The sequence below is a fragment of the Pseudoalteromonas sp. SR44-2 genome (genome assembly GCF_014163745.1).
Taxonomy (GTDB): Bacteria; Pseudomonadota; Gammaproteobacteria; order Enterobacterales; family Alteromonadaceae; genus Pseudoalteromonas; species Pseudoalteromonas distincta.
Map to the genome: position 1 here is coordinate 1 of NZ_JACJDW010000023.1, position 57,671 is coordinate 57,671.

Genomic DNA, 57,671 nt, shown 5'->3' on the forward strand with positions numbered 1-57,671 from the left:
GATTATATCAACGGATATTACAACAATGTTAGACCACATCATTATAATGCAGGTTTAGCACCAAATGAATCTGAGGTTAGATACCAAGATTCTAAAACTGTGGCCAAAATTAGTTGACCACTACATATTGACTATTTGTAGAACTGCAAACTAAATTAGTTTCGTAAGGAAAGAAAACATTGTTTTTTACTTGAAGATAGAGATCCTCTTTACCCGCTAAATGATGCAAAGTATTTGGTGTTTTATAAACAACTTCCCAATCAGGCGCAGTAACTCCAATATTAGTAAAGGGAGTACTCTGCATAATTAAATTATAGTCCCCTTGCCTGACTATAATTACCTCCATAGGGCGCTCACTAAATAATAATAAATAAAGCTTTGGCTCAAAACGAACCCTCACCTGTTCATCATCTCGAATAAAGTCAGGCTGTTTGTCGTTAATTGGTTTACTTAATAAGCCTGCACCCGTAGTACAAACTAGCTGATTATCTTTAAAAAAACCTATATCAATTACATATTTTGCGTCAAATAAAGCGCGGCGCATCTCAAGAAGAGTTGTGTTGTCACACTGTTTAAACGCAAGCTTATTTAATGGGGTAAGTATTCGACGCCTCTCTGCAATTGCACCTTCTACATGAGTGAGGATGTACTCAGCATCTAACTTTGTTTGTGCTGTTAATTGCTACGCTGCAAAATTGAGTAAAATAATACAGCCAGTTATAAAAACTAACACTCCAGTTAAAACGGCTATAATAGATTTTTGTTGGTACTTTTTCATAGCATCTCGAAGTTGTTAATTTATATCACTAATTTTATTAGATGATTGCATAAGTTGCATTAAATTCACACAGATAAATTTAACAATTATTGAGTGAGTTTTGAACCAATTGCGCTATTTTAAAGCCTATTGCCAAATGTTGGATATCATCAAAATGAATCCCATCACCACCTGTCATGTTAATAAACGAGTTAAGATCAATAAAAGCGCACTTATTATTAGCTGCAACGCTTTTAAATGCACTAGAGAGCTCTGTTGCTTTTGTATCAGCCTCTTCATAAATACGTGAATACTGCTCGGTAATTCTTATTTTAGGTGGGCTAGCAATAATAATTATAGGGGATTTTAAAGTACTACCTTGCTGATAATAAATGTGTATTGAGTTAATTAAATCATTCAAGCCATCTGCTATTAAAGTAGGTGTTAAATTAAAACGCTTTTTAAGATCGTTTGTACCAAGAGCTATAATAATAAAGTCGAGATCATGCTTATCCAAATAAGGCTTTAAATAGCTAACACCATTAAGCACACCTTCAAACGGGGGATTATGCACTAACGTGCGATTAGGTTGCCCTGCCTCTATTACGTTAAAACCACACCCTAAGTTTTTATTTAAAAGTGATGTCCAACGGGTATTTTCATCAAAACGTTTACCCGTTTTAAGGTTTAACCCCCAAGTATTAGAATCACCAAAGCAAAGTATATTTTTTATAATTTGAGTCATTAAAATGGATTGAGCGTATAGCCTTGTTGTTGAAGTTGTGCGTGAGCGGTCATAGCTGAAAGCGACATTTTTACACCCTCAATTAAAAGCGCTGGCGTTACTTTAAAGTGAGTAGCAGATTGCCCGCAAACATACACTTTAGTGTTATTTGCTAGTAGCTGCTCAATTAACGCTTGGTTTTTATTGTCAGCGTTAAAGCGTTTTTTATATTCGCTATTAGCTAACACATCAACACTTGCGCTGCCGTGCACAACTAATGCAAGTTGTATGTTTTCAGGCTTTACGCCATGCGCCACATGCATGTTAATAAAACGCGCTAGCGAATTTATTGAATTATTTTGCGCGCCTTCTTTAGCGCCTTCAGCAACATCAAATGCTATTTTAAATACCGTAGCGTCATTAATTTCATCATGCTCGGGTACATTGTAATAATTACCATACCCCTTAATTGGTTGCTCTGTTGCATATATTAAAGGGCTAAAAAGCAGCACTAACAATAGTAAATATTTCATAAAACAATCCTGTGTTTTTTAAGATTATTACTAAACTACCAGAGACAACCAAAAAAGGCTGCAATTTAAGCAACCTTTTGGGTACTTTTATGGCTGTGGTTAATAAACTGCATACCTAAATAACTAAACGTATTTTTAAACTGCTCTACAAAACAGGCGGGGGCTTCACTTGATGACGCATTAGAAAGCACTGAAAAATGCTTACTGCGTAAATTACGAAGCTTAGGTTTTAATACTTCATCGTCCATATAATCGGTTATTCTATCGATAAATAATTTCATTTGTACCGTGGTGCTGTACCAATAAACAGGCGACGCGAACACCCAATGATCATATTTTAAAAGTGCTTCAAACACAGCGTAAAAATCATCATTTTTATAGTTTTTGTTATAGCAGTACGGCGCAATTTTATAATCATCTAAGCATATTACACGCACATTATTTTGCTCTGCAAATTCATTAACGTGCGCCTGTGTATTACCATTTTTGCGTGCGCTTGAATAAATAATAACAGTGCTACGCTCAAGTTTTTGTTGCATTTAGTTAGCTCCTTTTTTAATGTTGCAAGAAGCTTAAAACCTCAAGTTATATTGAGGTCAATCGGAAATTAAAAATAATGCCAATAGATCAAAAAAAACTAACTGAGGCCAACTTAACCGTGGGTTATGTAGCAAAGCGTAGCGGCGTAAAAGTATCAACCCTGCATTTTTACGAAACAAAAGGACTAATACGTAGCTGGCGAAATGGCGGCAATCAACGCCGCTATAAAAAAGATGTACTGCGCCGCATAGCGGTAATAAAAGCCGCACAAGCAATGGGAATAACCCTTGATGAAATTAAACAAACACTGGCCACATTACCTGATCAGCGCACACCCACGCAAAAAGACTGGGCAGCCCTTTCAAAGCAATGGCAAGCACAGCTAGATGAGCGAATAGCGTATATGCAGCGTTTGCGCGATCGCGTTGATGGATGTATTGGCTGTGGGTGCTTATCTATGAGTAAATGCCCTATTTATAACAAAAACGACCACTTAGGCGAAAGCCAAAGTGGTGCTATTTTGTTAGAGCGAGATTGAGGGCTAGATTAAAGTTAATCTAAGCCACTTAGCCCCTCTCTCGCCGCTCGGTATAGAGCACCTAGGGTTGAATCGAATACAGATTTTATAAAGCTATATGTAAGCTCCACCGCTTTACTAATTACTTTGCCTGCAAACACTAACATATGCCCTAGTAAACCTAAGGTTTGTGTTGCAAACGAGGCTGACGCTTTAGCTATTTTATCTAAAGTACGCGCCAACATATCGTAAAAAGTGAGGCCAGTACCAATAGCTGCTTGAGCTGCTACTGCACTGTAATAGCCGGCATCTTTTAAAAGTGTAATCAATGCGGCCCCTAGTTTATCAGCCCAGTGAGAAGTAAAAGAGGCTTGATTTCTATCTTCAAACTTCAAACGTACAGGGGTACTCAAAAAATGATTAGCTTGAATGGTTAAGTTGTTCCAATTATTACTATTGGCTGTGTTTATATAGCCAGGCGTACCATTGAGGGTATGCGCAGCACCTTTTAAACCTTGCCCATTATCTAAGCGTATTTCTTGACCGCTATAAGGTGCATGCGAGAACGGCCACAAAGGTACCTTAGCAACAGGGTCTGCACCATGAGTACAGCGATAAATTTTATCAATTCTTGATGTCGCAGCCCGAGAGAAGTTTTCAAGCCCAACGCGCGGTGAGCCAAACGTATATAACTTTACAGGTATTGAATATTCAGCTCTAATCCAATCGGCAGAAAGCGTCGCTAATGCACCACCTAAGCTGTGGCCAACTAAATGAATACAATCGGTTACTTTATCTTTAATATTAGCTTCAACAAACTCCTGTAACGCGGGCTTCATACTGTAAAAGGTCTTATTAAACCCAGCATGCACCATACTGCCATTTGAGCCTCCACTTAAACCAAAATGGCCATCAGTTAAGCCATCTCTTAGCGAGTTAGTACCTCGAATTGTTATAACTGAATCACCCTGATAATCGCCAAGCCCATGCCCTACTAAAGCAAAACCCGTACTTAAATTAAATAAATGGGAGAAAAAACCTCCCGTTACACCTTGTACTGCGCCAGGGTTAACTGAAAAGTTAAAATTGTCGCGCAAAGATGCATGAAGTGAACGATGAAGTAGGTTAGTGGTTTTAATGCTTTTTGCTTTATAAGCAAGGTTAGCTAACTGTACCGCTTGGGTTGGCGTCAAAGTATTCATATAAGTTCCCTTTAAATTAATAGTTAAAGTTTACATGATGTGTAAATCGCAAAAGCGTGGCTGGTATCTTCTTTAATTGGAATATCGTATGTTTGCGGCTCTTTAGAAATATCACACTTCAAGTGTGCAAGAAGCTCTTTAAGTGTGTCACTTTTTTCATGAATTGAAACAAGCGTGTACCATAAAACAATTCCTTCTGGCGTGCCGTTTTCTAAATAAATATGTTGAACCAACGAGTCGTTATCAAACATATTAGCGAGCTTACCTGTTTTTATTGTTTTTTCTGTAAAAGTAAAATAACCGTGTTCGTCTGTTGTGGTTTCGTCAACGTATTCATCGCCATAGGTGAGTGAGCGCATTACTTTAGTGTTTGCAACTGGCTGCCCATTATCTAATAACTGCCCCTTTACTGGAGCCGATAAATAAAATTCTTGTTTATTAAAAAAGCCAAACATATCCGCACAAGCCTGTGATGTAGTAAAAAAAACAACGGCAATAGAGACTATTACCAACACAAAATTTTTTAAACGCGATAAAAACAAAGCAAACACTCTCCCAAGACCTAGCTATAAGCTACTTAATGTTTATGGCCAATTAATTACACCAACCATATTTATATTAAAAAAAGTAGGGGAACATACTAATTAGGTACAATTATACTGCATGTTTTTTAATCAAAAAACAATCCTAATTTAATTATAAAATAGCGTATATATTAATTTACCAATACTACTAAACGCGATACCGCCCACAAGCAAAAAACCATATATAAAACTAATAGCACCAGCTGAAGGAACGCTCCTTTTATCAATTTCTATACATGCCGTGCACACAACAAAAAATATAAAAAAGTTAGCGATAACGCCTAAAATAAAAGCATGCCCAAATAACGGTGATACACCTGCCAAAACTGCGCCCAATATTAAGAGCGAGCCTGAAAATGAATGTTTATTAAACCGGCTCTCTATTATTTTTATAACTAATGTGGCTAACATAAAGAGTAAAAAGTATAGCGTTGGCCAAAACTGATAATATAAATACCCCCAGTTTAAAAGCTCACCTGTAGTTGATGAATAAGTTTGTTCACCTATGACAGGCGCTGAAGCATTCGCGGCATTTTCGCTAAAAAGATACGCTACCCCACCAATAATTAATTTTATAATCCCAAAAAATAAAAAGCTGGCAATAGTAAACCCGATAGCGTCATCTCTTGTTAATCGTTTTTTAGCTTTGCTTTTTACAATAATGGCAAGCATTAAACCTAGTAGGCATACACTTCCTAAATAAAGTAACGCCTGCCAAAAGTTATCAGAATAAAATACAGCTAACCCTGGTGCTATAAAAAGATACATAGCATCTTCGTTATCTAATGAACGGCTTGGAGTACTCCGATCTGACTTTTTAAAAAGAGCTAAATATACAAATAAAGGCTGTAAAAACAGCATTAAAATACTCGTGGTGATAAGGCTCATTAAAATCATCCTTGATGAGAAAAAATTAATGCAGCACTAGTGCTGCATTAATATTAAAAATTGAGTGTGTAATTATGATGGGGGTTATAGGTTTATTTTTTGAAAATATGTTTTAAGTTTTAAAAGCCCCGACTCAAGTTCAAATTTTTGTATTTTAGGATTTTTGAATTTAAACCCATTAGAAATATGGGTATTAATCATTGTCGCCATACCCTCAAACCCGGCTGGCGCTGTGGCAACTAAATCGCTCAACAAAGGATTTATAAGCACTTGATGCTCTTCTATTAAAGTTGGGTCTTCATATATATCGTAAACAAGGTTAGTTAGTGATTGTTGGCTTTGTTGTTCCATATCATTTCTATAGCGCCTTAGCTTAGGCGTTCATAGCTCCTTTGTGTATCAGTTTGAATTCAATTATTTATTTTAATTGAGCTTTCTCTTTTGCTAACTGTAATAGACTAACAGCTTGCTCTTTGTCATAAGCTAAAGCGCTGTGTTCAATAACATATTGTGCATGCTCTTTTACTGCAAGCCAATTATGCTGCGATTTATATAAACTTGCTAACTCAAAATGCGCCGTTGTAACTAATGAATTTGGCAATTCTGCATCTAATGCTAAAAATTCTTTGTGAAGGGAAATTGCATTATTAATATCTTGCCCCACAAACATACCGCTTCCATATAACCAAGCTAACGTTGAATAAGCTTCTATCTCTTTTGCCGCAACCCGCTTTTTGGCTTCCTTTAATAATCGAGTTCCATCTCCAGTGTGAAGGCTTAATGTAATCAATGCCTTCCAGTATCCCATTGAATAAGCTTTTTCACACCACACCTCAAGATACTCAGGCGCGTTAATTAAGCTTTTATGGCACTGCTGTGCGGCGGTTGTTACAGTTAAATCTGGGTCATTTATATCTATAGAATTATCCCATCGAGGACCTGCGGCATAAATGGAAGGCGCCATCATAATCAACAATAATAATATTTTATCCATAAAATCACTTCCCTAAAGATTGTTCTGGAAGATGGACAGTATAAGAAGGTACTGGTGAAGGTAAAAATGCACCTTTCCTATAGAAATAAGTCTCTCTAAGCGGCTTTTTTAAGTCGCCTTCACCTTTACAAACTCCACTATCTTTGCAGGTCATCCCACCAATATAGTCAATTATACTTATTCCACTGATTTTTAAATTAAGTAAAATAGAATCAACACCTATATGCCTATTACCAGCATTAAATGCATGATACCGATGCATAAATGCAACAATACGGGAGCCTTTTTCAATTTTAAGGGTACTGCTTAGTATACTCGCCCACATTTGATTTCTTTGAATATGTGAATCAGTACATAGACCACCATCAGCGTCCTCCCAACTGCACCTACCATCAATTTTATCCATCACCTCAACAGGCATATCTAACGGAATAATTTTCATACCTAGAGAGTTAGCAGCTTTAACTAGTTCACCATAACCTGTGCTAGCAGCACCATTCCAATACCAATTTTCTCGAAAATGTTTGTAAATCACATCAAAACCTTTACCAGTACGTTGATAAAAATCTATTTTTTCTTTTATCTTTATAGGTAACATTTCCATCGCAAAATGAGTGAAACCCGCAGCTTTAAGTTGTTTTAGAGCCTTTATAGCCTCATATTTATAAGATACAGGGCTATGACTGGATTCTGCGATAATTACCAAACGAGCATTACCGGCCATTGTTCTATAATTTACATCCGTGTTTATTTTACTCACTGTATTTCCTTATGTTTAATATTCTTAATATTATTCAAAAACCTAAGCTAGTCACACCAACCTGCATGTGTGCGTGCTAGTTTAAGGGAATCTCTATTTTCATTTATCCAAGATCAATAACAGGGGCTACATTTATAGTAAATTCAGCTAAGTGAAATTTATTCCCTACTTTGTTAATAACCAGCTCAATAGGTGTAGGTACATCCGCATTACATTTAAATATAACTTGCGAAGCACCTTGAGCTTCATTACACGGTGCAATAAAAAACAAGGCTGTAATCAGAAAAAACTTACCAAGGTTACTTTTTATCATGCTTTTTTAATACCCTTGGTAGTTCAATATTATAGTTATTTAGTAAATACATTACTTAATGCTTAACTGACACACCTGATAAATCAAAGTTGTAAAGTGTAACTGAATCAATGGAGTGCTCTTCAACTAGCTTAGTATTCTTTACGCTAATAACCCCTTCATCAATACTAATATTGCTTACATTACTGCTTAAAGTGAAATTAGGGAGTGCGTATAGCTCTGAGTTGATAATTTGATATCCCTTTAGTACCTGCAGTTTGTTACCTGCATAATACTTTATTAGTGCATAATAATTTTCGCCTTTTTCGAGCAATGTTATTTCTGGCGTGTGACCTTTTAATCGAGTAGCAATAAAAGGGATCCCTTCACTAAAAGACAAAATGTAGGTATCCCTCGTAGGTAAGCAAATACCTGACTTATCTTTGTGGAGTAATTTAACTTGCTCAAACTTCAAGGACTGCAATAGCCCTGTTTTGTCATCAACTTTTATAGGCTTAGTTACTTTTATATTTAAACATTCTGACGCGAAAGCGGTATGACTTATCGTTAATAGCAGAGTATAAATTAAGGTCTTAAAAACATTCATATACTTACTCCATATGTTTGCCAATTATGGATAAACTCTTGCACAGTACCCTTTCCAAGTGGCGTATTGTAATAAGTTTTCCAATACTGTGCCTGCGCATTAATATCATTAGCTTCAGGCAAGGCGGCTGGTGCTCTTAAATAGTGGATTCTAGCAATAGCGCATGCATAAGCATCATTCTCTTTTAGCTCTTTTAACTTATCTTCAGAAGTCATTAAGCTTTTAACTTTTAATGCTAACTCTCCTCTGTAACTTAGGTAATTATCCCAAATATCATCATGAGTAGCAGGCTCTATCTGAAAATAACTCAAAGCAGGTCCACCGCCTAGTTGTTGACGATACTTCAATCGACTTTCTTGAATCGCTGTACCCAGTAATAAGACTTCTGCTTTTTTTGATGACAAACCAATTTTTAACAACGTTAGTTTTATGACATTTTTCAAGAAAAGTTGAGGATCTTTCATTCCTGCTTTTTGAGAGCTATATAAGGCAAGCTTTTCATTAATTTTGCGAAAAGTAGCATCGTTAGCATTAATTTTTCCATCAGGCCGCGCCATGTTTAAGACTTTGCTTTGGAACAACTTAATAGCAGCAATAGTTTTTGAGTTTTCTGGACGAGGCTTTAAGCGACCATCGACAACTAAAGCTTGTGTAGGTGGAATAAGTTTTAGTAATTTATTCAAAGCCGTTTGTACAGTTTTTACATCATTTAAACTGTTAGTGCCGCCCAATCCAACAGATTGAGTTATTCTTATTGATGACATCAATAAAATCCTTTTTAGAGTTTTTATATAGCTCGTTCAATATTTAAATATAAGTTAGTGAAAGATGGAAAGCTCAACCTATCCCTTGTCTATTTCTTTCAATGTATTTAATAAAATATCGTTACCATTTTTAGAGATAAAATTTGCATGTATATATAATCTATCTTTTTCAGTAAGATATATATCAGTGTTTGATATCTGTGTTAAATAGCTTTTAACTAATTTTGACTCGGTGCTATTGAGGCTTCTAAAAAGCGTTGACCCTTCCAATCTATCTCTATTTTTTAAAGCAAAAAACGCTGAAAGATTGGCCATAAAATGTGTCAAATCTTCTTTAGTTACTTCTAAAGACTCCAAAAACTTTATAAAAGCTTCATCGAAGACTTCAGCGTTATCATTACTCGCTCTTAAAAAAGATTCAACATGCCCGCCAAGGTTTGCACCATGATTATGTTGGTCAAAGTCAGGGGTTCTTACAAAGTAGTTTTTTTCTCCACGAAAAAAGCTATTTGTTTCATTTTTTTCTATCGAAGCTTCAAATAAATTTGTCATGTAAAATCTCTTAGTCAATGACAGTAAAGGTGTAATTGCTCAACTTATATTTATCGTTAGCAACTTACTAAAATCATATCTACTTTTTATGTAACTCATTTGACATAGCAACAATATCAGCCATTACCCGTTTTTCACCTAAGTCAGCTAAAAAGTTTAAATGCTCAATAACCTTTACCTTTTTTAGATTTTCTAGTTTGTTTGTCCCACCTAAGGCCAATGCAGGTACAAACGCATACATTTCATCAGATTCTAAGAGGCCAAGTTTTTCTGATGCTTTATCAAATAATAAGCTACCTTCAACATCTTTTTCATCCATTTCATTTTTCTTTTTTGTAGCAAAATAAAGATCCACTGTAGTATCACCACCTCGTGAACTGAACTCTTCATAACTATCTGTTGGGAATAACATGCCATATAAAGGGTCGATTTTTAAACTGTTACCACTTTTCTCTCCCCAGATAAATAGGCGGCCAAATGCACTCCTACCAATCACATGATATTTATCGATACCATCATTTTCTCTTTTTTCAAACTCAGTACCCTGCAACCAAAGTTTCAGAATTTCACTATAGTCATTAGGATCAACGGTCCAAAAAATGCCATTTCCCCACCCACAAAACCCAAATTCACTCCAATAATTTAAAAGGCGAGTAGGTAACTTATCTTCAAACTGCTTTATAACTGTTGGCTCTGGTTTTGTTGAGTTTATTGGAGGGCCAAATTGGCTATAGTTATAAAATCTGTTGAGTAATTTATTCATCATTTACACCTATGAAGTCTAACGTTCATTTTTACATCGGGCCCTAGTTTTTTTAACATTTCCTCAGCTTTATTGTCCATATTTTCTACCCTAGTTTTCATTTCTTTGTTGCCTGAACTATCCATACCTTTGTTCTTCCATTGCGACCCAATAGATTGATTCACACTAGCGTCACCTAGGTCAATCACATTTTCATCTGAACCTCCGGCTATCATATCTGGATTATGTAGCGCATTGAGTGTTTTCATATCTTTCTTAACCAACATTTCCGCTATTTCTGTGATTTTTTCATCTGAATAATCATTATCACCTAGTAATAGTTCATTTTCGTATTTAATCATTAATTCTTCTTGAAAAGTTTCCCTTGCCTTTCGCTGAGCCGATCCACTTCCCTTTCTACCAATTGCTTTATATGATTTACGATTATCTAGATATTTTCTAACTGTCATATCATTGATGCCGTCTTGCTGGCCTTTCAATTGACGATCATATTCTGCTTCTGTACCTTTTGCATTTTTCTTAAAACATGCAACCTCGTGCAACTCCATTTTTTTATCATCTTCTTCGGATTGCAGTTTTTCTGTACTTTCGAAATTACTAGATAGCTCTTCAATACTGTTATTATGAACGACAGTTTCGGAATTAATTAACGCAGCCTCAGTTATACCACCTTTGGTTTTTCCTCCTGGGATCCATTCCCCATCGTATGCACCTCCTTCGCGACCATTTGGAATGTCATACTCAAATCGCTCATCGCCAGGTTCGACTGTAATATAAGTAATTTCATCATTACTTAAGTCTGTGTTTTCGCCTAAACTAAGTTCATCTCTAAGTATTCTCCAATCATTTCCTGATTGAGTGTATTTAGCGATAATAGCGTCCATTTCACTTTTAAGCCCTACAAACTTTCTTGGCGGTAACGTGGGATATTCAGGGTTTAGCATCCAACTTTGAATAGATATAAAACCTGCACCTTGTTGATTAAACTGGGCTATATGTGCATCTATATATGATTGTGGTAAATATGTCGACGGATCTGGTCGCTCAGCTTTAGGAGTAAGTAAAACTTCTTTTACCTTTTTGTAGCTATCTGCAGCTTCAGTGGTGCTATTAAAATGCCCTTTGGTATTTTTTAAGAATGTATTCCACGCATTTTCTTTACAACTCAACCCAAACGGGTCCACCCAATTCACCGGATTCGGCGCATATTGATAGTGGTTTATCCCACCCACTAACCCTATCGGATCTTGGTTTATAAAGCGTTGTTGTTTGGGGCTGTAGTAGCGATAACGGTTGTAATGTAAGCCACTCTCTTCGTCTAAATACTGTCCTTGAAAACGTATTGGCTGAGTGAAGCTATGTTCTTTATTAGTGACAGGCTCGGCTTCTGGTTCTTCATAACCATACACATCGGCTTGGTTTTCCCATACGACTTCTGCTTTGTTATTGGTAACAAAACGTGGGGTATTAAGTTGGTCTAGATGGTAGTAGTACACCTCGCCTTGTTTAATCAGCGCAACTGGGTGAAATTGATTTGGCAGGTTGATATACCAGGTATATTCACCGTGTTGGCATTCGCCGATTAACTGGTCGTTATCCCAAATGTAGTCAATTTTACCGTGCTCGGTGTGCTTAGCGATACGACGACCTAATGGGTCGTAATCGTATTGGGTAAGCGTGCCGTTGTTGTTAAAACAGCTTAACTGGTTAAACGCGTTGTATTCACGGCGGGTTTTAATGCCTTTGCCGGTTTCGCGTATTTGGTTACCAAACTCGTCGTAGTAAAAGTCGCTGTCGCCAAAGTGTGTTAGGCGGTCTGCCTCGGTAGCACTGCTTATTGTGGTGTTGTTAGTGCCTTTATTGTTTATTACTGAGTCTGCGTTGCTGCTATTTTTATTACTATTTGGCGCTAAATCGCTGTATACGTTATGGTTGGCGCGCGTTAAATCAATAGAAGTGCTAGCATCAGTATGATCATTATTGGCAGCATTATGTTTTGTAGCTTGCTCGCCTGTATCTTTAGTGTTTGCAACGCCTATATTTGACTGCACCGTCTGGCTAACTGGGTTACCAAAGCTATCCCACTGGTAGTGTGTGGTTGTATCAGTACGTGAGCCTGCCAATGTTTGTTGTATTAACTGGCCGAGGCTGTTGTATTCAAAATTGATATTTTGGCTGCTTACGCCTTCGTTTTTACGGGCAATCAGCTGGTTTACGCTGTCGTAGTTGTACGTACAGGTATCAAATAATGCTTGCGCTGGATGTGTAAGCTGCTGCTGCGTTAAACGGTTGAATACATCAAACTGTTGAGTAAGGGTTATGCTATTACCAAACTGCTGGGTGTTAATATTACCTTGGCTGTCGTAGCTTAATGTTACGAGCGGCTTTGCGAGCTCAATCTCTTTGCTATTGGTTTGCAGTAAGTTAATGCCGCTTAGCTGGCCAAACTGGTTGTAGCTGTATTTAAGTGTGGTTGAATCTGGCAGGGTAAGGGTTTGCCTTCTGCCGTATTCGTCGTAACTGTATTTTAAGGTATGCGCTTGTTGCTGGTTATTTACTTGCTCGGCGCACAGTAGCCTGCCGCCTTTATCAAAGCGTTGTTTAAGTGTTGATTGCGCATTATGTGCACGCGCAATTTTACCTTGCTTTGTGTAGCTGTAGTAATTGGCGTTATTAATTATATGTGAGTCGCTGGCAAGGCTTGCATGCTGCGCAGTTACGCGGCCAAGGCTGTCGCGCTCTATTTTTACATGGCGTTTGTTGCTTTGCGTTACTGAGGCTAAGCGGTTACAGGCATCGTATTTATATTGCTGTAGCGTGCCATCAAACCCGGTTATTTGTGTTGGGTTTTCGTTAGCGTCGTAACTTATGCGGTATACGTGACCGTCGCTTCGCTCGATGGCTGTTAAGTTTCGCTCTTTGTCGTACGTTAAATGCAGGGCGCTGCCATCGGGATGAATAACACAGTGCGGTTGGCTTAGCCCTTCAAAGTGTTGCTCTGTGGTGTCGCCTTTGCTGTTTTGCGAGCTAATTAATCGCCCTGCTTCGTCGTAGTTAAAATATTGATGCTGCTTATTTTCAGGCTCGTTTTCATCAAAGGCAATTGTTTGCGTAAGCTGGCTGTGCTCATTGTATTTATATTGAGTGAGTAACCCTGCGTTATTAAGTGTGGCATTTACGCGGCCTAAATTGTCGTAGCTGTAACGTATTAGCTCATCGTTGTGGTGTTTTGCTAACAGCTCGCCTTGCTCGTTCCAAATAAACTTAGTGATTTGGCCGTTTTTATTTATATGCTGAGTTAACTGGCCGAGCTTATCGTAGCTGTATAACGTGGTACGGCCATCACCAAAGGTTTCGCTTTGTAATAAGCCAGCCACACTGTATTTACGCGTAATGGTTTGGCCATCAGGTAAGGTAGTTAATACACATTGCCCAAGTTGGTTGTAGGCAAATTGCGTTTGGCTACCATCTGGCTGCGTTATTGTTTCTAATTGGCCGAAAGGTGTGTAGCTATAGCGCGTTGTGCTGCTATCGGGCTTTCTTTCACTGAGCTTTTGTCCTTGCGCATTGTATGTATATTGCCAAACATTGCCGTTAGGATCGGTATGTTTTACCAATTTACCTTGTGCGTTATGTACAAAGTGTTCTTTGTGCCCGCGAGAATCTATACAGGTTGTTTCACCAGCTGCTAAGTTATATTCAAACTGGTAAGTATAGGTGTTGTTATCGCCCCATTGTTTTATACATTTAGCACTGGGTGAGTAGCTATCCCACTCAAAATGATGGCTAAAGCCACTAGCTCGGGTACGCTTTGTTAATAAATTAGCGGCGTTGTAGGCGTAACGCTCAGTTTCGTTTTGCTGATTAGTAGACTGAATAAGGTTTTTGTTTTCATCGTACTCGTAGCTTGCAAGCAATGGCGAAAGTAATTGCTGTTTGTTATTTTTATCGGTGTGGTACGCTGCTATTTTGCTTAATAAACCTTGCGCGTTGTAGCTAATAATACAGCCACGTACTTTGTTTACTTCTATACGGTGTAGGCGCTCTTTCGCATCGTAATAAAACGCGATGCTTTGGCCTTTTTCATTAATTATTTTTTCAAGCAACCATGCGCTTTCGCCTGGTTTAAAGGTAAGGTGTTGGTCGTCTGGCGTTACAAGTACTTGCTTACCATTTGTTTGGTAATGTAGCGCAAGGTTACTACTTAGCTGATAGCTTGATTGGCCAGGTTTTACCTTTTCAAATTTATGTTTAGCGCCATGCTCGTCTTGGTACTCTAACCAGTAGGTGCCTTTTTGCTTAGGACCCACTTTTGGTGGCGGCAAGTAATGCTCAGTAAGGCTTGCCATAAAGTCATGGCGCCATCCATTACCCATTGTTGTGCACACATCAGCATGAGATGAGCGATACAAACGTCGCCACACTAATTGGCGGCTACCTGCTAGGGTAAAGTCGATAAGCGGGAGAATTTCTTCGCCCGACAGCATTGATACCGGATCTGAACGGCACTCTTGATTTATAATTGGCTCTTCGCTTGCGGTGTTATTAATCGCACCACCCGTGTTTTTTACAGGTGCTTGTGATGCACTTTTCCCCGATGCGGTTGTCTTAGATTTTTTGTTAGAGTTTTCATCCTCCGAGCTACTATTAGTATTATCACTAACTTGAATAGAATACTTAACTTTTTCACGAAAACACTTAATAGTCCCTGCAGCAATTGCTTTAATAAGCGAGTTAGCGGTTTTACGTTGGTCGTCTGCTTTAGATGCATCAATACCTATACTTATAAGTAGATTAATAGTGTCAATCCGTTTAGAGGGATCATTTGTGAGCGTTTCACTAACTTGATCAACTAATCGGTTCGCACTTTCATTGGTATTTGTTACAACAGCTTCGTAACCTGCAGGTGCTTTTGCAGTACCAGCAACGAGGCAAATGGGGTAACTTGTTCCTTGTAAAACAACTGTATTACTTTGCATTAGTTGTGTACTTCCTCACTTATCCATAAGTATGATGCTGCGGCCTGGTATTTTGATTGTTCTTGAGAAATCACTAACGCGTGTTTAAAGTGATTTACAATAGCCGGGCTTGAGGTCAATTGATATAAATTGACGAGTCCTTCAAGCGCACCAATTTTACCTAATTTGTAATTAGGTAATTCATAATGTGTATGCTCACTAATTAAATTACTGAGCAATTGTAAATTTGTTAACCACACATCGCTTTCGTGGTTTACGCCATTACCTGGCGCACATATAAAATCTATTTGTTTTTTACTATTAAGCGCAATGTTAGAAAAAATCCCACTTAATTGGTTATGCTTTATAAAATCTACAGATGGAGCCAGTTCGTGGCTTTGTTGCATCCAACCAGTTTTAACCGCTGTAACAGTTGCAAATGCACCACCAACACCTTGATAGGCATATTCACCGTTTATATTTGCTTTGTGTGTAGCGTCTACTGCAAGTACGTTAACCTTTTTCCACTGATTTTTTTGCACAAGTTCAATCATTGCATTAGCGCCTGTAGCACCATAAAACAAAATATGACTTACATGCTGTGGAAATAACTGTTTTAAACTATTTGCCAAAAGTTGCTTAAGCTCGCCTTGGTATTCAAGCGCAGGAAGCAACCAAACCAAAGGTGCTTGTAGGTCTTCAACTTTTGCAAATAATTCTTTTGCTTTTAATATACAATCGTAAATGCATGCATTCCACGATTGCCATTCTTTAAACTCATTTGATGCAGACTCTTCCCCGTATAAAAGCTCATCTATGTCTTGTGAAAATGGCGCTAAAAAACACTCCATATTAATATTAAAAGCACTCACAGCACGGCCTCCGCAGTTAACTTTTTAGCAGTAGCGTGTTGGTAGTAGTTATATAAGTTAAATACAGCTTGGCTATAACTATCCATAGCAGACATTTCTATAGCATTTAACTTAGTATTTAGCGCTTTACCAGCTATTAAGCGCGAAGATGAAAGCTCGCCCTCAAACTTTGGCCAGTTAGTCTGTAACTGACGCTTAAATTCACTACACGATAGCTCATCACCTTGCCATGCTTGCAGTTGTGTTTCAAAGCTCACTAATAAATCAAGCTTATCGCCAAGCAAGCGCCTTATTAAAGCAATAATGGTATGTGGTTCTTCAACTTTATTTAAAAAAGTATTAGCTAATGGAATTAATTTTGCAAAGCTACTTTGCAGTAATACCTGCATGGTTTGGTCAACCGTTAAAGTGTTGCTTGCATGGTTGCCAACTACATTCACCTGTTCCCAACTGAGTGATAATAAAAAAAGCGACATTAACGGAGAATTAATAAGCCCAGCATTGCATAAGTGTTTAAACGTATTTATTACTTCGGTATTTTTGGCTTGGCTACTTATTAATAAATTTTGCTCCAACGCTGGCTGTAAATGCTCAAGTGACTCTTTGTCAGTGGTTAATGCAAAGCACAAAGTTTTTAAGTCAATATAAGCGATTAAATTCAAGCTATGTTGTTGTAATAGAACTTTATAAATAATTAATTTAGTTAGGCTATGTAAGGTAGGCTCGTTCATTAAAGCGTTAATAAACGCTAAGTTAATGTTTTGAGGCAAATTAGCCATTACCTCAACGCATCCTTGTGCAGTGGAATCAATATTGGGGTCACTTTGTAAAAAAGTGATTAATTGCACTAAATCTGGCTGGCTAAATTTTTGTGGGACGTTATTTTTCTTAGCCGTTAACCAACATGCTTCTAATAGCTTTGTTTTAAGCGTTTTAATAAAACCTACGCATGTAAAAGGGCAATATTGTGCTTCACTAATTGCTAGCAGTTGCGCTTTATGATTACTTAGGTATGTAGATAGCAAGGTTAGCCACCTATTAATACTGTAGGGTTGCCAACAACAATTTTACCGCCGTGGGAGCTGTCATCGCCCATTCTAGCTGCAGGCTTACCGTTAATTTTAACCGAGCCAGAACCCGATTTAATACTATCTGGTGGGCCAATACACACCATCATGTCGCCTTTGCGCGCAGCAGGCATTCCACCAATTAAGACATTAGTTGAACCAATAACTACAGGGCCGCCTACATGCGGCACTGTGCCGGTTGTTTTGGGACACACATGCATGTGACCAATTGTAGCTGCGGGCTTGCCCATAAAGACTCCTTGTCTGTTTATATTTTTAAATAAAACTAATCAAATAAAGGGATAATTAATAACTTGCTGTGCGCCACTAATAGAGATAAACACTCTATTAATTCACTTTGAGAATAATCTGAAAGTGCAACAGGGCTTTGCATAGCATACTGGTATAATCCCGACACAACATCTTCACTATTTAATACTGGGTGTAAATTATTTAAAAACTGGCCAGCGTAATAACCATTCATTGCTTTTAGGTGACTTAATGCTGGATTTAGCAATGGGTCGTCTGGTCTATTAATTGGCAAACATATTAAATGCGCAAGCCCATAACGGCAATATACAACATATCCGTTATTATTAATGCCGTTTCTAAGTCCTGAATGAAAGCTATTTATTATTTCCATATTTGCACTAATTTAATTTAATCATTCCAGCTGATAAAGTAATAGCACTGCCGTCAACTTTAACATTACTACCTTTAATATTTATATTAGTGCCTTCAATAGTTATATTACCATTACTGCTCATTTTAATTTGTGCAGAGCCTGTTTTAATAACTATTTCATCACCCGCTTCTATATTTAATGTTTTACCTACTTTTAAAGTATCGTTTTCACCCATTTCGGCAATACGATTTTTAGCAACATTAAGGGTGTCGTTGTTAGCAATATCTGTTTTTCTGTCGTTGCCAATTTCAATGTTGTGGTCGTGATCTGTCTTATCGTTTTGATCGTTTTTAACATAGAGCTGCTTGTCTTTTTCTGCTTGAAGATAAACCAGCTCACTGCCTTTTTTATCTTCAAACCTAAGCTCGTTAAAATTATCAGCTCCGCCTTCTTTTGTAGAACGCGTTTTTATGCCGCTTTGCGTTTTTTCTGCTGGTAATGCATACGGAGGCATTAAGTCTGCGTTATACACGGCCCCACTTATTATAGGTTGATCTGGGTCGCCATTTATAAAATCCACAAGTACTTCTTGGCCAACGCGAGGGAAGAAAAAAGCCCCCCACTTTTTACCAGCCCAGTTTTGGGCAACGCGGATCCAACACGAACTTTTAGAATCTTTTTTGCCTTCTCTGTCCCAATCAAATTGCACTTTTACGCGACCATATTGGTCAATCATAATTTCATCAGCGCTATCGCCAGTTACGATTGCCGTTTGGACCCCGTTTATTACAGGCTTTTTCTTATTTATTTGTGCTCTGTAAGGGATTTCTTTTGGGACACATTCAAAGTGATTTGAATAAACTTCTTCTACCGATGACTGCTGCGAACCTGATTGGTTGGGTACTGTAATTGAAGTCATCATAGAAGTAATAACAAATGTTTTACCTTCAAGACGTGGGTCTTCGTGCTTTTTAAAACTAAATAACTTACCTACAGTAAATGAGCGGCAATCACTGCGCCCACTAGAAAGCTTCATGTCTCTTTGCAGTGACTCTAGCTGCACAGACGCTAGATTAGCAGCGCGCGGATGGCACTCTTGCTCGCCCGTGTATTCAAAAATTTCAGAGACCGATTGAGTAGGAAGTTCAGCGTTTGCTTGCTCGCCATCTGGGTATCGTGATGGCTGTTTAAAGTCGTAACCAACACGTTTAAAACTACCAGGGGCAATGCTTAAGCCACCTTGCCAGCGCGATACGTGTGATTCGCTTAAATGGCCGGTTGAAAATACAACTTTGCCTTCATTACATACTTCGTAAGCCGTAATATCATCAGCTAATACAAGCGTATGGTTACTGTTTGAGTGTTCAAAAAAGTAAAATATACCTTCTTGTTGGAATAAGCGCTGAATAAAATCAAAATCAGACTCTTGATACTGAACACAATATTCATATTTAGGGTAGGTTTTACTGGTTTTATCGCTAAAGGCAACATTGTGTTGGCCAAATAAATCAGCAAAAATTTCTTTAATTGTTTTCTTTTGAAAAATGCGGCTATTTTTACGATTGCGCATTGAAGCTGCGAATGGAACTATCGTCGCTTGATAATCTATATAATTTTTTTGCTCGTCAACATCAGCCGTACGGCTGCCATTTGAAACCAAATGACTAACAATGCCGTGGTAGTAACGCTCACCACCGCCATCTGCATTTTTTACTTTAATAGATACAGGTTTACCCACTAAGTCTTCGTGCGCGATCTGCTTTCCAATAGTGTACATATTGGCAGACATAACAAACAAATCAGACATTGCCTCTTGGGCAACAAAACGAGTTAAATAGAGGGCATCTTTACCAACAGGGGTGCTAATTTGAATTACGTTTTTATCTTGTGTTGCTTTTTGCATTCCTTGCTTTTCCCGTCCTAAAGATCAAAAAAAGCTCTGAGCAATGCCCAGAGCCATTATAAGGTAACAAATATTACATTTGTTGACCTTTAACACCGCTGTAACCGTATACAAGAGGAGCAGTAATGTTATTTTTATCGTCTGTTGGAGTAACAGTCATCATCATTTCTGTGTAGCTGATAGTGATTGTTTCGATTGGACGATCATTTTGTACTGAAACTGAGTAGCTAGAAATCATTGCATCTGTAAGTTCGATTTTCATGATTTCTTCAACCTTATCACCTTGCTTAGTGATATGGAAAACAGCTGGTAAACCTTTACCGATTGTCGCTTCTTTGAAAAGATCCGGAGATGCTTTATCTTGAAGTTTAGTGATTGTTACGTCACCAAGGCGAGTAGAGCTTGACTCACGGTCCATCGCTGTACCAGTAGCTGAGCTAATTTCGCGACTTACATTCCAATCAAGAGATAAAACTGTAATTAAATCTTTGAAAGACTCAGCAGTAGTTTCGCCTTTGATTGAACCGTATTTTAAATATGTATTTGCTTGCATTTGATAATGCTCCTTTTTATTAAACAATGTTATCCATTAATACTGGATTCTTTACTTTGGTATATACCAAAATTCCTTTGAAACCATTATCTTTAATACAGCAATGAAAAGGCCTTCTGATTCCTTTCCTTAGATGAAGACAATGTCTCAAAAATTCCATGTAGTGATATCAGGCACCAAAATTATAATGCCCTCAAACTAAAGAAACAACCTTAATAACAAGTTATTTCAAATTAACTTTAATTAACCTTTAATTCAGCTCTAGTTCAAATTCATTATCTTTTACTAATAGCGATATACTATTAATTTCTTTGTCGTCAATCATGCTAGAAAGTAAAACCTCAGACAACAATGGCAGCACTCTATTTTGAAGTATAGTGTGAATATTACGTGCACCTGAGCCTGCATTTTGGCAATTAGCAATAATATATTCAATTACATCGTCATTATAAATTAACTCTGCATTGTAGTGTTTTTTAACACGTTTAATTATTTTATTTATTTGAATAGCGGCAATCTCAGTAAGAATATCGTCACTTAATGGAATGTAAGGTATTACATTAATACGACCTAAAAATGCCGGTTTGAATGAAGCAAGTAAATCATCTTGTAATGCCTTTAATAAACCTTTGATGCTTGGTTTACTTTCTTCGTCTTCAAATAAGCTCATTGTGGTATCTGTGCCCACGTTTGAGGTCATAATAATGATTGTGTTTTTAAAGTCGATATCGCGACCTTCACCGTCTTTAATTGTACCTTTATCAAACACTTGATAAAAAATATCTTGTACGCCTGGGTGTGCTTTTTCCATCTCATCCAAAAGTACAACACTGTATGGCTTTCTTCTTACTGCCTCGGTTAATATTCCTCCCTCACCGTAACCTACATACCCTGGAGGAGAGCCAAGTAATAAAGAAACTTTATGTTCTTCTTTAAACTCTGACATGTTAATTACCGTGACGTTTTCTTCACTACCATACACTTCTTGGGCTAGCGAAAGTGCAGTTTCTGTTTTACCCACACCGCTTGGCCCTGCTAACATAAATATACCGTTAGGACGGCTTTCATCTGCTAGCTGAGCACGAGATGTTTGAACAACTTTAGCTATTAAATCAAGAGAGTGGTCTTGCCCTACAACTCGTTGCTTCATTTGCTGTGCTAGATTTAAAATGCCATGTATTTCATCTTCATGCATTTTGCCAACAGGTATGCCTGTCCAATCTGAAATAACTTGCGCTATAAGCTCTTCGTTAACCTGCCAATGAACCATATTATGTTCAAAAGAAGCTAGCTTCTCTTTACTAAGTCTTAGCTTATCGAGTATCTCTTGTGATGACTCTTCATCTTGAGAGTTAATAAGCTCTAAAGCTTGATTAAGCTCAGCCACAATTTCTTTTTCAGCACTAAATTGCTCATTTAACGGCGCTAATCGCTCTTCAATTGTAATTAGCTCTGCTTTTAATGTGTCTAGTTGCTGTGAATGATCTAAACCCGTTTTTTGCTCTCTGTTAAGCATTTTTACTTGTGTTTCTATTTCGCTTAAGCGATTTACAAGCTGCTCTATAGTATTTGGAGTAGATGCTTGGCTCATTGCAACACGTGCACAAGCTGTATCTAGTAATGCAACGGCTTTGTCTGGTAGCTGCCTTGCAGTAATGTAACGATGTGATAAATGCACCGCGCCTTCAAGTGCTTGCTCAGATATAAACACCTTGTGGTGTTTTTCCATTACAGGCACTAAGCCTCGTAACATTGCCACCGCTTTTTCAGGGGTTGGCTCTCCAACTTTTACAACTTGGAATCGGCGTGTTAATGCGGCGTCTTTCTCAAAAAACTTTTTGTATTCAGCCCAAGTAGTTGCAGCTATTGTGCGTAATTCACCACGCGCTAAAGCAGGTTTTAATAGATTTGCCGCATCATTTTGACCCGCTGCACCACCGCTACCAATCATGGTATGTGCTTCATCAATAAACAAAATAACCGGATTTACCGCATTTTTTACTTCATTGATAAGCGATTTAAGGCGATTTTCAAATTCCCCTTTCATACCTGCACCAGCTTGTAATAGTGCTAAATCTAAGCTGTGAATTTTTACATTTTGTAATACGGCTGGTACGTCTTTTTGAGCAATTCTTAATGCTAGCCCTTCAACAACAGCTGTTTTACCTACGCCCGCTTCACCAGTTAAAATTGGGTTGTTTTGGCGGCGCCTGGTTAAAATATCAACCATTTGACGAATTTCGAAATCACGACCAAGAATAGGGTCTATTTTTCCAGCGAGTGCTTGGGCAGTTAAATCAACAGTAAATTGATCTAAACTTGGAGTTTTAGAACCAACATTTGCTTGAGTTGACGCATTTTGTACTGAATGGTTGCGCTCTTGAGATTGCGCAACTATTTCAGGCCATGCATGAAGCAATTGACCAGGCTCTATTTTATTAAATAACTTACTACAACGTGTTACTAAGCTAGATAATGTATCGTCTTTAGTAAGGGTATAAATAACGTATGCACTACGAATTTGATTATCTGTAAACTCAATACTGGTACTTAACCAAGATTGCTTAAGAAGACTCGTAACATGCACTGACAAACTAGGAGATGACTCACTACCCGTTTTAAACGACTCTAATGATTGATTTAAATCCTGTTGAACTTTATCAATATCTATATCGAACGAGCCAAAAATTAGTCTAACATCATCTAATTGCTGCTCAATCATTGCAAGTAACCAATGCTCAAGTTCAACCGTGAAATGACTGCGACTATTACATATAGCAACAGCACCTTCTAGGCTTTTTCTGCAATCAGGACTCAGTTTTTCAACTAGTTTATTCAGTGTCATCGAAGACATACTTTTTTCCTTTTAATTTTAATTATCCCTTAAACGATAACTTAGTAGGGTTAGATTTTAATTTGTTATCTTGTACAGATAAGAAGCTATTAGCGCCTAACTGACACTCATTTTTTGAAAGTTTAGCGGCACCTAAATTTTGAAAATTTGACTCAATGACTAAGCGAAAGTTAATAGCATTTCCTACATAGTCTTTTGTTATTTGATTCGCTATTTCGAAAAGCGGACCTTTGGGCAAAAGTTGTTTTGCTTTATCTGGATCATCTGATTTTATGTGGATTTCGATATTAGAAGATACGTCCCATACTTTATTTCCAATCATGGTATCAACACCTAAACGGGCGTGCTGGCCTTCATATAATGCCTGGCTTGCTAAACGGGTTTGTTCTTGCTCTTTTAACTCGTGCCATTGGCCAACCATTTGTTTGATTGATACATCACAACCTAGGTATGACGAAAGTACATTTTTTAAATCAAATGCATTTCTAATTTTACGGCTATATAAACCTGAAAAATGCAGTTGGTGCTCGTTATAGCCACCACTTAATAAACCGAGTATTTGTGTGTATGGGTCTTTGTTTTTTTCTTTATTAACGTGATTAAGCGAAGGCTTATATTTTTTCCAAGCGCGGTAATACAGTGAGACTAAACGATGATTAAACATGTCGTAAAAGTCACGCATGGTTGTATCTTTATAGCGTAAACGCTGCATCACAAGCTCACTATAAAACTGGGGTAAAGCGCCTGAACACCCCGTCAGCCCCATAAAAGAAACCTGCATAGTTACTTTATGCATACCGTCTTCAAAACCAGTTTCTTCTAATTTGGTAATTGCATTACCTGGATAACCAAACTTTTGGGTAGCTGTAAACTTAATCAACTCTTGCTTTGGATTACTGTCGTAACCGACATGTCGATAATCTAAGCCACGCTTTTTTAGCTGATTTTCAATTATGAAAACAGCTTTGTAAAAGTCAATTTGAGAAGCTTGTGAGATTATTTGCTTTATCATAATAACGGACAGTCACCCACTCTTGCAGGCCATTGATAATAAATTTGTTCTTGCTCTTTAAGCCTTAAACTTAAACGCGTGTAGCTATTTATTGCTGCAAATTGAGCAAAAAAGTGATCAAGTATTGATGCAAAGAAGAACATGCCGCTGCCAGAAAAATCATCGTTAGCAAATGTAATTTCAATTTCGCTGCCTGTTGCAAAGCTTACTTTACCTTTTTGAATCACACGGGCAGTTGAGGGCTCTATTACCACTCTATAAATATTATCTATCATGCCCTTAGTTTGTGGTGATGCTCTAAAATCGTATAAACGCAAAACTTCTTTAAGCTTATTACATGCGTCTTCACCACTAAAGGTATCAAGCGTTAAATGATTAACTAACTGCCACCGTGTTGCATCAGCTAATATAGGTCTCACTGCATGAGTAAATGGCGTTAAACATCTAATTTTTTTAATTACATCGCCGCGCTCAGGCATTAATAAACCAAGTTCGTCATCACCAAATGGCATGCTTGCTGGTAGGTTGCGATTACTACAATTTGCGCGCACAGTAAGTACAGAGTTTCCGTCACCATATTCCATCGCACTATTTTCAAAAGTAGCATCAACTAACGATAAAAATGTTTCGGTTCCTGACTCTACATAACCGCCAGCCCAAGAAGCAGTTTCTCGACGAATATGCCAAAACAAATCATCATGTCCATGATACTTAGGATGTGTTTGACCATAAAAAGGCGAAACAATTTGTTTATTGCCTTTATGATCAAATGCAATAACTTCCGATATACCAATTACTTCTGATATTTCCGAGTCCATATAACGCGGTGTTAACTGATATTCATATTCACTGATCTCAGGCCGTATTGGCTCAAGCTCTTGTTCAAATAAGTTTATTATTGGTGTACAGCCTAATAAGAACATATCTTTATCTACTTGCTTTTCAAGCTCAGCAGATTCAGTATCTAGGTAAATATAAATACTACATTTATTAGATTGCTTAGGCAGTGATGAAAGAATGCCTTCAAGCTCAAAAAACCTAAACTTCTCAGGAAAAGTAAAATTTTCGACGAGCAAACGATATCCGGCTGATGAACGCTGCGAATAAGGAACCACAGCCTCGTTAGAATCAAAGCCCACTGCTTTTAATTGGTTTTTTGACAGATATCTAATACCTTCATCGCCATTGTCTATAGCAATACCAATACTATGTTTGAACAGTAGTTCGTAAACTTTAAGTGTATGATGCCATTGGCCATTGATAAAAATCCGTAATTTTTCAAGGCCAGTTTCTGCAAGCGAAACCCCTTTATACTCACCTGTTAATTCTATTTTGAAAATAGATTTTGCTTTTTCTTGCCAGCGAGGCTTAGGCGCTACAAATGGGCTATTATCAAATTGCACATTTGTTATTTCAACAGGCCAAAGGTAGGTTTCATAACACGTTTGAAATTTACATTGCTTCATTGAGTCAACGTTAGTTTCTACTTCACTTGCCTTTGGTATAACCACCCCTGCCGTAGATAAGTTCTCAGCTTCGAGCTTAACAACTGACATTGATGGAATTGGCGCTTGGTAATCAGGTAGCATTTGCCCTAGCAAAGCATCCGTTAACTCCGGGAAACTATCGTCGAGCTTTTGCCTTATATTGGCAGTTAAAAATGCAAAAGATTCTATTAATCTTGAGACATGAGGGTCTTCAATATGATCTTCACTTAACTTTAAACGCCCTGCAACTTTTGGATATTTTTCAGCAAAGTCTTTACCTAAATGACGCACAAATGCTAATTCACGATTGTAATACTTCAATAACTCATCGTTCATAATGATGCCTCAATAATCTTCATACCCAAGTTCACGGGCTCTACTTCTGAATCAAAACTAATAAACTCTGGCTCAGGGTCGGCGTATAAAAGCGCATTTATTCTTAAATTTAACACTCTGTTTAAAGGCACTTCTTCATCTGTAAACACTTCTACTTCAAGAAACCGTGGCTCAAACTTTAAAATTGTATTTCTGACGGTTTCACACAGTAATGCGCGCCCTTCGTGAGAACTTACAGACATACTCGAAAAGTCAGGTAAACCATAAGACAAACATGAAGTAGCCAGCTCGGTGTATTGAGTTGGCCATGTATGCCATTGAATTCGAGCATTTAGCAAAGCTTCAATATCTCTGCGCACGTTTTTTCTAAGCTCACTAATAGTGATGCCTTCGGTACGTGATGGCGCATCCTGGAAGTCGGGCTCATCGTCAATGAGCCTATCTATAATGGATGCTTGAAGCTGTTGTTTATGCTCTATCATGGTTGCTTAAGCTTAAATTATGCTGTTTCAAGTGAGCTTATTTTTAAATTTGGGATGGTGATAGCCTCATCATCAACAAACAGCATTTTCATGCCCTTACCGATAATAAATTCATCTTTTAACTCAACCCAGTCAGACACTTGACCTAGCTTTTCAAGCTCCGATTCAGAGTTAATATAAACAAGTGGTAAATGAGCTGTACCTGATGGACCATCTTTAATTGTAATTTCAACACGTAACCAAATACTTTCTAATAAAGATTCTACTGGCTCCATTTTTAACGATTCAATTTCGTTAAAGTTTGCTAGATAAAACTCACCATTAGTACCTAAAACCTCTAGGTACGGGTTTAAGCAATCATCAAGATCTCTTGTTGATGCATCGTCTGTGCTAACTCTTAAAGACTCCATCTCTTGAGCTAACTGAGCTGCTTCGTCGGTTGAGCCTTCTAACAGAGCAACATGCATTTTCAAAAATAGTGTGTCTAACTCATTCGCATCATGAAATAACTTAGGAATGCCTTTACCTTGATAAAAATCTACACGAGATTGCTGAGCACGAATTAAGTGCCTTAAATTTACTGCACCTACTGCAAATTCTGGATTTTTTTGTACCATGAAATCTAGCTGTTTATCGGCTTTTTCAAGTTCACCATTTATGCAAAGTAATTCGGCGTAAATACTTCTGATATCAAAGTTTAATGGCTCATCTTGAAGCTCTGTAGCACAACAAGATAATGCATCAGTAAGTTTCCCCTCGCGAATTAAGCTATGTATTTTTTTCATGACTATTCCTTTATTTTATGATGAGGACTGAGCTCTGTAATTAATTTAATACTGGAGATCATCTGATCTAATTGAAAATGTGGCTGTAATTGTAAAACAGAAAAGTAATGCCCTGGATTGGCTTTATTTTCACTGACTTTTATTCTGGCATTACTTAACGGGTACTTACTTCTTATATGCTCGGAGGAGGAGTCTGAAGCCGTTGTATAATTATTTATCCACGCTTGTAGGTCTCGCTCACAAGCTTGTGCCGTGTTATAAGAGCCGACACGGTCTCGAGCTAATAGCTTTAAATAGTGAGCAAAACGAGATACACATAAAATATATTGCAGCATTGAAGATAAGCGCGCATTAATATTAGCGGCGCTTGATTCATAGTTTTTAGTTTTTTGAACCGATGCATTACTATAAAAAACAATGTGTTCTGTATTAGTCACTGATGATGCTGGAATAAAGCCAAGTTCAGAAAATTGCTTTTCAAATTTGCTTGTTACTAATAAGTTTAGTGGTGGCTTTGCTTCTTTTTGATAAGTGTCGTTTGCAAAACTGTCTCTCGCAAGCCCTGTAACCAGACCCTTCGAAATTTTACCCGGCTCAATACCGCGAATGTGCCCAAACCAGCCACTATCGCAATATGCTCTTATTAAGGTAGATACAAATTGATATGCTGCATTGCCCCAAAGCATATCGCTTTCAGGGTCTTTAATTTGTTCTTTAAAGTAAAAATCTTGATGACGCTTTCCATCATTGCTATATGGCGGTCTAACTAATATATGAGGAAGCGTAAGCCCAATAAAACGAGATTCTTCCATCGCTCGAAAGCTCTGCCATTTAGCGTATTCGGGTTGTTCAAACTGGTCAAATAAGTCTGCGTAATAGCCTAAATCAGAAAAGTTATCTGCACCAAATAAGTTAGGAGAAGCTGAGCAAATAAATGGAGAGAAAGCAGCGGCAGCGGTTCTAGATATTTCTTTTATTGTGTCTATGTCATTATAAATTGTGCCTGCTGAGCACATGTTACTAATTTCATAATCACCTACTACTACACCAAATGGCTCGCCACCTGCGCTATCAAACTCACTTTGATAAAGTAGTTGAAAAAATAGGCTTTGGTCAAAATCAATAGCTTTGTTTACATCTTTAGAGAGTGTTGCCCAATCGCAGTTCAATACTTTTATTTTTACTTTATTTTCTTTGTCGTATTGTTCGCTTTGAAGTATCAGCCACCAAAGATTACGCCAACTGGCTTCTAGCTTTTGAAATCTATCATTATGAATTATGAGGTTTAATTGTTCTGAAATGAGTTGATCGAGTTCAACAATTACGCGCTGTAAATAAGGACCAAGTGATTCTTTAGTCCAAGATATAGGTGAATCTGAAGAGCCTTCAAGCCATAACAACAAGGCTTTATCTAGGTTTTTTTCGTTTAAAAACCTATCGAGTAAAGCCTCATTATCACTTATTCTAGACTGCGCTTTTTGTACAAAAGCGAAGTCTTGATTTATAAATGAAAACTCTTCGTGATTCATTCTACTGCATTATCCTTAACGCTCGAGATCAGTTAATTAACCGATCTCTGGAATTTTAGCTACAAGGCGTAAAGAAGAAGTAAGCTCTTCCATTTGTAGCCAAGGTCGTAACCATGCAACTGCATTATATGCACCTGGTTGACCTGGAATTTCCTTAACTGATACTTTTGCATCTGCTAGAGGATAACGTGCTCTGATATCTTGACCACCACCCTCAGTCGCATTTACATACGAAAGGATCCAGCGGTTTAACCAAGACTCAACGTCTTCAGCTTCCATAAAGCTACCAATTTTATCACGCGCCATTACTTTTAGGTAATGAGCAAAGCGAGACGTTGCCATAAGGTAAGGTAGACGTGCAGATATTGCCGCATTAGCTGTGGCATCTGGAGTTGAATAAATTTGTGGTTTTTGACAGCTTTGTCCACCAAAAAATACTGCATAATCTGTATTTTTGTAATGACAAAGAGGCAAGAAACCTAACTTGCTTAATTCAGCTTCACGACGATCTGTAATGCCAATTTCAGTTGGGCATTTAAGATCTGGATCGCCATCATCACTTGTGAAGATATGCGTAGGAAGACCTTCTACTTTACCGCCGCCTTCAGCACCACGTATTGCAGTACAGAAACCGTATTGAGCAAATGCTTTGGTCATATTTGTTGCCATAGCGTAGGCTGCATTACTCCAACAGTAATCACTGTTATCAGTACTTACTGAACGGCCATCTTTTGGTTCAACTTCAAACTCTTCATAGTTAAATTCTTCAACTGGTTTAGAAGCCGCACCATAAGGTAGGCGAGATAAGAAACGAGGCATAGTTAATGAAACAAAACGCGAATCATCGCTGTCTCTGAATGAACGCCACTTAGTGTACTCTAGAGATTCAAATACTTTTTCTAAATCACGTGGTTTGGTTAGCTCTTCCCAGTTATCAAAACCAAATAATGATGGCGATGAAGCTGCAATAAATGGACAGAAACCAGCGGCTGCAACATTAGACATTAGACTTAATGTTTCAACATCTTCAGGGTGGTTAGTAAACTCAAAGTCACCAACGATAGTACCGTATGGTTCGCCACCTGGAGTACCAAACTCAGACTCATAGATTTTTTTGAATGTTTGGCTTTGGTCAAACTCAACAGCTTTGCTCAAATCTTTATGAAGTTCTTTTTTCTTCATATTTAGCATACGAATTTTAAGTGTAGAGCTTGTCTCAGAATTCATTACTAAATGGTGCAATCCACGCCAAGAGCCTTCTAACTTTTGAAACTCTTCGCTGTGCATTACTACACTTAGCTGTTTTGAGATCTTCTGATCGATTAATTGAATTGCTTCATTAAACGTCACTGTCATGTTTTTGTTCCACTGAACAGTCCCTTTTAAGGCTTCTTCTGTCAGTGTTTTAAGTAACTCTTCTGCACGGCTTGCATCGGTTTGCTTAGTTGCGCCAATAGCTTGCTCTAATAGTGAAGACGTTGCTTCTGAGGTAGACTCTAATTCAGTACTTAGTTGCTCTGTACTCATTTTTCAGTCTCCTCTATTTTAAGCTCTTTTGCGATTGTATCTAAGCTTGCTGTGTTGCTTAGTACTTCTTCAAGCACGTTTTCTAATTCTTCTGAACGGTCAATCTTAGTCATTAAATCGCGTAACTTGTTGCGTGTTTCCATTAATTTACGTAATGGCTCAACCTGATTTACAACAGCTGCTGGTTCAAAGTCATCAATCGATTTAAAGTTAAGTTTTACTTCAAATTCAGAACCATCATCATTAAGCGTATTATCAACTAATAATTTTAGTGAAGGGCTCATGCGCTTTAAAACGTCATTAAAGTTTTCACGATCTATTTGCACAAATCGTCTATCTTTAAGTGGTTTTAATGCTTCTGTGTTATCACCAGAGAAGTCGCCCATAACACCAACAACAAATGGTAATTCTTTTTTTACTGCAGTGCCTTCAGTTTCCACATCATAAGTGATGTGTACGCGAGGCTTACGAACTCGTTTTAATTTATCATGGATACTCATAGAGAACTCCTTTTACTTATGTTTCAGTTTCGCTGATTTTAATGCCAGACAACTTAAAGTACCCAGTCCTAGCATCACTATCTGTAATTAATTCATTTAATAATTCAGGCAGCGACAATTCGCTCCATCGAATTACTTGTTCTATGGTGTACGACATAGGTGAGTGCGGCTCTGTCTTTCTAAAAAAAGTAGCGATTTCTTTGAGTTTATTAATCGCACTTTCTCTTGAGTTAATTTCGTGATTAACTTTTACAACTTGCTCTGTAACACTTTGACCGTCGTCGTCTTCACTTTGAACCACTTCTTGCACTTCGTTTAATGCAGCTTTTGCCTTATCAGCAGCTTCAAGCTTATCTGCAGCAACATGCTCAACAGCAGCAAGACTAACTGCTAATGCTTGTTTTATATTTGATGTTGGCTGTGGCTGTCCAGTTACTCTATCCAATACTTCGCTTAATAAAGCAAATTGCTCAATCGCGTTTTCAATGTCTTGTTTTAAAGTAACAAAGAATTCAGTACTTGTTTCTGCAGCACTTCTTTCAATGAGCTCATAGTCAACAGCACCTAAATTAAGCTTTTTCTCTCTTTTCTCATCTGTTAAACGAGAAATATCATAGCCTTGCTGATATTCCCAAAAAGAATATGACTCCATACTGGCGCTATCGGTCAGATAGATACTTTTTATCGGGATTATTAATGTACCTTCGCCTGCTGAACCATTGAGGCCAACCAATGCAGATACTTTGTCTGACACTTCATCATCGTCATCGAGTGACGGGTATAATTCATCAAAATAATTGTCGAGCAAGTTATGAGCAACTTTAAAACCAAAAGCTAAGCCTTTGAAGCCATGAATTCGACAAAGTGCTTCAATAAACCAAGCTAAATATTCGATATCTTTGCTTTGTGTTTTTATTGCTTTGCTACATTGCTCTAATAAAGGAAGCCAATCTCTTGCTAGTGAGGAAATACCTTCTTCATCCACTAATGCATTTCTTTCTGCTGCGCGAAGCTGGTTTCTTAAATCTTTTAAGGCGTAATAAGTCGACGTAGGCGAGACATCTGAGCGAGGATCAATACCTGCAACCTCGGTGTCTGAAATAGGGGAAATATACTCTTCAAATAAAAACATTCCGTCGTCCTAATAATTATCCATAAAACTCCAATAAAGCGGAGCGGATTTCATATTACATTCTTTATAATAAATTACAAGCCTAGTTACAATTGAGTTTAAACCTTAATTATTGCCTTTATATAAACAATTAAAATTTAATATACTTATTAATTAATAGATGTAATTAAAGTAAAAACTCAAATATAAAATACAAACCAAATTTTTTAACTTAAAATCGTTATTTAGAAAAAAGCGGGATAGTAGCTTCATCTTGAATGTTGAATGTTTCTGATTTATGACCAGCGTATCCTTCATCGTACTTAATTAAAATACAGGTCACATTATCTCTTGCACCTCTAACTAATGATGAATGCATAAGCGCCATACCAGAATCAATAATGCTACTAGGCTCTAGTGATAAACATATGTCTTCATCAGACAACTCACCGGTGAGCCCATCTGAACAAAGTAAAAATATATCGCCCGTTTTTACTTCATTTTGAATAACGTCTACTTTTACATCCGCAGTTACACCCACAGCTCTTGTGATTACATTTGATAATGGATGTGTCTTGGCTTCTTCAACTGAAATAATCCCTTCATCAATTAAATCGTTTACTTGGCTGTGATCTCGCGATATCTGCTTAAGTTGGCCATCTCGAAGCATATAAGCTCGACTATCACCAACCCACAAAACATAGTACTTATTATTTTTAAGAAATAAGGCAGTAACTGTACTTCCTGCGGTTTTGCTACCTAAATATTGGGCGCTATATTCGTTTAATTGCCTATTCGCATCTTCAATGGCTTCAACTATGTGAGATACTTCAAGCTTCTCAAGTGGTAGCTCTTCAACTTTTGCTCTTATTACATCTACAACAAGCTGACTGGCAACTTCACCTGCTTCGTGACCTCCCATCCCATCTGCGACAACCCATAAGTTATGGTTATTTATCTCTACATGCGCATCTTCGTTAAGCTGCCTCACAGCGCCTCGGTGGGTAATTGCATAACTTGTACTAAACTTGCTAATCACTATTTTTTACCTGTGTAAAGTTCCATTCCCAGTGTTTCCACCTTCCATCTAACATTGCTGCAACTTGATTTACCGCAGGCAAGCCAGGCGTTATGAGTACCATAGGTTTTATATTATAAGAGCCATGTGTCCACCAAACGCTGTAATCACCGTGTTTTTTTAACAAAAGAGCATGCATTGCATCTTGGAGGACTTGACTTGATAACTCATCACCTGAGAACTCAAATGCTTCTGCACTTTTATTTTTATCTACAGAATTTAAAAAACTAACCTGCTTTTTAACTCCTGCTATAGAGCTTAGAGACTTAGCAACCTCTTTACGCCAAGAGAATAAATCAACCGAACTATCAAGCACTTTTAATACAGTGTCTTCATACTCTAAAGAAAACACACCTGAGTTTAAAACATCTATAGGTGCAAATTCTAATGTGCTAGCAACTGTGAAGGGATAGTGTCTACCTACTGCGTCCATACTCGGTAATAGAGTCCCCATAACGCCTTTGTCACCAACAATGTTTGGCGATAATGCAAAGTGCCATACTGGTCCAATTAAGTAATTATCTTGCCATACTTCACCTAGCTGTTCTTTACTCACTGCAATGGCTGCTTGCAGCCACTGCTCCCAATGCTCTGAAAACTCTTTCGAAACGCTATCTTGTACAAAATCACCTAAACTAGGTACTTTGCCAAGATAACCAATATTTATAATCGGGTCGGACATGAAAACTTCTCTACACTTTTATTCCAAAATGGATGCCTGATTGATTTAGGCAATAACTCGACTTTCGCATTGTTTCCCATGAGTGAAAAATGTAACTCTAAGTCTTCACGTGTTTTTGCTCTTTTAGCACTTAACTCGTCTAACATGCGATATAGCGACCATTCACCTTGGTAAGTTGTATTTATAGAACGACCACCATTTGGAGGAGTAAATACAACTCGTGTTTTACTCTGGCCACTTGCTCCAGGCCATACAAAATTTGTTACTCTAAGTGGACCATGCCTGTAAGTCATTGACTGACCGTCAATTTCGAGCATAAAGCTAGAGATGGTACGGTCTAATTCTAATGGTTTTAAGCCAAACTCAATTCTTGGTGTTGCACTTCCGCCATCAAAAAAGACTGTTTGAATTTGATTCGCCAGTTCAAACATCGCTAATGTATCTCGGCTAATACCTATATCTTTTTCAAATTTCCATGGCGTTGAGCTCATATCTACACTTGGCGCAATATAATTGGTGAAAAAGCTATCAATTGTTCCACCTGGGCCGAAAAATCGAGTGAAATCTTTCATATTCACTTCTTTTTCTGCGTATGGAGAAAACGGATAACGGCCAACAATTGCAGCGTTATATTCGCGTAGCACCTTACTTTTCCACATCTCGTTTAAATGTCTGTTGGCACTATTTTTAGTTATGTTACTAGTATCTCTACTTATATCTAACAGCCAACTATTAAACGGGTAAGGTAAATCTCGACTTTGAAACTCAAGCTGACGAATAAAGCTAGGCTTACTTTTACCGCTAATTTGGTCTTTAATTGACGACTTTAATTGATCGCCTCTATCAAGTTTGGTTAAGTAAACGTTTAACTCTCTTAGATTTTTCTGAATATTATCTAATTGTTGAGCATCAATTTTTATTACATCTTCAAAGGCTTCTTCAACTTGGTGACCCGGTAATTTAATATCAAATTTAGGGGCTTCGTCAGGTAAAAATCGCTTGATACGATTAGCTTTGGTTTGCATAGCTATTTCAGCAGCATTTGCTGCAACTTTACCTGCAGCCTTTTGGTTATCAGATACTGGTAATTTAGTTAGCTGCACATTTTTTTGTACTGCAGTGATAATATTTTTAATAGGCGCTTCAGAGCCAGCTAAGGCATCAGTAATATTAACCCCCTCAGCCGGAGAGCTATATTGATTCAGGCTCAGATCATCAATAAATGATTGCCAATAATAGATATAATCTTGAAAGTATCGCTGCTCTAGTTTCTTCTCAATCTCATCTTTAGAAATATCGTAAGTGCCCGTTGCCTCTTCACCATACACCCAGCTACTTGCCATTAAATTGCCAAGCATTTTACTTTTCTCAACATTAAAAATGCCGTGAAAACCATTAAATGTATATAAGCCAGGGATACTTCGCGTAAGCTCACCGTCATTTCTAAAAGTAAATTTTTGCGCACTTTCAAAACTAATAATGTCTGTAAGCCTAAATGGCGGAATACTGCTATCTAGGAAGTCGGCTTGTAATCGTTGATATGCTCGCTCAGCAATTGGTAGCTTAGTTAGCTCAGCTCGCGCAACACGTACTGCTTGATTATCAATTTCAATTTGGCTAACACCGTTTTCAAGTAATGTAGCTACATGCTCCATCAGCTCTACTCTGGTTTGCATATTTTTATCGCCTGGTAAGTTACGCTCTAAATAAGCGTTAAACCAAACCGTTATATCTTCACTTTCAAAGTATTCAGGCTGAAACAACATGAGGTAACACTTAAGTGTTTCGTATAAATAACTTAAGTGCTCAGGATGAGCTTCCATTTCTTTAATTAAGGTACTTGCAATAAACGGTTCTAAATACGTTTGTAATGAACGGTCGTAGGCTTGTGTAGAAGCCATTTTTATTTCATTTAGTTTATCAAACCCAATTGATTTAGACTCTTGTGTATTAACAAGTTCAGGGTTGCTTGCAGGTAAGTTTCTAAGAGCCTTTAATCTGTCGTTTAGTACAAGTAAGTTATTACGGTCAAATGAGGCTGTATCAAGCTCTTGGTACGTTGCAATCGCATCTTCAGTCTCTGAAATTAAGTTACTATTCCAAGCAAAACTAAAGTACCACGATGTTGAAAAACCAAATAAAGCTATGCATGCAAGCGATATGCTACCAACACGAAGCCATTTATTTTGCTTGTCATGATGTTTGTTAGTGCTTGCTAAGTTTTGCTCTGGAAAAATTACACCTTCTAATACGTTCTTTATAAAAAAGCTTTTAGATTGGTTAATGTATCCAGATTCACCTGCGTTTGCTTCGTTTAAAAAGCTAGATGGGGTACCCTCTTGCGTTGCACTTGTGAGGTAAACACCACGAAACATTGGTAGTTCTTCGTATGCATTAGGAGTGAATATTTCTTTTAAAAAAGCATCTCCTACACCTTGTAAAACACGAAGCTGCCTAGGGAATTCAAATATCTTAGCGCGAATTTCTTCGTTTCTTTCATTAATTAATCTACGATTTAACATTTCAGTTAATTTAGAAATTAATGAGTGAAATTCTTTGTTGAAAGCATCTACTTGCGTGTCTTTATCTAAATCAAGTTCAAAGGTTACGCCCCAAACCTGCTCACACTCTTCTTCGGTTAATTCGCCAAAAAACTCTCTAAAACCTTCAATTAAATCAACTTTAGAAAAAATAACGTAAACAGGAAAGGTCATGCCTAATTGGCTTTGCAGCTCTTGTAAGCGCTGTTTAATAGCGCGAGCATGTAGGTTTCTCTCAGTTTTGGTCTGGCTCATCAGCTCAGAAATACCCATACTGATCATTACACCATTAATAGGCCTAAGAGGACGGTACTTACGAAGTAATCCTAAAAAGCCTTCCCATGCACGTGAATCATGCTTTGCATGGCTGCTTTGCGTTGTGTAGCGCCCAGCTGTATCAATTAAAACTGCTTTATTGGTAAACCACCAATCACAATTACGAGTACCGCCAACACCATGAACCAAGTCAACACCTAGTTTGTCTTTTAGCGGGTAATCAAGTCCTGAGTTATGAATTACGGTAGTTTTACCAGCCCCTGGTGGGCCTATCATTATGTACCATGGCAACTGGTAAATATTTTTACCTTTGAACAGCTTTACGTCTTTTAAAAGATCGATAGCTTCGTTCATTCGCGTTTTAAGCGTAGTAATTTCTTCATTTACTTCAGAGCTATTTGTATCGTTATTACTATCAATTAACTCATCAGCCATTTTTTCGTCTCGTTTGCTTTGTTGCACAAGACGATAAATTTTAGACACAGAAAAAACCAATAAAACCAATATAATAGTAAACAGTCTTGCTGCAATACTTTGTAGTGGTACATAGTCAGCTATCGCGATTAATGGGCCGCCAAACCAAATTAATAATGATAAAGCTAAAAAGCCAATAATTAGCATTGCCGTACGAGATGTAAGTGCGTAGGTCACTTTTTTTATTTTTTGTGAAAAACTCATTTCAGCCTCTTAAAATAATAAATCGATTTCAATTCGTCGGTTTAGTGACCGAGAAGCTGAATCTGAATTACTGGCAATAGGCTCTGCTGCGCCCTTACCTTCGGGCCATAAACGCCCACTGAGGTTTGTACTTTTAGCCATAGAGTTTGCAACTTGCGTTGCGCGCGCTAAAGAAAGGTGCCAATTAGAAGGGTACTTATCAGTTCTAATTGGTGTGTCGTCTGTATGGCCGGTTATTAAAATACGTCCTTTGGTTCCTTCAAGGCTTAACGCTAGTTTTTCTAAAATAGGCTGAAATGAAGGTAACAATTTAGAGTCACCTTGATTAAAAAGGCTCTCACTATTAATTGAGATTCTGATCCTATCGATATTTTTCTTTATCGTCACAATCCCCATTTGAATCTCAGTTTGTAATAGCTGCTCTAGTACAAGTAACTGCTGATCTTTTTTATCTACTGCTTGGTCTTCAGCTACAGGATGAATGATTGCAAGCTTGTCACTAACAGCCATAACATCATCATTTAGCTTCATATTTATAAATAAATAAACGGTAAGTAAAAGTAAGCCTAAAACAGAAAAAATAACCCACAATGGCACCTGATTTCTTAATTCTACGCCAGCGGCTACTCTTTGTTTCCAGTTAGGAGAAAGCTTATTATTGATTGGCCCATCTAATTGATTTAATAAGTGGTACATTTGTGAGCGGTATTCTTCTACTTTATTGTCACCCACAGTATCTAGTCTGTACTTACCTTTAAAACCTAAATTTAAACAGTGGTATTGCAGCTCTAAAAAGGCTTTGTGTTGCTCAGGCTGGGTCAATGCATTATCAAGTAAAGTATAAAAGTACTCACCGCCAAAAGTTTCTTTATGAAATGTCGAAAGCAAGCTTTCGTCAGCCCATTCCATAGAACTCCATTTAGAGTTTAAAACTGATTCATCTAAAATTGCACATAAACAATAACGAGAGTTTTTGATTACATCTTTTGATAAATTTTGATTACGTAGTTCGACTTCAAAACGTTTGATAGCCTCTACACATCGATGCTTTAACGCAGCTAAGTTAGTCATCTCAACTGATTTTCTAATTGAAATAACCAAAGAGAAACAGTCTGTTGCGGCTTCCATTAATGGGTTTCTAAATATAGAAACCTTTGCATTACTAGGAATACTACTTGCAACAGGCTCAACAGACATGACTGTTTTGTCTGGATCATTATCTACTTGAGGATTATTTGAGGCATCACGCCCTAATCGACCAGGACGTGGTTTTATAATGGTTTCGTCCATTGAAACTCTTCCTTTTAAAAGTTAAGTTCTTATTGCCCACAGGCTTAGTTGTAACTCGGGGTAATTTCCTGACAAGTGAATAGCAATACCACCACTTGAATGAAGTTTTGCCCAATGCTCGCCATGTTTATTTAATTCAAAATAATGAAAACCTGCATGGTAAGGAATTTGACGCGGTGCCGTTGGTAAGTTACTGATTGTAATACCTGGGATTTGATTATTTACTAAATCTCGGATTGTCTCAACACTACCAATTTTAATTTGAGAAGGTAATATCTTACGAAGCTCCTCGTGAGGAACACTGGCTTTAATAGCCAATACAAATTGACCTGAGCTAAGTACTGATTTGTCTTTGAGCGCACCAAAAGAAATACCAAACTTGCTTTGCTCTAACTTTATTTCCGTAGCAGTTTGCTCAATTACATGACTTAAAGATTGGTATAAAAAGTTTATTACTTCACTAAATACCGGGCCTAAGTTTTTATGGTCATACTTAGGTAATTTAGGCACTCTTTTGTTTACTGTACTAAAAGTAGATAACTCACCAGCAAGCTCTATTAGACGAGTATAAAGAACGCTTGGATGAAGATTATTAACTGATAATAAGTTTTCAAAAACAGCGTCATACTTGTTTAATGTTTGCAGCATAATAAAATCAGCTACAGAGGTACTTCCCGCATAACCTTGGCACAATCTAACAGCAATACTCTCTGAGCGCTGCTTGATCATTGAGCCAATCTCTCTCACTAAACCAAGTAATGGCTTACACTGACCGACTTTTAACGATGCTGGTATATACTTTGGATCGAGCTTAATTTGACCTTCACTGCTAACTTCAACAATGCGTGCAAGTGGCAATAATATATAGCCTGCATGGTCGTCTGATGACAATACTAGCTTACTAAATACCTTAGCTACTTGAATAATTTCTTGAGCTTGTGCACCTAAAGAGTCATCACTTACAGATAAGTCGCTTAGTTTATAACGCGTAACAATATCCTCATCTAAAGATGAAATATTAATACCACTGGCTTTTAGTGCAGGAACCGCTAAATAAATTATTTCATCATAAACATCTTTGCCTACCACTAAAGGCTCAGGCAAATAGGTAGATTGAGGCATATCGATAGGTAGCAAATCAGGGGTAATAGCTGACAATGACTCAATAGCAAATTGGCCTGAGCTTAATAGCTGAGTATCGATACTTATATCAAGTATGCCCCAAGGATCTGCTAAATTCCCATTACAAATTTGCTTAATTAAATGCGAAAAATGCTTATCTGACTGCTGAAAGTGTTGCGGCCTTAAGAACATTCCTTCGGTCCAGGCAACACGAGTGTTATCACTCATTGTACAAATCCTTTTTTACTGCTCTCTCATGTATGTAGCAATTGCTTCAACATTTACATCTATATCGTCATAGCCAGTTGGGTCAACTTCGATTACAGCTCTCCATCGTGCTTGATCGATATTTCTGTACGCGACAACAACACCAACGTATCGTGTATTGCGGTTTAAGCTCATTTTATATTCTTGAACAGAGTTTGGCTGTAATTCTAATTCATCTTTTTTTAATAAGTCTGGGCCTAATAGTTTTTCAGGTGTTTCATACAGGCTAAAGAAATCCTGAGTATCAAAAATTGTTCTCGAGCTAAGCTCAAAAATTTTCATTACTACCGGTGAAGGTCTATCTGACGTGTCTGGATTTACATTTTTAGACACATTAATTTTTAGATCCGTAGAAGGAGGCACAAACTTATTAACAGTTGAACAACCCACGGCTAAAAACAGTAAACTGAAACTCATTAAAAAGAGCTTAAATTTGTTCATTATCTACTTTCCTTTCTAGAACGATTCTTTAATTCTATCGTTGTATGCTTTTAAGAAATCATCTGACAACGCCATAGCTCCCTTACTATTTACATCATGAGATAACTCATCATATAAATTTTTGTATAGCTTCCAGCACTTAGCCTCTGTTTGACCAGGGATGATTTTTAATACGTTAGAATTATCATTTATTTGTTGATTTATATGTTGGGGAGAAACTTGCTCTAACATCCCTTTTAATACGCCGTCAGCTCCTGCTAATAAAGCATGTTCATGTCTTCGCGTATCAACAAAGCTTTCTTTGATTGATTCTTGAGACGACAGGAAGCTTGCACTATTTCTGATGAATAAATTCTGAATAACGTCATCAATATCTGCCGAAAACTTAATTGGGTTATTTTGTTGAGTTTGAAACATCGTTTGGTTTAAACGCAATTGGTTTTTTACAAGCGCTCTTTGGCGAAGAGACTCCATCAACTCGGTCAGTAATAGATTTAACCCTTGGCCCATTTCAAACCAAAGTTCTTGTGAGTTTAATGAATTTTGCAACTCAGCTTTGACCCCCAGCCCGTTCAAAAAAGCATCAGTTAAAGCGGTATCTTCACTAGGCGATGTTGGATTTTTTTGCACTACTGGTTTAGGAGCAGGCTTTACTGCTTGAGGTTTAGTTACAGGCGTATCTAGTACTGGTGTATTAACTGAAGTTTGCTGCTCTACAGCTGGTTTTTGTTGTGGTTTACTTACAACGGGTGCTTGTTGAGTTACAGCTTCTGGGTTCATTAAGTGAGCAAGCTCATCCCAGTTTTCCGGTATTTGGTTAGCTGAATTAAGGTCACTGGCCTGAGCCATAGAAACTGCAGGCATAGACTCATCCATTATTGATTCATTAAAATACTGTTCTGGCTCAGAAAAATGCTCCGTAGGATGCTGATAAGATCTTTCTGGCTCTTTGCTAATACTAGCTGCAGCGCTTAAATTACCATAATCGGTGTCAGGTGTTTTTTCATTAGTAGCTAATTTTACCTCTATCTGAAAATCACCCACAGTGATCGTATCACTATTTGACAAGCGTTGTTTATTGCCTTGACCTAATGGAGCTACACCAAAATTTACAAAAGTACCATTTGTAGATGTATCGTAAACATAAAAAGAGTCGCCCTCTTTAACTATGCGTCCGTGCTTACTAGAAATGATTTTTTCAGGATCAGGAAAATGCCAATCACATGCTTCTGAACGGCCAAATATTAGAGAGTCTTTTACTGTTTTAGTTGCTTCAATTTCTGGAGAGAGTCTATGATAACTAGTGATGTTTAGTATCAGTTCCATTTGATAAGTTAGTCCCATAAATCTACATTCTCATTAGGATAAAGTAGAAGAGAAACTATTGTCAACATTGAAATTAATATATAAAAATATACTCAACCATACAAAAGCTCAAATTTAAATAAATTAAATTAAACAAAACCTATATAAAAAAGCCCTTTCAAAGCTTACAAAAGATATTTTGTATGTTCCCATTTAAAAAATTGCTATTTAATAATTAGCATTACATTTTATTAATTTTAAGCCCCTAGAAGTGTTACAAAACAATGCCTGTAGGCTTACGCTGTTTATAAAAATAAACTGTAAATAAACGATATTTCAATAATTAATATAAAAGCCCTTAATTTTTTAAAGTTTTGTACAAAAGTTCTGCTTTAGAAACATTGCTAAGTTGGCTAATTTTTGTAAAAATACAGCGCTTATCAAAGGGAGAATTGATAAAAATAAAAAACTCACCTTTGCGATTATTTTAATATACACAATAAAAGGATTTATAATGAGCGGTGTCAACAGTTCTAATGATAAAACGCAGATAGCTTCGCTTGACTCAAATCTTCGCACGTCAAAAGCAATAAATAAATTAAACCTTATTGGTAAAAAAGTTTCGGATCGCTACTTAGTTGAAGAACTTATTGGCCAAGGTGGTATGTGTTACATTTACCGAGCCAGAGATTTATTTTTAGAAAGTGCGAGTCGTCCTGAAGTTTTCGTAGCGATTAAAGTATTATTAGAAGAGTTTTCTCATTCTGAAGAAGCTATTTCACTTCTTAAGGATGAAACAACTAAAACACAACAGCTCTCCCATCCAAATATTGTAAAAGTATATTCTGCAGGTTCTGATAACGGTTTACATTACGTAACCATGGAATTAGTAGAAGGCGAAACGCTAGAGCAAATAATTAAACGCAACAAACCCTCTGGAATGGTTTTCAAAAAAGCGAGCGTGATTCTTGATCAACTTGCCGATGCTTTAATTTATGCTCATTCTCGTGGCGTCATTCATAACGATTTAAAGCCATCGAATATAATCTTCGATTCAAATGGTAGCCTCAAGGTACTTGACTTTGGTATTGCTAAACACAAAACCATTGAAGATGCCTATGCAGTTAATAGTGAATCAAGCCTAGGCACTGTAGGAGGTTATACGCCAACCTATGCAAGTCCTGAACAATTAAAAGGTGCTGCAGCATCCGTTAAAGATGATGTTTTTTCTTATGCGTGTATTGCCCTAGAGTTATTAAGTAGCAAACATCCATATAATCGTGTTGCAGCAGACACACTCCCTAAAGATACATCGGCAAAACGTCCTAGTAACTGCCCTTTATGGTTATGGGGCACACTTAATAAAGCAATTTCTTTAGATGCAGCAAAAAGAACTGATTCGTTAAAGCCTGTTTTAGATAAGCTTCAAAGTAACTTTAAACCGGCAATAGCACTTGCAGCCAGTACTGTTGTGTTAGCCCTTTTGGCTGGTCAGTACTATCTATCAAATACAAATAATATAAAGCAGCTTGAAGCAAAATTAGATAATGCAAAAGCAATTAACCAACAAGTAGAAACATGGATGTCTTGGGATGGACCGGAGATTCTAAACAAGCTTGCAGAAATCCCACCTCAATACGAGGTATTAAAACAGGGATTATTAAGATCTAATCAAGCTAATATTCTACAAAGCTTTGATTACAGAGCGAATCAAATCAATACAAGCGCTAACAAGTTTAAAGACTTTGATGAAACAATTAATGTTTATAGTAAAGCCTTGGAATATTACCCAGATTCAGAAAAGCTATCGGTACAACTCGAAAGCATTTTAAGAGAGCGTCAATCAATAATCTCAGATATTACTTCTCGTATTGATTTGTTACTTGAGCAATCTCGCTATAGTGAACTAGACAATAATAGTATTCCACAATTAATCAATGATTTAAGTGTAGTCGATAGCACCTACGTTTATCGCCCGTCTGAAGTGCATTTTGATAACTATAAACTTGCCTTAGATAAAGCGATTGAAGAAGATGATGTTATCACGCAAAAATCTTTACTTAATGTTGGTAAAGCTATTTTCACCAATAATCAAAAAAATGAACTTGGCTTTGCAGACCTTCTAAAAAGAGAGTCGGCGATAGATGCTTTAACGCTTTACCAAAAGAAAGTAAATCTAGGTGAGCCAGCTAATTTTCCTACTGAAGATGCCGTCGTATTTTACGGTCCTAGATTTGATAGATACACACAAAAACTAGAGACGATTGAAGAGTACAGAGATTTATTAGATTTTGAAGAATTAATCAATACCGAGTCTGCAACATTACCTAAAGACTTTTCATTACTCGTTTCTTTAAAACAAGAATTATCTAGACGTTATATCACTATGGCAAATACGTTAATGAAAAGAAAGATGTACCGTACAGCAGAGCAACTTGTTGAAAGAAGCGAAGCTATTACTCAGTCTCTTGATAATGTAATGCTTTAAAAAACTATTTATTGCGAGAGCATCACCAAATAACTAAAAATATATTAAACTAACAAACGTTTTGTTTTAACAAACGAAGGTCAAGGACGACGGGTTGAGCGATCATTTTGCATAAACTCCTCCAAGATTTTTCGTAATTATCACTATTTAAATGAGTTTATGGAGTACCTATGAAAAAGATAAGCGCACTAGCGGCATTACTAATACTAAGTGGTTGTTCAACTACATCGTCTGTAGATGAAACGCAGCAACTTGCAAAAGAAGAAGCAGTTCAAGTACAAGAAGAAATTGTCGAAGCTGTAGCACCTATTTCATTAACTGTAATCACTAACCCTAGTGATGCACGCGTACGCATTATGAACATTGCGCCTGTGTACCAAGATGCCATTGAACTTAAAGAAGGTAAGTACGACGTTGAAGTAAGCAAGCCAGGTTACTTAACTTACCGCAAGTGGGTTGTAGTCGATAAAAAGACAATTTTAACAGTAAATTTAGATGAAGTGGCAGCAACTAAAGCGGCTAACTAGTCCAGTATCTAAACTTTAATTATGCCTTTAAACATTTCACATGTATTAAAGGCATAATTTTAAACTACACCAAATAATATAATAAACTCCCCACAGCCCCTACATTTATTAAAATACATAACCACAACACCACTATAAAACGCCGCTTTTGCGATTTATGGCGAAGTAACTGTTGAGCAAGTAATGCCCCCGGCCATCCTCCAAATAATGCAAGTAGTTGCAGTGTGCGCTCTGGCGTGCGGTTTACTTTTTTATGTGAAGAGCGCTTAGCTTGTCGCTTATCCCACGCGTACATTAAAAAAGTGATAGCACTTAATACACTTATATAACCAGGTACATATATAGGTATATAAACAGGTAAGTATTGCAGTAGGTAAGCCAGCCAAATGGCGGCTAAATAAAGTAATGAGAATGTGATTAATATTTTCTTTATCAATTAATTATCGCCTATACTTGGCATTGGTATTACAAAAACAAGAGCCAAATTATGACATATTTTAAAGCGATATTCTTAGTCTTATGCTTATCAACATTTAATAGCTATGCATCCGATACATTCACCAACCTTGATAAAGAACTTGCCGTATTTAAGCCCTATTTAGGAACTTGGCAGGCTGACTTTAAAGTACCTGAAGGTGCTAAAAAAATACAAGATGTTGGCCGTTGGGAGCGTGCTTTAAACGGTAAAGCGATACATACCAAGCACTCTATTAATGAAGGTGAGTATGGCGGCGAGTCGATGATTTTTTACGACAGTAAAAAAGGGTCTTTGGTATTTTACTATTTCACAACAGCAGGGTTTTATACAAAAGGGACTATGAAAGTCCTCAGCCCCACTCAATTTGTAGCTTATGAAGATGTAACGGGTAGCCAAGACGGTATTACAAAGGTTAAATCAATGAGTGAACTAAAGGACGATAAATTTATTGTATCGACCTCTTATTTAAAAAAGGGTGAGTGGACAAAGCCCGAACAACGTATTTATACACGCAGTACAAAAACGGTTAAGTTTAAATAGCTGTGATTTAAAAGCACAAAAGGCAGCCTAGGCTGCCTTTTGTCATTTATAAAACCGTATTTATTTTACGTATTTTTTAAATGGCGCGTCTACTGGTGTATCAGCAAGGTGATTAGTGTAGTTGCTCATTACTTTTTGAGACAAGCCTACAATAATTTCAAGTAGCTGTTGCTTAGCGTAACCTGCGGCAAAGAATTTTTCGATTTGCTCATCGCTGATCACGCCACGTTCACGTGTCATTGCAAGTGTAGTTTCACGAAGAGTTTCTAGCTTAGGGTTTTCAAGTGGTGTTTTGTTAACAAGTGCGTCAACAATACCTTGATCTACCTTCATTGCCGCTGCAATGCCACTGTGAGCAGGAACACAGTAATGACAGTCGTGCTCTACGTTAATTGATTGCCATACTACTGTTAGCTCTTCTGCGTTGAATGATGTTTTTTGAAACAACTCATGCAGTACTTGGTAACCTTTAAGTAATGTTGGTGCTTCAGCCATTACTGCATGTAAGTTAGGAAGCATACCAAATGCTGCTACTGAATCAGCTAGTAACGGTTTTGCTTCTTCTGGTGCGTTTTCTTGAGTGTATAAAGTAAATTCGGCCATGGTTAGCTCCTAATAATTAATAGTTTTAAGTAACTTCGAGACACATAGTATTTGATTTTGAGCGACTGTTCAAGTTAAAATTGAGCAAATGTTCAAATTGATTGAGAATGATATGGCTAATAAGGTTAAATTTGAACGCGAGAATGTAGTTCGCGTTGCTAGTCAGCTATTTTGGCAAAAAGGTTTTCATGCAACCTCAACGCGTGACTTACAAGAAGCCGTTAATATGCGCCCGGGTAGTATTTACTCTGCGTTTGGCTCTAAAGAAGGTCTATATTGCGAATCGCTGAAAGATTACACCGTACAAATGAAAACCCAAATAGAAGGGTTTTTATCAAGTGCCGATACAGTACTTGGTGGATTACGTGCGTTTGTTGAAAACGTGGTAATTAAAACAAAAGATTGCAGTCCAAGCGCTATTTGTATGCTAGTTAAAGCAAACAGCGAGTTTGCAGAAAAAGACTCAAACCTGTATGAGCTAAGCTTAGATTTAACGGCTCAATTTGAAGCCTATTTAACGCAATTATTTAACCAAGCAATAAACAAAGGTGAGTTAAGTAACACGTTGACCGCTGTTGAATATGCGCGCTTTTTTCAGGTGCAATTTACAGGTTTACGCGGTTATTTTAATCGTCCTAATGTAGAGCAATTTGCTGAGCCAATGATCAACCAAATGTTTATGTTGATTAAAAAGTTATAAATAGCAGTTATCGCGCATTCTCAATAAGTTATACTTATTTTACTAAATAAAAATGGCCAGTATTTACTGGCCATTTTTTTGTGCTTAAAACTTAATTTATAAGTTACGTTTTAAGCTTATTTAGCTCATTATCTTGCTGGGCAACAAGTGCATTAAGCGCTTCGCTGCTATCCCCTGCTTGTGTAGATAAGTCAGCAAGTTGCGATGCGGCATCAGATATAAGCGTTAAATTACGGTTTATTTCTTCAGTCACTAAGCTTTGCTCTTCGGCAGCGGTGGCAATATGTGTAATTTGATTGGTTATTTCATCAACTTTAACGACAACACTGTGCAGAGCATCAAAAGCTACAGATGTTTCATCAACGGCATTTTGTGCACGTACTACGCCTTTTTCAATAACGGTAGATGCGTTACCCACTTCAGATAATAAACTATCAATTAACTGGCTTATGTCATCTGTTGATGAACGCGTTTTAGAAGCGAGTGCACGTACTTCATCGGCAACAACGGCAAAGCCGCGCCCATGTTCACCAGCGCGCGCAGCTTCAATAGCAGCGTTAAGTGCAAGTAAATTTGTTTGTTCTGAAATAGTACGAATTACATCTAATATTTGCGTAATGTCTTTACTACGCGAAGCAACTTTTTCAACGGCTTGGTTAGCTTCTTTAATTTCTTCAGACATCGTTTTAACTTGCGTCATCGCTGATGACAAGCTCGACTCACTGCTTACTACTAAACTATTTATTTCATCCGCTTGCTGCGCTGACTGCTCTGATGCTCTGGCTACTTCGAGTGCTGTTGCGCTCATTTCGTTCATAGCCGTTACCACACTTTCAATTTCTTGAAATTGAGATTGCACATTATGCTTAGTATCAATAGCGATGTGTTGTGCTATTTCGCCTTGCTGCTTGGTTTGATCAGACACCGTTTTAAGCTCAGAAATTAAATCACGTAGCTTTGCTAAAAATCGATTAAACCCACCAGCTAATGCAATAAGCTCTGCGTGACTATCAACATGCAATGTATGTGTTAAATCACCTTCAGAACTTGCGAGGTTATCAACCCGCTGTTGAATTTGTTGTAGCGGCGCTATTACACCTGCTATTACTAATTTCATAATAACAAAAGCAACCACAGCAATTACTAAGCCTGTTATTAAAATAATAAATCTGAGTGATGTTGCTGTCTCTTGCATGTTTTTTTCTAGCGCTTCAGGCCCTGCAAGTGCTAGATCTGTAGGTACTTCTATGATTAATGACCACTGAGTGTTAGCTAGTTTTATATTAATTGGGTAGTTAACTAAATACTCGCTAGGCGTTTTAAAGAGCCCATGTTGACCTTTAAATTTAACCAGCTCACTGTAAGTGTTGCTACTAACCGCTTCTTTAAATGGGCGGCCTAATTTAGATTTATAGTGACTGCTGCCTACAATCAAACCTATATCACTTAAAAGTGTTACTTTTGCTTGGCCGTTGTAAAGCTCGCTCGACAGCTTTTCGGTTAAGCCCTGAAAAGTTGGGAGCGTTAAATCAACGCCAGCTAAACCTATAAACTGACCTGACTTTAAAATAGGCACAGTTAACGAAGTTAGCATTACTGAGTCGCCCGATGGGATTTCGTATAAATACGGTTCCATAATACAAGGCTTAAGCGTGTCTTTTGCACACAAATACCAATGCGCTTCACGAATACCAAATTCATTTAAAGAGGTAATATATTTATCGGCAGCATTGGCTACTTTTTGTTGTTCAATTACGCCGTTTTGGTCGCGAGTAATATACACCTCTAAGGTGCCATTACCATTAACCGAATGTTTGTAACCTTGTTTAAAGCTCGAATCTTGCCCATCAAAAGCATTAGGCTCAAATTGCGAATATATAGAAGAAAGCAGAGTATTTTGCTCTAACATCGAGCGGTTAATACTTACTACCGTATCGCGGCTCAGGGTTTCGCTTTTGGCTGCGTCACCTAATAAAGCAGCCAATGAATAAGGGATGCGGTAAGCTTCATTAATAAAGCCGGCAATTTTTTCTCCGTATCCAGCTGCATGAGCATTAAGCTTTTCTTCTACTTCTACAGTAATGTACTCTTCAGATTTAGTCGCTAACTGCTTATTACTTGATGATAACTGCCACCACAAAATGCCTGATAACACTAGTACAGTTATAAATATACTACCGACACTAAGCCAGAGTAACTTTTTTGCTAACGATATTTCTCGCATTCATTACACCCTTTAAATTAAAACTACTGATACAGTTTAGTAGATCTAACCAACGAAGCTATGAATATCGTTAAACAAATTGAATTTAATACAATACGTTTGGTTTTTTAAAGTTTAGCTAACCGTGCTGTTGTAATTGCGGCTAAAACTAATAAACACACACTTACCCATAAACACGCACTAAGCCCATATACTTGAAAAACCCAACCAGAAAGCACCGTACCAAGCAAACGCCCTATCGCATTGGCCATATAATAAAAGCCAACGTCGAGTGACACCCCATCATTTTTAGCAAAACTTACTATTAAGTAACTATGCAGCGATGAATTTACAGCAAATACTCCACCAAAAATAAGTAAGCCTATTACAAGCGTAAAATGTACCGCTATCTCCAATTGCATCAAAAACGCCAAAATGCCAGTTACACCACTTAATAAAGCAACCCACCAGTATGCTTTTTTGACCGAATGTGAAGTTGAATCACCTTGCCCAGTTATTCGCGGTGCTTGCAATTGCACCAGCCCATAAGCAATTACCCACGAAGCCATAAAACCGCTGACCCACCAATGATCCCAGTTAAACTGAGCGGCTAAGTAAACAGGTAGTGCAACTACAAACCATACATCGCGCGCTGCAAACAAGCATAAACGCGCTGCGCTAAGTAAGTTAATTGCCCGCGATTTAGAAAATAATTCTTTAAACTTAGGTTTGTTTTTAGCTTTACCAATATCGCCTTTTAAAAAAATTAAACTAATAACCCACGCAACACTAAGTAATGCAATTAGGCTTATTAATGCCCCCACAAAACCAAATACAGTTAGTAATAAGCCGCCTAAAAAAAAGCCCACCCCTTTTAAAGCATTTTTAGAGCCGGTAAGTATGGCAATCCATTTATATAATTGGCTTTGCCCTGCATCGTCTTGTGGTACTAAATACTTAATGGCGCTCTTTGCACTCATTTTATTTAAGTCTTTTGCTATGCCACTCAGTGCTTGCGCTGCCATAACATAGGCAACGGTTAGCCAATCCCCTGGCACGCAAAGCATGGCTAAAGCGACAAGTTGTAGCCCAAGCCCTACATTCATGGTTTTGTTCAACCCTAAATGCGCGCCAAGCCAACCACCTACTAAATTGGTGATCACCCCAAAAATTTCATAAAACAAAAACAACATGGCTATCGCAAATGCGCCATAACCTAACTGATGAAAATACAGCACCACCAACATGCGTAGCGCACCATCAGTTAAAGTAAATGCCCAATAGTTACCAGTAATTATTAAATATTGTTTTATAGAGCTCGGTAAATCAGCCAACTGCGCAAACATAGCGTTAAACCTTTTTAAACGAGATTAAACCAAATCACTTTGTGCAACTTTAAGCATCAACTCAGCGGTGCGGTTTGCATAACCCCACTCGTTATCATACCAAGCGTATAATTTAAGCTGAGTGTTGTTAATTACCATGGTTGAAAGGGCGTCTATGGTGCAACTGCGCGGATCTGTTTTGTAATCTATAGATACAAGCGGCTTTTCTTCGTAGCCTAAAATATTTTTTAGCTCGTTATTTGCAGCATTTTTAAACCACGTGTTTACTTCATCTTGTGTAACACCTCGCTCGAGCTCAAAAACACAATCGGTAATAGATGCGTTAGTAAGGGGTACGCGCACGGCGTGGCCGTTTAATTTACCTTTTAGCTCAGGAAAAATATGCGTAATAGCTGTTGCACTACCGGTTGTAGTAGGTATTAAGCTAGTACCGCACGAACGCGCACGGCGTAAATCTTTATGAGGGGCATCAATAATTGTTTGAGTATTGGTAATGTCGTGAATAGTAGTCATTGAGCCGTGCTTAATACCCACTTTTTCTTGCAGTACTTTTACTATTGGCGCTAAACAGTTAGTAGTACACGAGGCGGCTGTAACAATTTTATGCTCACTTGGATTATAAAGATCATCGTTTACACCCATTACTACATTTAAAATACCGTCTTCTTTTACAGGTGCGGTTACCACAACACGCTTAACGCCTTGTGCTAAATATTGATTTAACAGCTCGGTGGTTTTCATTTTACCGCTGGCTTCTATTACTACATCGCAATCAGACCAATCAGTTTCGTTTATGGTTTTGTTGTTGGTAACTGCAATCGTGTGTTTACCCACACTAAAGCTATTATCATCACTAGAAACCTGTTGTGCTAAGCGCCCGTGTACTGAGTCAAACTCAATTAAATGTGCGTGGGTTTTAGCATCGCCCGCTACATCATTTACTTTAATAAACTCTATTTCTGGCCAATCAACTGCTGCACGCAGAGTTAAACGTCCCATACGGCCAAAACCGTTAATACCTACTTTAATAGTCATAATTAAATACCTTTAATAAGTTAGTTACAGCAGCTAGTAATACGTTCAGGGCGATTACCCATAACATTTAAGCGCGTTAAATCGTTTTCATAAAATGAAGGGTTGGCAGTAAGCGTTTGCGTTAATACATTTTTAGCCCACTCTGGTAGGGCTTTATTAATACTGTAATAAACCCATTGATTTTGTTTACGGTCGCTCAACAATCCGCATTGTCTTAACTGCGCTAAATGGCGAGACACTTTAGGCTGGCTTAGCTCAAGTGCAGTAACCAGTTCGCATACACATAGCTCTTCTTGATGGCTAATGAGCAGCATTGCTTTTAAACGCGTATCGTCCGCTAGGCATTTATAAAATTGAAGTGGGTTGAATTGTTCCATATTGTCCTCGCAGTTTTATTGCACATACAATAAAACAAAAACAGAACATATGGAATAGTGAATATATGATTTTTTGTATATTTATTTAACGACTCATTTTTATTAAACTCCACGCACAAAAAAGCCCAGAGGCAAACCACTGGGCTATTACAGTATTAGTTAACTGAGCATTTAATTAAATAACTGAAAGCTCTACTTCAATATTGCCACGTGTTGCGTTTGAATATGGACATACTTGGTGCGCTTTATCTACAAGCTCCTGCGCTGCAGCTTTATCCATATCACCTAGTGATACAGCAAGTTTTACTGCAATACCAAAACCGCCTTCAATCGCGCCAATAGATACCTGTGAGTCAATATGCGTGTCGCTTGGTAAGTCTATTTTTTCACTACCTGCTACAAATTTTAGTGCGCCAATAAAACACGCGGCATAACCTGCGGCAAATAATTGCTCAGGGTTAGTGCCTTGTCCGTCGTCTCCGCCTAAACCTTTAGGTGTTGATAGCTTTACATCTAAACGACCATCATCAGATTTAGCTATACCTTCGCGTCCGCCAGTTGCAGTTGCTTTTGCTGTATAAGCTACGTTTTGTAATGTATTCATAATGAACTCCAAAGTTTAGTAATTAATTTAGTTTGTGTGCAAAATAATAGAACAAGTAATTAGAGATTGCAAATACTTTGCATGCAAATTAAAATACCATGTATTGAAATGAAGGATAACGTTATGCCGTTTGAGCAATTAAAGTTAAAAAATCAGTTATGTCATCGGTTATATATGGCATCTAACAGCATTGCGCGTGCGTATCGCGAGCCTCTAAACGAGCTAAATTTAACTTACCCACAATACGTAGTAATGATGGCGCTGTGGGAGCAAGACGAAATAACAATTGCAGAGCTAATAGATAAAACCGCGATAGATGGCGGTGCAATGACTCAAATACTCAAAAAAATGAGCGAAAAATCATTACTGGCTGTTATTAAAGATGAGCACGACAAACGCAAACGCCTAGTTCAGCTAACCAAGCATGGCCAATCACTTAAGTTAAAAGCAGCCGATATTCCTAAAAATATTTTATGTAAATTTGATAGTGTAGATGCAACACAAGCGAAACAGTTGATGCAGCTGCTCGATTTAGTAGTAAACGACTTAGCCGATTAGGCTCTTAATTTTTAAACAATAAACGTGTTTTAAAAGGTTTTAAAAATGACTCATATTAAAAAATTACTATTAGCAGCGGCGTGTAGCACGGCACTTTTAGGTAGCAACGCTGTATCTGCTAACACCGCTGGCCAAAATGCTGATTTAAAAACAGTAGCCACATTTGATGCGCAGCACCCACCGGGCAACATTGCTATTACCCCATCAGGCAGAAAGTTTTTATCTGTGCATGGCTTTTTTGGCCAAAAGCAAAAAATTATGGAGCTTTTAAGCGATGGTACAACTAAGCCCTACCCTAATGAAGAGTGGGCATACGCGTACAATAACGGTAAAGGTTTTTACGACGTACTTGGCATAAACGTATCAAGCGATGGTGTATTATGGATGCTAGACACTTCAGGGCCCGATCACGCTGGGCGCTTAGTAGGCTGGGATACAAACAAAGAGCAACTACATAAAATTATTTATCTGGCTAAACCGACCATTACCGACACCTCGTTTTTAAACGATTTAGTCATCGATAATAAACATGGCGTTGTATACATTGCCGACACAGCCCAAGGCAGCCAAGCCGCTATTATCACGGTAAACCTTAAAACAGGTGTCGCACGCAGAGTGTTACAAAATAGCCATTACACCACCGCCGAAAATATCGATATGGTTATTGATGGGCGCACAATGAGCCTTGGCGGACAACCAGCCCGCTTAGGTGTTAACCCTATTACGCTTGACCCTAACGAAGACTGGCTTTACTTTGGCTCAATGTCGGGCACATCGGTTTACCGCATTGCCACCAGCGATATAAATAACGAGAGCCTTTCGGTTAAAGCGCTTGAAGACAAAGTTACGCGTTACGGCACTAAGCCAATTTCAGACGGTATTATTGTTGATGGCGGCGGTAACGTATATGTAACCGACATAACTAATGGCGCAATTGGCGTAGTTAAACCCACTGGCAACTACGAAGTATTATTTAAAGACGAACGTTTGAGCTGGCCTGATGGTTTTAGCTACGGGGCTGATCATAAAATATACTTTACCGTTGACGATTTACATAATTCGCCTGTACTTAATAATGGCAAAAATCAAAGTCACGGTAAGTTTAAAGTAATGTCGTTTGAACCTTTGGTAAAAGGAAAAGTAGGCCGTTAATTTACTTTTTAAGCGACTACATTTTTAAAAAGCCTTGCACATTTAAGTGACCCAAGAATTGCAGGGCTTTTTGTTAAATACACACCACTCTGGTGCATATTTTGAAAATACTTCACCGCTTTGGTGCTAATGCTTTTGTACGTATTTACACTTAAATACTAAATACCTGATTTCTATTCATAAAATATTCAAGTTAATGTTGGCATACTTCTTCCTATAAACTGATGTGTTCAGTGAAAATACCAAGGAAAAACCATGTTCAACTTATACCATACCCTTTACCTTTTATGGCGTTTAGACATTAGCGTTTGGCAAGTTAATGATCCAACAAATACCCGCACTACCGCTGATAAAGAACGCGCCTATGTTAAGTAGCATCGTATTGTGTAAAGGCTTGGCATAAAGCTTAAATGTATAAACCTACTTTAGGCTAAGCTTTTGCACACTATGAAATTTATGAATAAACCTTATTTAATTACTTATTAGCCACCTGATATAAAAACAAAGCTCCCTGCAAAAAATCACACATATAAAAACATCAAAAAATTAGTAAAAACACTGCGTTTATAACTTTGCAAGCAACCCTATTGCGTTGTATTGTTGCACCCTATTGAAAATTTTTAGTTGGAACGTGTATGCACGCTTTGGAAGTTAATTTTGATGGCTTAGTTGGCCCTACTCACAACTACGCTGGTTTATCGTATGGTAATGTTGCCTCGTTAAATAACGCAGCAAGCTTTTCAAATCCTCAAGAGGCTGTGCTTCAAGGCCTTGAAAAAATGAAAGCCATGCACGACAAAGGCCTAACTCAAGGTGTATTTGCCCCTCATGCGCGCCCCGACTTAAACGTACTGCGCCGCTTAGGCTTTACCGGTAACGATGCACAAGTAATTCATAAAGCATTTAAAGCAGATCCTATTTTATTACGCGCGTGTTATTCAGCGTCTGCAATGTGGACAGCAAATGCAGCTACGGTATCGCCATCTCCAGATACAACCGACGGCAAAGTACATTTTACTTCAGCTAATTTAAATAATAAGTTTCATCGTTCATTAGAGCCTGCAACCACTACGCGCTTATTAAAAGCGATGTTTAATAACGACAAATACTTTGCGCACCATACCCATTTGCCAGACCAAGGCTTTTTTGGCGACGAAGGCGCAGCAAACCATACTCGTTTTTGTGACAGCCACGGCGAGCAAGGCCTTGAAATGTTTGTATTTGGTGCCAGCGCGTTTAACAGCCAATTACCAAAACCAGCTAAATTTCCTGCAAGGCAAACACTAGAAGCCTCAGAAGCAATTTGCCGTTTACATAACTTAAAAGATTCAAGCCAAATTTTACTACAGCAAAATCCAGACGTAATAGACCAAGGTGTGTTTCATAACGATGTAATTGCAGTAGGTAACGCCAACGTATTACTGTGCCACCAGCAAGCATTTTTAAACCAAGCTTTGGCACTGCAAGATATTCGCGAAGCGTATGTGGGCAATAAAGAATTTTACATTATTGAAGTACCTACCGATAAAGTAAGCATTACCGACGCTGTAAGTAGTTACTTATTTAATAGCCAGCTAGTGAGCCTTGAAGATGGTTCAATGCTGTTAGTGGCACCACAAGAATGTAAACGCAACAGCGCAGTTAACGCCTACATTGAAGAAATGATTATGGCTGATAACCCAGTAAATCAAGTACAGTTTTTTGATTTACGCCAAAGTATGCAAAATGGCGGTGGCCCAGCTTGCTTGCGTTTACGTGTAGCCCTTAACGAGCAAGAACTTGCTGCAGTAAACCCAGAGGTTATTTTAACTGATACTAAATACACACAACTGTGTGACTGGGCAAAACGTAACTACCGCGACAAATTAGGCGCAAGTGACTTTGCAGACTCAGCGCTACTCACCGAAAGCTACCAAGCACTTGATGAGCTAACGCAGCTACTAAATTTAGGTTCAGTGTACGACTTTCAATTAGAAGGTTAATACATCAGCCTACACAAAGGCTAATACAAAAATAGCGAGCCAAGGCTCGCTATTTTTATTTGTGTTTATGTTTATGTTAATACATATTTAAGCATCTTTGTTAACAGTTATTGCCGACGCCATAGACTCAGATATATGCAGTGTACGCTGCGGAAACGGAATACTCAGCCCTGCGCCTTCAATAGCTTCTTTAACACGTTTATTTAAATCCCACACAGTTTGCCAATAATCACCATTAACAGCCCACGCACGTAATTGAATGTTCACTGCGCTTTCGCCTATTGATGTCACCATTACTTTAGGTGCAGGCTCTGCAAGTAATCGGCTCTCTGATGCGGCTAATTCTTTAAGTACATTTAAGCCAACGTCAATAGAGTCGGCATACGAAATCCCCACCACTATGTCCATTCGTCTTTTGCCATTACGGGTAAAGTTTTTAATATTGCCACCCCACACTTTGCCGTTAGGCGATGCTATATAAAGACCGTCGGTGGTTTTAAAAATAGTGGTAAATAGGTTTATTTCACTCACAGTACCAAGCGTGCCACTGGCATCAACAAAGTCGCCTATTTTAAAAGGTCTGAGTATTAGCAGCATAATACCCGCAGCAATATTGCTCAGCGTATTTTTAAGGGCTAAACCAATCGCTAAACCAGCAGCACCCATTAGCGCAATTAAACTGGCCGTATTAACGCCAAAAATATCTAAAATAAATAGCCCACCAATTATATAAACTAAATAACCAGCAATACTCGATAAAAGAGGAAGCAGCGTACTATCCACTCTTTTTAATGGCGATTTAGAGTTTTTAATCGCTTTTTTAACCGAGCGTGCAATTAAGGCACTCGCAACTAAAATCACCAACGCTAAAACCACTTTGTACCCTAAAGTGATGATTGTTTCTGAATGGCTTTGCCAAAACGCTAAAAGTTTATCTTTCATGTTTGTTCCGATAAATGTGGCTGAAACTCAGCAAAATAATGGTTAAATCTAATAAAACCGACTTCAAAAGAAGTGGCGCGAGTATATAGTAAAAAACGATTAAATCGATGAAATTAAAAACGTTTTAAAACAGCATGTTAAAAGTTATAACTTCTCATATTTTTAATTCAATTTAGGTTAAGGGTTAAATACATACACTTAACAAATCAAATAAGAGGAAACAACCATGAACTTTAAATCAACAATATTAAGTAGCGCTATTATTTTTGCCTTAGCAGGCTGCGGCTCATCAAATGACGATGCTGAAACAACCCCACCGCAAACAAGTGATAAAACCACTTTTAGCTTAGGAATTTCCGACGCTCCAGTCACTGGTTTA

The 57,671-nt window shown here is 37.8% G+C and carries 54 protein-coding genes and 1 pseudogene (1 of these 55 running past the window's edge); 9 read left to right on the forward strand and 46 right to left on the reverse strand.

Features of this window, described 5'->3' with window-relative positions; genetic code table 11:
- Positions 1 to 109: 109 nt before the first annotated feature.
- The 4 genes and pseudogenes from H5115_RS13960 to H5115_RS13975 form a co-directional block, all read right to left on the reverse strand.
- Positions 110 to 661, reverse strand: a pseudogene (locus H5115_RS13960) (CSS-motif domain-containing protein); the annotation flags it as partial.
- A 196-nt stretch (positions 662 to 857) separates the two neighbouring features.
- Positions 858 to 1,493, reverse strand: a complete 636-nt coding sequence (locus H5115_RS13965; protein WP_182755932.1) for an SGNH/GDSL hydrolase family protein — start codon at positions 1,491 to 1,493, stop codon at positions 858 to 860.
- Positions 1,494 to 1,501: 8 nt separating this feature from the next.
- Positions 1,502 to 2,014, reverse strand: a complete 513-nt coding sequence (locus H5115_RS13970) for a DsrE family protein (RefSeq protein ID WP_182755864.1) — start codon at positions 2,012 to 2,014, stop codon at positions 1,502 to 1,504.
- A gap of 65 nt (positions 2,015 to 2,079) precedes the next feature.
- Positions 2,080 to 2,553, reverse strand: a complete 474-nt coding sequence (locus tag H5115_RS13975; RefSeq protein WP_182755866.1) for a flavodoxin family protein — start codon at positions 2,551 to 2,553, stop codon at positions 2,080 to 2,082.
- 77 nt (positions 2,554 to 2,630) lie between these two features.
- On the opposite strand from H5115_RS13975, the gene soxR reads away from it, so the two are divergent.
- Positions 2,631 to 3,092, forward strand: a complete 462-nt coding sequence (soxR, locus tag H5115_RS13980; protein ID WP_182755868.1) for a redox-sensitive transcriptional activator SoxR — start codon at positions 2,631 to 2,633, stop codon at positions 3,090 to 3,092.
- A gap of 14 nt (positions 3,093 to 3,106) precedes the next feature.
- On the opposite strand, the gene H5115_RS13985 is transcribed toward soxR, so the two are convergent.
- The 34 genes from H5115_RS13985 to tagH all read right to left on the reverse strand — a co-directional run bounded on the left by H5115_RS13985 (position 3,107) and on the right by tagH (position 41,778).
- The gene (locus H5115_RS13985; RefSeq protein WP_182755870.1) at positions 3,107 to 4,273 is read right to left on the reverse strand and encodes a lipase family protein; all 1,167 of its coding nucleotides are present in this window, start codon (positions 4,271 to 4,273) and stop codon (positions 3,107 to 3,109) included.
- Positions 4,274 to 4,296: 23 nt separating this feature from the next.
- Entirely contained in the window at positions 4,297 to 4,728 is a 432-nt protein-coding gene (locus H5115_RS13990) for a transthyretin-like family protein (RefSeq protein WP_259396403.1), read from the reverse strand.
- A 237-nt stretch (positions 4,729 to 4,965) separates the two neighbouring features.
- A complete protein-coding gene (locus H5115_RS13995) occupies positions 4,966 to 5,745 on the reverse strand; it encodes a hypothetical protein (protein ID WP_182755872.1) in 780 nt (259 codons plus the stop codon).
- An 84-nt stretch (positions 5,746 to 5,829) separates the two neighbouring features.
- Positions 5,830 to 6,096: a hypothetical protein gene (locus tag H5115_RS14000; RefSeq protein WP_182755874.1), complete on the reverse strand. Its 267-nt coding sequence runs from the start codon at positions 6,094 to 6,096 to the stop codon at positions 5,830 to 5,832.
- A 67-nt stretch (positions 6,097 to 6,163) separates the two neighbouring features.
- Entirely contained in the window at positions 6,164 to 6,739 is a 576-nt protein-coding gene (locus H5115_RS14005; RefSeq protein ID WP_182755876.1) for a hypothetical protein, read from the reverse strand.
- 4 nt (positions 6,740 to 6,743) lie between these two features.
- Positions 6,744 to 7,499: a hypothetical protein gene (locus H5115_RS14010; RefSeq protein ID WP_182755878.1), complete on the reverse strand. Its 756-nt coding sequence runs from the start codon at positions 7,497 to 7,499 to the stop codon at positions 6,744 to 6,746.
- A 103-nt stretch (positions 7,500 to 7,602) separates the two neighbouring features.
- On the reverse strand, positions 7,603 to 7,812 hold the full coding sequence (locus H5115_RS14015; RefSeq protein ID WP_182755880.1) for a hypothetical protein: 210 nt from the start codon (positions 7,810 to 7,812) through the stop codon (positions 7,603 to 7,605).
- A 55-nt stretch (positions 7,813 to 7,867) separates the two neighbouring features.
- Positions 7,868 to 8,398 (reverse strand): hypothetical protein, encoded by a 531-nt coding sequence (locus H5115_RS14020; RefSeq protein ID WP_182755882.1) that lies wholly within the window; start codon positions 8,396 to 8,398, stop codon positions 7,868 to 7,870.
- Entirely contained in the window at positions 8,395 to 9,162 is a 768-nt protein-coding gene (locus H5115_RS20250; protein ID WP_259396404.1) for a peptidoglycan-binding protein, read from the reverse strand. Before H5115_RS20250 ends, H5115_RS14020 begins: the two co-directional genes overlap by 4 nt.
- 78 nt (positions 9,163 to 9,240) lie before the next feature.
- The gene (locus H5115_RS14030; RefSeq protein WP_182755884.1) at positions 9,241 to 9,714 is read right to left on the reverse strand and encodes a hypothetical protein; all 474 of its coding nucleotides are present in this window, start codon (positions 9,712 to 9,714) and stop codon (positions 9,241 to 9,243) included.
- Between the two features lie 79 nt (positions 9,715 to 9,793).
- Complete coding sequence (locus H5115_RS14035; RefSeq protein WP_259396405.1) at positions 9,794 to 10,480, reverse strand: GAD-like domain-containing protein; 687 nt, start codon at positions 10,478 to 10,480, stop codon at positions 9,794 to 9,796.
- The gene (locus H5115_RS14040) at positions 10,477 to 15,456 is read right to left on the reverse strand and encodes a polymorphic toxin type 15 domain-containing protein (RefSeq protein ID WP_182755888.1); all 4,980 of its coding nucleotides are present in this window, start codon (positions 15,454 to 15,456) and stop codon (positions 10,477 to 10,479) included. Before H5115_RS14040 ends, H5115_RS14035 begins: the two co-directional genes overlap by 4 nt.
- The gene (locus H5115_RS14045) at positions 15,456 to 16,307 is read right to left on the reverse strand and encodes a hypothetical protein (RefSeq protein ID WP_182671937.1); all 852 of its coding nucleotides are present in this window, start codon (positions 16,305 to 16,307) and stop codon (positions 15,456 to 15,458) included. The genes H5115_RS14040 and H5115_RS14045 overlap by 1 nt, the downstream gene beginning before the upstream one ends.
- The gene (locus H5115_RS14050) at positions 16,304 to 17,332 is read right to left on the reverse strand and encodes a hypothetical protein (protein WP_182755890.1); all 1,029 of its coding nucleotides are present in this window, start codon (positions 17,330 to 17,332) and stop codon (positions 16,304 to 16,306) included. Before H5115_RS14050 ends, H5115_RS14045 begins: the two co-directional genes overlap by 4 nt.
- Before the next feature lie 2 nt (positions 17,333 to 17,334).
- Positions 17,335 to 17,625 (reverse strand): PAAR domain-containing protein, encoded by a 291-nt coding sequence (locus tag H5115_RS14055; RefSeq protein WP_024595244.1) that lies wholly within the window; start codon positions 17,623 to 17,625, stop codon positions 17,335 to 17,337.
- 35 nt (positions 17,626 to 17,660) lie between these two features.
- Positions 17,661 to 18,017: a hypothetical protein gene (locus H5115_RS14060; RefSeq protein WP_182671935.1), complete on the reverse strand. Its 357-nt coding sequence runs from the start codon at positions 18,015 to 18,017 to the stop codon at positions 17,661 to 17,663.
- Between the two features lie 7 nt (positions 18,018 to 18,024).
- Positions 18,025 to 19,902, reverse strand: coding sequence for a type VI secretion system Vgr family protein (locus H5115_RS14065; protein WP_076924330.1), 1,878 nt, complete (start codon positions 19,900 to 19,902; stop codon positions 18,025 to 18,027).
- Between the two features lie 73 nt (positions 19,903 to 19,975).
- Positions 19,976 to 20,455 (reverse strand): type VI secretion system tube protein Hcp, encoded by a 480-nt coding sequence (locus tag H5115_RS14070; RefSeq protein ID WP_024594574.1) that lies wholly within the window; start codon positions 20,453 to 20,455, stop codon positions 19,976 to 19,978.
- A gap of 250 nt (positions 20,456 to 20,705) precedes the next feature.
- Positions 20,706 to 23,309, reverse strand: a complete 2,604-nt coding sequence (gene tssH / locus H5115_RS14075; protein WP_182755892.1) for a type VI secretion system ATPase TssH — start codon at positions 23,307 to 23,309, stop codon at positions 20,706 to 20,708.
- A gap of 22 nt (positions 23,310 to 23,331) precedes the next feature.
- On the reverse strand, positions 23,332 to 24,321 hold the full coding sequence (tssG, locus tag H5115_RS14080; protein ID WP_024594572.1) for a type VI secretion system baseplate subunit TssG: 990 nt from the start codon (positions 24,319 to 24,321) through the stop codon (positions 23,332 to 23,334).
- Positions 24,318 to 26,144 (reverse strand): type VI secretion system baseplate subunit TssF, encoded by a 1,827-nt coding sequence (tssF, locus tag H5115_RS14085; protein WP_024594571.1) that lies wholly within the window; start codon positions 26,142 to 26,144, stop codon positions 24,318 to 24,320. Before tssF ends, tssG begins: the two co-directional genes overlap by 4 nt.
- Entirely contained in the window at positions 26,141 to 26,626 is a 486-nt protein-coding gene (gene tssE / locus H5115_RS14090) for a type VI secretion system baseplate subunit TssE (protein ID WP_024594570.1), read from the reverse strand. Before tssE ends, tssF begins: the two co-directional genes overlap by 4 nt.
- A gap of 17 nt (positions 26,627 to 26,643) precedes the next feature.
- On the reverse strand, positions 26,644 to 27,411 hold the full coding sequence (locus H5115_RS14095) for a type VI secretion system accessory protein TagJ (RefSeq protein ID WP_182671931.1): 768 nt from the start codon (positions 27,409 to 27,411) through the stop codon (positions 26,644 to 26,646).
- Positions 27,412 to 27,413: 2 nt separating this feature from the next.
- Entirely contained in the window at positions 27,414 to 28,940 is a 1,527-nt protein-coding gene (gene tssC / locus H5115_RS14100; protein ID WP_024594568.1) for a type VI secretion system contractile sheath large subunit, read from the reverse strand.
- Between the two features lie 36 nt (positions 28,941 to 28,976).
- Positions 28,977 to 30,467 carry a type VI secretion system contractile sheath large subunit gene (gene tssC, locus H5115_RS14105; protein WP_058547845.1) on the reverse strand — a complete coding sequence of 497 codons (1,491 nt, stop codon included), beginning with the start codon at positions 30,465 to 30,467 and terminating at the stop codon, positions 28,977 to 28,979.
- Positions 30,464 to 30,967, reverse strand: a complete 504-nt coding sequence (gene tssB / locus H5115_RS14110; protein ID WP_024594566.1) for a type VI secretion system contractile sheath small subunit — start codon at positions 30,965 to 30,967, stop codon at positions 30,464 to 30,466. Before tssB ends, tssC (H5115_RS14105) begins: the two co-directional genes overlap by 4 nt.
- A 16-nt stretch (positions 30,968 to 30,983) precedes the next feature.
- The gene (gene tssA / locus H5115_RS14115; RefSeq protein WP_154902980.1) at positions 30,984 to 32,099 is read right to left on the reverse strand and encodes a type VI secretion system protein TssA; all 1,116 of its coding nucleotides are present in this window, start codon (positions 32,097 to 32,099) and stop codon (positions 30,984 to 30,986) included.
- A gap of 220 nt (positions 32,100 to 32,319) precedes the next feature.
- Entirely contained in the window at positions 32,320 to 33,117 is a 798-nt protein-coding gene (locus H5115_RS14120) for a PP2C family serine/threonine-protein phosphatase (RefSeq protein WP_024595081.1), read from the reverse strand.
- Positions 33,110 to 33,838, reverse strand: coding sequence for a type VI secretion system-associated protein TagF (gene tagF / locus H5115_RS14125; RefSeq protein WP_182671928.1), 729 nt, complete (start codon positions 33,836 to 33,838; stop codon positions 33,110 to 33,112). The genes H5115_RS14120 and tagF overlap by 8 nt, the downstream gene beginning before the upstream one ends.
- Positions 33,820 to 37,332 (reverse strand): type VI secretion system membrane subunit TssM, encoded by a 3,513-nt coding sequence (tssM, locus tag H5115_RS14130; protein WP_182755894.1) that lies wholly within the window; start codon positions 37,330 to 37,332, stop codon positions 33,820 to 33,822. Before tssM ends, tagF begins: the two co-directional genes overlap by 19 nt.
- Before the next feature lie 9 nt (positions 37,333 to 37,341).
- Positions 37,342 to 38,622, reverse strand: a complete 1,281-nt coding sequence (gene tssL / locus H5115_RS14135; RefSeq protein ID WP_182671926.1) for a type VI secretion system protein TssL, long form — start codon at positions 38,620 to 38,622, stop codon at positions 37,342 to 37,344.
- 21 nt (positions 38,623 to 38,643) lie between these two features.
- Positions 38,644 to 39,972, reverse strand: coding sequence for a type VI secretion system baseplate subunit TssK (tssK, locus tag H5115_RS14140; protein ID WP_182755896.1), 1,329 nt, complete (start codon positions 39,970 to 39,972; stop codon positions 38,644 to 38,646).
- Positions 39,973 to 39,987: 15 nt separating this feature from the next.
- Positions 39,988 to 40,452 carry a type VI secretion system lipoprotein TssJ gene (tssJ, locus tag H5115_RS14145; protein WP_182755898.1) on the reverse strand — a complete coding sequence of 155 codons (465 nt, stop codon included), beginning with the start codon at positions 40,450 to 40,452 and terminating at the stop codon, positions 39,988 to 39,990.
- A 15-nt stretch (positions 40,453 to 40,467) separates the two neighbouring features.
- On the reverse strand, positions 40,468 to 41,778 hold the full coding sequence (gene tagH / locus H5115_RS14150; protein WP_182755900.1) for a type VI secretion system-associated FHA domain protein TagH: 1,311 nt from the start codon (positions 41,776 to 41,778) through the stop codon (positions 40,468 to 40,470).
- Between the two features lie 493 nt (positions 41,779 to 42,271).
- Between tagH and H5115_RS14155 the strand changes: the two genes are divergently transcribed.
- Together H5115_RS14155 and H5115_RS14160 are read left to right on the forward strand one after the other, a co-directional pair.
- Positions 42,272 to 44,245: a serine/threonine-protein kinase gene (locus H5115_RS14155; protein ID WP_182755902.1), complete on the forward strand. Its 1,974-nt coding sequence runs from the start codon at positions 42,272 to 42,274 to the stop codon at positions 44,243 to 44,245.
- Between the two features lie 170 nt (positions 44,246 to 44,415).
- Positions 44,416 to 44,772, forward strand: a complete 357-nt coding sequence (locus H5115_RS14160; protein WP_182755904.1) for a PEGA domain-containing protein — start codon at positions 44,416 to 44,418, stop codon at positions 44,770 to 44,772.
- Between the two features lie 64 nt (positions 44,773 to 44,836).
- Here the strand turns inward: H5115_RS14160 and H5115_RS14165 are convergent, their stop codons facing one another.
- On the reverse strand, positions 44,837 to 45,208 hold the full coding sequence (locus tag H5115_RS14165) for a DUF1294 domain-containing protein (protein WP_182716269.1): 372 nt from the start codon (positions 45,206 to 45,208) through the stop codon (positions 44,837 to 44,839).
- A gap of 51 nt (positions 45,209 to 45,259) precedes the next feature.
- On the opposite strand from H5115_RS14165, the gene H5115_RS14170 reads away from it, so the two are divergent.
- Complete coding sequence (locus H5115_RS14170; protein ID WP_182755906.1) at positions 45,260 to 45,790, forward strand: hypothetical protein; 531 nt, start codon at positions 45,260 to 45,262, stop codon at positions 45,788 to 45,790.
- A gap of 60 nt (positions 45,791 to 45,850) precedes the next feature.
- On the opposite strand, the gene H5115_RS14175 is transcribed toward H5115_RS14170, so the two are convergent.
- Positions 45,851 to 46,393, reverse strand: a complete 543-nt coding sequence (locus tag H5115_RS14175) for a carboxymuconolactone decarboxylase family protein (RefSeq protein WP_004334524.1) — start codon at positions 46,391 to 46,393, stop codon at positions 45,851 to 45,853.
- 112 nt (positions 46,394 to 46,505) lie between these two features.
- Between H5115_RS14175 and H5115_RS14180 the strand changes: the two genes are divergently transcribed.
- Positions 46,506 to 47,093: a TetR/AcrR family transcriptional regulator gene (locus H5115_RS14180; RefSeq protein ID WP_004334521.1), complete on the forward strand. Its 588-nt coding sequence runs from the start codon at positions 46,506 to 46,508 to the stop codon at positions 47,091 to 47,093.
- Between the two features lie 103 nt (positions 47,094 to 47,196).
- On the opposite strand, the gene H5115_RS14185 is transcribed toward H5115_RS14180, so the two are convergent.
- The 5 genes from H5115_RS14185 to H5115_RS14205 form a co-directional block, all read right to left on the reverse strand.
- The gene (locus H5115_RS14185; protein WP_033020875.1) at positions 47,197 to 49,317 is read right to left on the reverse strand and encodes a methyl-accepting chemotaxis protein; all 2,121 of its coding nucleotides are present in this window, start codon (positions 49,315 to 49,317) and stop codon (positions 47,197 to 47,199) included.
- Positions 49,318 to 49,424: 107 nt separating this feature from the next.
- Positions 49,425 to 50,642: an organoarsenical effux MFS transporter ArsJ gene (arsJ, locus tag H5115_RS14190; protein WP_182755908.1), complete on the reverse strand. Its 1,218-nt coding sequence runs from the start codon at positions 50,640 to 50,642 to the stop codon at positions 49,425 to 49,427.
- 24 nt (positions 50,643 to 50,666) lie between these two features.
- Positions 50,667 to 51,677, reverse strand: coding sequence for an ArsJ-associated glyceraldehyde-3-phosphate dehydrogenase (locus H5115_RS14195; RefSeq protein ID WP_182755910.1), 1,011 nt, complete (start codon positions 51,675 to 51,677; stop codon positions 50,667 to 50,669).
- 20 nt (positions 51,678 to 51,697) lie between these two features.
- Complete coding sequence (locus H5115_RS14200; RefSeq protein ID WP_024595411.1) at positions 51,698 to 52,054, reverse strand: metalloregulator ArsR/SmtB family transcription factor; 357 nt, start codon at positions 52,052 to 52,054, stop codon at positions 51,698 to 51,700.
- A gap of 175 nt (positions 52,055 to 52,229) precedes the next feature.
- On the reverse strand, positions 52,230 to 52,658 hold the full coding sequence (locus H5115_RS14205) for an organic hydroperoxide resistance protein (protein ID WP_182755912.1): 429 nt from the start codon (positions 52,656 to 52,658) through the stop codon (positions 52,230 to 52,232).
- A gap of 123 nt (positions 52,659 to 52,781) precedes the next feature.
- Between H5115_RS14205 and H5115_RS14210 the strand changes: the two genes are divergently transcribed.
- The 3 genes from H5115_RS14210 to astB all read left to right on the forward strand — a co-directional run bounded on the left by H5115_RS14210 (position 52,782) and on the right by astB (position 56,350).
- The gene (locus tag H5115_RS14210; protein ID WP_182671918.1) at positions 52,782 to 53,216 is read left to right on the forward strand and encodes a MarR family winged helix-turn-helix transcriptional regulator; all 435 of its coding nucleotides are present in this window, start codon (positions 52,782 to 52,784) and stop codon (positions 53,214 to 53,216) included.
- Between the two features lie 45 nt (positions 53,217 to 53,261).
- On the forward strand, positions 53,262 to 54,368 hold the full coding sequence (locus H5115_RS14215; RefSeq protein WP_182755914.1) for an L-dopachrome tautomerase-related protein: 1,107 nt from the start codon (positions 53,262 to 53,264) through the stop codon (positions 54,366 to 54,368).
- A gap of 635 nt (positions 54,369 to 55,003) precedes the next feature.
- Entirely contained in the window at positions 55,004 to 56,350 is a 1,347-nt protein-coding gene (astB, locus tag H5115_RS14220; RefSeq protein WP_004334492.1) for an N-succinylarginine dihydrolase, read from the forward strand.
- Positions 56,351 to 56,437: 87 nt separating this feature from the next.
- Here the strand turns inward: astB and H5115_RS14225 are convergent, their stop codons facing one another.
- On the reverse strand, positions 56,438 to 57,292 hold the full coding sequence (locus tag H5115_RS14225) for a mechanosensitive ion channel family protein (protein WP_004334482.1): 855 nt from the start codon (positions 57,290 to 57,292) through the stop codon (positions 56,438 to 56,440).
- Between the two features lie 226 nt (positions 57,293 to 57,518).
- On the opposite strand from H5115_RS14225, the gene H5115_RS14230 reads away from it, so the two are divergent.
- On the forward strand, positions 57,519 to 57,671 hold the start of the coding sequence (locus H5115_RS14230) for a DUF4382 domain-containing protein (RefSeq protein WP_182755916.1). 846 nt of this gene lie beyond the right edge of the window; the window shows 153 of its 999 coding nt (coding positions 1–153); its start codon is at positions 57,519 to 57,521; the stop codon falls past the right edge of the window.

Excerpts from the sequence above, each read along its gene's own strand:
- tssK (WP_182755896.1), bottom strand. The coding sequence starts at position 39,972 with ATGAGTGATAACACTCGTGTTGCCTGGACCGAAGGAATGTTCTTAAGG.
- H5115_RS14155 (WP_182755902.1), top strand. The coding sequence starts at position 42,272 with ATGAGCGGTGTCAACAGTTCTAATGATAAAACGCAGATAGCTTCGCTT.
- tssA (WP_154902980.1), bottom strand. The coding sequence starts at position 32,099 with ATGTTTTTATTTGAAGAGTATATTTCCCCTATTTCAGACACCGAGGTT.
- H5115_RS13970 (WP_182755864.1), bottom strand. The coding sequence starts at position 2,014 with ATGAAATATTTACTATTGTTAGTGCTGCTTTTTAGCCCTTTAATATAT.
- H5115_RS14160 (WP_182755904.1), top strand. The coding sequence starts at position 44,416 with ATGAAAAAGATAAGCGCACTAGCGGCATTACTAATACTAAGTGGTTGT.
- H5115_RS13975 (WP_182755866.1), bottom strand. The coding sequence starts at position 2,553 with ATGCAACAAAAACTTGAGCGTAGCACTGTTATTATTTATTCAAGCGCA.
- H5115_RS14195 (WP_182755910.1), bottom strand. The coding sequence starts at position 51,677 with ATGACTATTAAAGTAGGTATTAACGGTTTTGGCCGTATGGGACGTTTA.
- H5115_RS14205 (WP_182755912.1), bottom strand. The coding sequence starts at position 52,658 with ATGAATACATTACAAAACGTAGCTTATACAGCAAAAGCAACTGCAACT.
- H5115_RS14000 (WP_182755874.1), bottom strand. The coding sequence starts at position 6,096 with ATGGAACAACAAAGCCAACAATCACTAACTAACCTTGTTTACGATATA.
- tssB (WP_024594566.1), bottom strand. The coding sequence starts at position 30,967 with ATGAGTATCCATGATAAATTAAAACGAGTTCGTAAGCCTCGCGTACAC.
- H5115_RS14040 (WP_182755888.1), bottom strand. The coding sequence starts at position 15,456 with ATGCAAAGTAATACAGTTGTTTTACAAGGAACAAGTTACCCCATTTGC.
- astB (WP_004334492.1), top strand. The coding sequence starts at position 55,004 with ATGCACGCTTTGGAAGTTAATTTTGATGGCTTAGTTGGCCCTACTCAC.
- H5115_RS13995 (WP_182755872.1), bottom strand. The coding sequence starts at position 5,745 with ATGAGCCTTATCACCACGAGTATTTTAATGCTGTTTTTACAGCCTTTA.
- H5115_RS14095 (WP_182671931.1), bottom strand. The coding sequence starts at position 27,411 with ATGAAAAAAATACATAGCTTAATTCGCGAGGGGAAACTTACTGATGCA.
- H5115_RS13985 (WP_182755870.1), bottom strand. The coding sequence starts at position 4,273 with ATGAATACTTTGACGCCAACCCAAGCGGTACAGTTAGCTAACCTTGCT.
- H5115_RS14015 (WP_182755880.1), bottom strand. The coding sequence starts at position 7,812 with ATGATAAAAAGTAACCTTGGTAAGTTTTTTCTGATTACAGCCTTGTTT.
- tssF (WP_024594571.1), bottom strand. The coding sequence starts at position 26,144 with ATGAACGATGAGTTATTGAAGTATTACAATCGTGAATTAGCATTTGTG.
- H5115_RS14170 (WP_182755906.1), top strand. The coding sequence starts at position 45,260 with ATGACATATTTTAAAGCGATATTCTTAGTCTTATGCTTATCAACATTT.
- tssC (WP_058547845.1), bottom strand. The coding sequence starts at position 30,467 with ATGAGTACAGAGCAACTAAGTACTGAATTAGAGTCTACCTCAGAAGCA.
- tssC (WP_024594568.1), bottom strand. The coding sequence starts at position 28,940 with ATGAATCACGAAGAGTTTTCATTTATAAATCAAGACTTCGCTTTTGTA.
- H5115_RS14055 (WP_024595244.1), bottom strand. The coding sequence starts at position 17,625 with ATGGGCAAGCCCGCAGCTACAATTGGTCACATGCATGTGTGTCCCAAA.
- H5115_RS14030 (WP_182755884.1), bottom strand. The coding sequence starts at position 9,714 with ATGACAAATTTATTTGAAGCTTCGATAGAAAAAAATGAAACAAATAGC.
- H5115_RS14185 (WP_033020875.1), bottom strand. The coding sequence starts at position 49,317 with ATGCGAGAAATATCGTTAGCAAAAAAGTTACTCTGGCTTAGTGTCGGT.
- tagH (WP_182755900.1), bottom strand. The coding sequence starts at position 41,778 with ATGGAACTGATACTAAACATCACTAGTTATCATAGACTCTCTCCAGAA.
- H5115_RS14060 (WP_182671935.1), bottom strand. The coding sequence starts at position 18,017 with ATGGAAATAATAAATAGCTTTCATTCAGGACTTAGAAACGGCATTAAT.
- H5115_RS14200 (WP_024595411.1), bottom strand. The coding sequence starts at position 52,054 with ATGGAACAATTCAACCCACTTCAATTTTATAAATGCCTAGCGGACGAT.
- tssM (WP_182755894.1), bottom strand. The coding sequence starts at position 37,332 with ATGAGTTTTTCACAAAAAATAAAAAAAGTGACCTACGCACTTACATCT.
- H5115_RS14215 (WP_182755914.1), top strand. The coding sequence starts at position 53,262 with ATGACTCATATTAAAAAATTACTATTAGCAGCGGCGTGTAGCACGGCA.
- arsJ (WP_182755908.1), bottom strand. The coding sequence starts at position 50,642 with ATGTTTGCGCAGTTGGCTGATTTACCGAGCTCTATAAAACAATATTTA.
- tssH (WP_182755892.1), bottom strand. The coding sequence starts at position 23,309 with ATGTCTTCGATGACACTGAATAAACTAGTTGAAAAACTGAGTCCTGAT.
- H5115_RS14005 (WP_182755876.1), bottom strand. The coding sequence starts at position 6,739 with ATGGATAAAATATTATTATTGTTGATTATGATGGCGCCTTCCATTTAT.
- tagF (WP_182671928.1), bottom strand. The coding sequence starts at position 33,838 with ATGTCCGACCCGATTATAAATATTGGTTATCTTGGCAAAGTACCTAGT.
- tssJ (WP_182755898.1), bottom strand. The coding sequence starts at position 40,452 with ATGAACAAATTTAAGCTCTTTTTAATGAGTTTCAGTTTACTGTTTTTA.
- tssL (WP_182671926.1), bottom strand. The coding sequence starts at position 38,622 with ATGGACGAAACCATTATAAAACCACGTCCTGGTCGATTAGGGCGTGAT.
- soxR (WP_182755868.1), top strand. The coding sequence starts at position 2,631 with ATGCCAATAGATCAAAAAAAACTAACTGAGGCCAACTTAACCGTGGGT.
- H5115_RS14225 (WP_004334482.1), bottom strand. The coding sequence starts at position 57,292 with ATGAAAGATAAACTTTTAGCGTTTTGGCAAAGCCATTCAGAAACAATC.
- H5115_RS14210 (WP_182671918.1), top strand. The coding sequence starts at position 52,782 with ATGCCGTTTGAGCAATTAAAGTTAAAAAATCAGTTATGTCATCGGTTA.
- tssG (WP_024594572.1), bottom strand. The coding sequence starts at position 24,321 with ATGATAAAGCAAATAATCTCACAAGCTTCTCAAATTGACTTTTACAAA.
- H5115_RS14020 (WP_182755882.1), bottom strand. The coding sequence starts at position 8,398 with ATGAATGTTTTTAAGACCTTAATTTATACTCTGCTATTAACGATAAGT.
- H5115_RS20250 (WP_259396404.1), bottom strand. The coding sequence starts at position 9,162 with ATGTCATCAATAAGAATAACTCAATCTGTTGGATTGGGCGGCACTAAC.
- H5115_RS13990 (WP_259396403.1), bottom strand. The coding sequence starts at position 4,728 with ATGTTTGGCTTTTTTAATAAACAAGAATTTTATTTATCGGCTCCAGTA.
- H5115_RS14065 (WP_076924330.1), bottom strand. The coding sequence starts at position 19,902 with ATGCAAAAAGCAACACAAGATAAAAACGTAATTCAAATTAGCACCCCT.
- H5115_RS14070 (WP_024594574.1), bottom strand. The coding sequence starts at position 20,455 with ATGCAAGCAAATACATATTTAAAATACGGTTCAATCAAAGGCGAAACT.
- H5115_RS14175 (WP_004334524.1), bottom strand. The coding sequence starts at position 46,393 with ATGGCCGAATTTACTTTATACACTCAAGAAAACGCACCAGAAGAAGCA.
- H5115_RS14180 (WP_004334521.1), top strand. The coding sequence starts at position 46,506 with ATGGCTAATAAGGTTAAATTTGAACGCGAGAATGTAGTTCGCGTTGCT.
- H5115_RS14035 (WP_259396405.1), bottom strand. The coding sequence starts at position 10,480 with ATGATGAATAAATTACTCAACAGATTTTATAACTATAGCCAATTTGGC.
- tssE (WP_024594570.1), bottom strand. The coding sequence starts at position 26,626 with ATGATAGAGCATAAACAACAGCTTCAAGCATCCATTATAGATAGGCTC.